Annotated in this window: 42 protein-coding genes and 1 tRNA gene; 19 read left to right on the top strand and 24 right to left on the bottom strand. The window is 64.7% G+C overall.

All coding sequences use genetic code 11. The features are described from left to right. The 3 genes from I6F38_RS34100 to I6F38_RS34090 all read left to right on the top strand — a co-directional run. On the top strand, nucleotides 1–525 hold a 525-nt coding region (locus I6F38_RS34100; protein ID WP_225163501.1), incomplete at its 5' end, for a hypothetical protein. A 133-nt stretch (nucleotides 526–658) separates the two neighbouring features. Beyond that, nucleotides 659–1,942 (top strand): MFS transporter, encoded by a 1,284-nt coding sequence (locus tag I6F38_RS34095; protein WP_346657156.1) that lies wholly within the window; start codon nucleotides 659–661, stop codon nucleotides 1,940–1,942. Continuing rightward, a complete protein-coding gene (locus I6F38_RS34090) occupies nucleotides 1,942–3,201 on the top strand; it encodes an arsenic transporter (protein ID WP_225163500.1) in 1,260 nt (419 codons plus the stop codon). Before I6F38_RS34095 ends, I6F38_RS34090 begins: the two co-directional genes overlap by 1 nt. Nucleotides 3,202–3,353: 152 nt before the next feature. Here the strand turns inward: I6F38_RS34090 and I6F38_RS34085 are convergent. From I6F38_RS34085 to I6F38_RS34070, 4 genes are all read right to left on the bottom strand, one after another. Then, nucleotides 3,354–3,443, bottom strand: a tRNA-Ser gene (locus I6F38_RS34085). Nucleotides 3,444–3,892: 449 nt separating this feature from the next. After that, complete coding sequence (locus I6F38_RS34080) at nucleotides 3,893–5,344, bottom strand: trehalose-6-phosphate synthase (protein WP_225163499.1); 1,452 nt, start codon at nucleotides 5,342–5,344, stop codon at nucleotides 3,893–3,895. A gap of 202 nt (nucleotides 5,345–5,546) precedes the next feature. Continuing rightward, nucleotides 5,547–6,356 carry a trehalose-phosphatase gene (otsB, locus tag I6F38_RS34075; protein WP_092079356.1) on the bottom strand — a complete coding sequence of 270 codons (810 nt, stop codon included), beginning with the start codon at nucleotides 6,354–6,356 and terminating at the stop codon, nucleotides 5,547–5,549. A gap of 27 nt (nucleotides 6,357–6,383) precedes the next feature. Beyond that, nucleotides 6,384–7,874 carry an MFS transporter gene (locus I6F38_RS34070; RefSeq protein ID WP_225163498.1) on the bottom strand — a complete coding sequence of 497 codons (1,491 nt, stop codon included), beginning with the start codon at nucleotides 7,872–7,874 and terminating at the stop codon, nucleotides 6,384–6,386. Between the two features lie 241 nt (nucleotides 7,875–8,115). On the opposite strand from I6F38_RS34070, the gene I6F38_RS34065 reads away from it, so the two are divergent. Then, complete coding sequence (locus tag I6F38_RS34065) at nucleotides 8,116–8,427, top strand: DUF3175 domain-containing protein (RefSeq protein WP_346657155.1); 312 nt, start codon at nucleotides 8,116–8,118, stop codon at nucleotides 8,425–8,427. A gap of 190 nt (nucleotides 8,428–8,617) precedes the next feature. Here I6F38_RS34065 and I6F38_RS34060 read toward each other — a convergent pair whose 3' ends face one another. Next, nucleotides 8,618–10,651: a methyl-accepting chemotaxis protein gene (locus I6F38_RS34060; protein ID WP_057021126.1), complete on the bottom strand. Its 2,034-nt coding sequence runs from the start codon at nucleotides 10,649–10,651 to the stop codon at nucleotides 8,618–8,620. 462 nt (nucleotides 10,652–11,113) lie between these two features. Here I6F38_RS34060 and I6F38_RS34055 point away from each other — a divergent pair, with 462 nt between their 5' ends. Together I6F38_RS34055 and I6F38_RS34050 are read left to right on the top strand one after the other, a co-directional pair. After that, complete coding sequence (locus I6F38_RS34055) at nucleotides 11,114–12,286, top strand: FIST N-terminal domain-containing protein (protein ID WP_225163496.1); 1,173 nt, start codon at nucleotides 11,114–11,116, stop codon at nucleotides 12,284–12,286. Further along, complete coding sequence (locus tag I6F38_RS34050) at nucleotides 12,283–13,656, top strand: ATP-binding protein (protein WP_225163495.1); 1,374 nt, start codon at nucleotides 12,283–12,285, stop codon at nucleotides 13,654–13,656. The genes I6F38_RS34055 and I6F38_RS34050 overlap by 4 nt, the downstream gene beginning before the upstream one ends. 105 nt (nucleotides 13,657–13,761) lie before the next feature. Here the strand turns inward: I6F38_RS34050 and I6F38_RS34045 are convergent, their stop codons facing one another. The 4 genes from I6F38_RS34045 to I6F38_RS34030 form a co-directional block, all read right to left on the bottom strand. After that, nucleotides 13,762–14,502, bottom strand: a complete 741-nt coding sequence (locus I6F38_RS34045; RefSeq protein ID WP_057021123.1) for a response regulator transcription factor — start codon at nucleotides 14,500–14,502, stop codon at nucleotides 13,762–13,764. Nucleotides 14,503–14,782: 280 nt separating this feature from the next. Then, entirely contained in the window at nucleotides 14,783–15,463 is a 681-nt protein-coding gene (locus tag I6F38_RS34040) for a response regulator transcription factor (protein ID WP_016843264.1), read from the bottom strand. Nucleotides 15,464–15,598: 135 nt separating this feature from the next. Then, nucleotides 15,599–16,798: a transporter substrate-binding domain-containing protein gene (locus I6F38_RS34035; protein WP_346657157.1), complete on the bottom strand. Its 1,200-nt coding sequence runs from the start codon at nucleotides 16,796–16,798 to the stop codon at nucleotides 15,599–15,601. A 27-nt stretch (nucleotides 16,799–16,825) separates the two neighbouring features. Further along, nucleotides 16,826–18,541 (bottom strand): PQQ-dependent dehydrogenase, methanol/ethanol family, encoded by a 1,716-nt coding sequence (locus tag I6F38_RS34030; protein WP_225163493.1) that lies wholly within the window; start codon nucleotides 18,539–18,541, stop codon nucleotides 16,826–16,828. A gap of 404 nt (nucleotides 18,542–18,945) precedes the next feature. Here I6F38_RS34030 and I6F38_RS34025 point away from each other — a divergent pair, with 404 nt between their 5' ends. The 4 genes from I6F38_RS34025 (at nucleotide 18,946) to I6F38_RS34010 (ending at nucleotide 24,021) form a co-directional block, all read left to right on the top strand. Further along, nucleotides 18,946–19,431 (top strand): (2Fe-2S)-binding protein, encoded by a 486-nt coding sequence (locus I6F38_RS34025; RefSeq protein ID WP_028335209.1) that lies wholly within the window; start codon nucleotides 18,946–18,948, stop codon nucleotides 19,429–19,431. A gap of 90 nt (nucleotides 19,432–19,521) precedes the next feature. Further along, nucleotides 19,522–21,861 (top strand): xanthine dehydrogenase family protein molybdopterin-binding subunit, encoded by a 2,340-nt coding sequence (locus I6F38_RS34020; RefSeq protein ID WP_225163492.1) that lies wholly within the window; start codon nucleotides 19,522–19,524, stop codon nucleotides 21,859–21,861. A gap of 13 nt (nucleotides 21,862–21,874) precedes the next feature. After that, on the top strand, nucleotides 21,875–22,675 hold the full coding sequence (locus I6F38_RS34015; RefSeq protein WP_225163491.1) for a xanthine dehydrogenase family protein subunit M: 801 nt from the start codon (nucleotides 21,875–21,877) through the stop codon (nucleotides 22,673–22,675). A 233-nt stretch (nucleotides 22,676–22,908) separates the two neighbouring features. Then, on the top strand, nucleotides 22,909–24,021 hold the full coding sequence (locus I6F38_RS34010) for a CaiB/BaiF CoA-transferase family protein (protein ID WP_225163490.1): 1,113 nt from the start codon (nucleotides 22,909–22,911) through the stop codon (nucleotides 24,019–24,021). A 165-nt stretch (nucleotides 24,022–24,186) separates the two neighbouring features. On the opposite strand, the gene hppD is transcribed toward I6F38_RS34010, so the two are convergent. Beyond that, a complete protein-coding gene (gene hppD, locus I6F38_RS34005) occupies nucleotides 24,187–25,305 on the bottom strand; it encodes a 4-hydroxyphenylpyruvate dioxygenase (protein ID WP_225163489.1) in 1,119 nt (372 codons plus the stop codon). A 123-nt stretch (nucleotides 25,306–25,428) separates the two neighbouring features. Here hppD and I6F38_RS34000 point away from each other — a divergent pair, with 123 nt between their 5' ends. Together I6F38_RS34000 and I6F38_RS33995 are read left to right on the top strand one after the other, a co-directional pair. Continuing rightward, a complete protein-coding gene (locus tag I6F38_RS34000; protein WP_225163488.1) occupies nucleotides 25,429–25,905 on the top strand; it encodes an Lrp/AsnC family transcriptional regulator in 477 nt (158 codons plus the stop codon). An 81-nt stretch (nucleotides 25,906–25,986) separates the two neighbouring features. Next, complete coding sequence (locus tag I6F38_RS33995; protein WP_028335203.1) at nucleotides 25,987–26,298, top strand: DUF1272 domain-containing protein; 312 nt, start codon at nucleotides 25,987–25,989, stop codon at nucleotides 26,296–26,298. 284 nt (nucleotides 26,299–26,582) lie between these two features. On the opposite strand, the gene fahA is transcribed toward I6F38_RS33995, so the two are convergent. The 5 genes from fahA to I6F38_RS33970 form a co-directional block, all read right to left on the bottom strand. Next, on the bottom strand, nucleotides 26,583–27,854 hold the full coding sequence (gene fahA, locus I6F38_RS33990) for a fumarylacetoacetase (protein WP_225163487.1): 1,272 nt from the start codon (nucleotides 27,852–27,854) through the stop codon (nucleotides 26,583–26,585). A gap of 107 nt (nucleotides 27,855–27,961) precedes the next feature. Further along, the gene (gene hmgA / locus I6F38_RS33985) at nucleotides 27,962–29,308 is read right to left on the bottom strand and encodes a homogentisate 1,2-dioxygenase (protein ID WP_225163486.1); all 1,347 of its coding nucleotides are present in this window, start codon (nucleotides 29,306–29,308) and stop codon (nucleotides 27,962–27,964) included. Nucleotides 29,309–29,310: 2 nt separating this feature from the next. Further along, on the bottom strand, nucleotides 29,311–30,264 hold the full coding sequence (locus I6F38_RS33980) for an MBL fold metallo-hydrolase (protein ID WP_168859354.1): 954 nt from the start codon (nucleotides 30,262–30,264) through the stop codon (nucleotides 29,311–29,313). A gap of 28 nt (nucleotides 30,265–30,292) precedes the next feature. Beyond that, a complete protein-coding gene (locus I6F38_RS33975) occupies nucleotides 30,293–30,523 on the bottom strand; it encodes a DUF2783 domain-containing protein (protein WP_225163485.1) in 231 nt (76 codons plus the stop codon). Nucleotides 30,524–30,532: 9 nt separating this feature from the next. Beyond that, the gene (locus I6F38_RS33970; protein ID WP_225163484.1) at nucleotides 30,533–32,161 is read right to left on the bottom strand and encodes an FAD-dependent oxidoreductase; all 1,629 of its coding nucleotides are present in this window, start codon (nucleotides 32,159–32,161) and stop codon (nucleotides 30,533–30,535) included. Nucleotides 32,162–32,441: 280 nt separating this feature from the next. Here I6F38_RS33970 and I6F38_RS33965 point away from each other — a divergent pair, with 280 nt between their 5' ends. Beyond that, a complete protein-coding gene (locus I6F38_RS33965) occupies nucleotides 32,442–32,891 on the top strand; it encodes a MarR family transcriptional regulator (protein ID WP_225163502.1) in 450 nt (149 codons plus the stop codon). A 265-nt stretch (nucleotides 32,892–33,156) separates the two neighbouring features. On the opposite strand, the gene I6F38_RS33960 is transcribed toward I6F38_RS33965, so the two are convergent. Both I6F38_RS33960 and I6F38_RS33955 read right to left on the bottom strand, forming a co-directional pair. Next, a complete protein-coding gene (locus tag I6F38_RS33960; protein WP_276573529.1) occupies nucleotides 33,157–34,089 on the bottom strand; it encodes an NAD(P)-dependent oxidoreductase in 933 nt (310 codons plus the stop codon). Between the two features lie 24 nt (nucleotides 34,090–34,113). After that, on the bottom strand, nucleotides 34,114–34,920 hold the full coding sequence (locus I6F38_RS33955) for an N-acyl homoserine lactonase family protein (protein WP_225163482.1): 807 nt from the start codon (nucleotides 34,918–34,920) through the stop codon (nucleotides 34,114–34,116). Nucleotides 34,921–35,302: 382 nt separating this feature from the next. Between I6F38_RS33955 and I6F38_RS33950 the strand changes: the two genes are divergently transcribed. The 4 genes from I6F38_RS33950 to I6F38_RS33935 all read left to right on the top strand — a co-directional run bounded on the left by I6F38_RS33950 (nucleotide 35,303) and on the right by I6F38_RS33935 (nucleotide 41,985). Further along, nucleotides 35,303–36,862: a caspase family protein gene (locus tag I6F38_RS33950; RefSeq protein ID WP_225163481.1), complete on the top strand. Its 1,560-nt coding sequence runs from the start codon at nucleotides 35,303–35,305 to the stop codon at nucleotides 36,860–36,862. Between the two features lie 139 nt (nucleotides 36,863–37,001). Beyond that, nucleotides 37,002–37,652, top strand: a complete 651-nt coding sequence (locus I6F38_RS33945) for an OmpA family protein (protein ID WP_225163480.1) — start codon at nucleotides 37,002–37,004, stop codon at nucleotides 37,650–37,652. 249 nt (nucleotides 37,653–37,901) lie between these two features. Further along, nucleotides 37,902–38,819: an efflux RND transporter periplasmic adaptor subunit gene (locus tag I6F38_RS33940; protein WP_225163479.1), complete on the top strand. Its 918-nt coding sequence runs from the start codon at nucleotides 37,902–37,904 to the stop codon at nucleotides 38,817–38,819. A 13-nt stretch (nucleotides 38,820–38,832) separates the two neighbouring features. Continuing rightward, nucleotides 38,833–41,985 carry an efflux RND transporter permease subunit gene (locus I6F38_RS33935; protein WP_225163478.1) on the top strand — a complete coding sequence of 1,051 codons (3,153 nt, stop codon included), beginning with the start codon at nucleotides 38,833–38,835 and terminating at the stop codon, nucleotides 41,983–41,985. 568 nt (nucleotides 41,986–42,553) lie between these two features. On the opposite strand, the gene I6F38_RS33930 is transcribed toward I6F38_RS33935, so the two are convergent. From I6F38_RS33930 to I6F38_RS33905, 6 genes are all read right to left on the bottom strand, one after another. After that, nucleotides 42,554–43,189 carry a pyridoxamine 5'-phosphate oxidase family protein gene (locus I6F38_RS33930; RefSeq protein ID WP_225163477.1) on the bottom strand — a complete coding sequence of 212 codons (636 nt, stop codon included), beginning with the start codon at nucleotides 43,187–43,189 and terminating at the stop codon, nucleotides 42,554–42,556. A 75-nt stretch (nucleotides 43,190–43,264) separates the two neighbouring features. Further along, nucleotides 43,265–44,566 (bottom strand): ArgE/DapE family deacylase, encoded by a 1,302-nt coding sequence (locus I6F38_RS33925; RefSeq protein WP_225163476.1) that lies wholly within the window; start codon nucleotides 44,564–44,566, stop codon nucleotides 43,265–43,267. Next, nucleotides 44,563–46,251, bottom strand: a complete 1,689-nt coding sequence (locus I6F38_RS33920) for an ABC transporter ATP-binding protein (RefSeq protein WP_225163475.1) — start codon at nucleotides 46,249–46,251, stop codon at nucleotides 44,563–44,565. Before I6F38_RS33920 ends, I6F38_RS33925 begins: the two co-directional genes overlap by 4 nt. Then, nucleotides 46,248–47,081, bottom strand: coding sequence for an ABC transporter permease (locus I6F38_RS33915; protein WP_057021099.1), 834 nt, complete (start codon nucleotides 47,079–47,081; stop codon nucleotides 46,248–46,250). The genes I6F38_RS33920 and I6F38_RS33915 overlap by 4 nt, the downstream gene beginning before the upstream one ends. Continuing rightward, nucleotides 47,081–48,082, bottom strand: a complete 1,002-nt coding sequence (locus I6F38_RS33910; RefSeq protein WP_092089982.1) for an ABC transporter permease — start codon at nucleotides 48,080–48,082, stop codon at nucleotides 47,081–47,083. The genes I6F38_RS33915 and I6F38_RS33910 overlap by 1 nt, the downstream gene beginning before the upstream one ends. Next, complete coding sequence (locus I6F38_RS33905) at nucleotides 48,079–49,656, bottom strand: ABC transporter substrate-binding protein (RefSeq protein ID WP_225163474.1); 1,578 nt, start codon at nucleotides 49,654–49,656, stop codon at nucleotides 48,079–48,081. Before I6F38_RS33905 ends, I6F38_RS33910 begins: the two co-directional genes overlap by 4 nt. Before the next feature lie 185 nt (nucleotides 49,657–49,841). Here I6F38_RS33905 and I6F38_RS33900 point away from each other — a divergent pair, with 185 nt between their 5' ends. Continuing rightward, complete coding sequence (locus I6F38_RS33900) at nucleotides 49,842–50,702, top strand: helix-turn-helix transcriptional regulator (protein ID WP_225163473.1); 861 nt, start codon at nucleotides 49,842–49,844, stop codon at nucleotides 50,700–50,702. 246 nt (nucleotides 50,703–50,948) lie between these two features. On the opposite strand, the gene I6F38_RS33895 is transcribed toward I6F38_RS33900, so the two are convergent. After that, nucleotides 50,949–51,623 (bottom strand): Crp/Fnr family transcriptional regulator, encoded by a 675-nt coding sequence (locus I6F38_RS33895; protein WP_057021095.1) that lies wholly within the window; start codon nucleotides 51,621–51,623, stop codon nucleotides 50,949–50,951. A gap of 211 nt (nucleotides 51,624–51,834) precedes the next feature. Here I6F38_RS33895 and I6F38_RS33890 point away from each other — a divergent pair. Continuing rightward, the coding region (locus tag I6F38_RS33890; RefSeq protein ID WP_225163472.1) for an AsmA family protein at nucleotides 51,835–53,785 on the top strand (1,951 nt) is incomplete at its 3' end.

Here is a 53,785-nt window from a genome sequence, read left to right as displayed (position 1 = left end):
CGGAGCACCGCCACCGCCCCCTGGGCCCAAAGCGCTTTGAGCAAATCACGAATGGAAGAAAATCAGGAGATCAGGATGTCCGAAGACCAGATCAAATTGTCCGGCAGGATCGTGCACGTTTTTGCGCACCGCTTTGTGGTTCAGACCCCGAAGGGCATGGTGCTTGCCGATCTCACGCCGCATGGAGCAGACCTCGTCAAGCTCCGGATCGGAGCCGATGTCGAACTGGAAGGCGAGCAGAAGCCTTCTGAGCTCAAGGTGACGCATTTCGCGTGCGATGGCGCGGGCGTGACGATCCAGCACAAGAAGAAGCCCGAGCATGCCCACCACGAACCCGCGGACCCCGCCACGGCGATCGAGGCCGCTCGCTCGGCCGGGTTCGAACCGATGGGTACGCCCCGTCGCAAGCCCAAGCATTTCGAAATAGACGGCCGGCGCAACGGCGAGACCTACGAACTGCACGTGGAATTGGGTGGACGGATCCGGAAAGCGAAGCTCGTCGGCAACGGACACGAAGCTGCTTGACGCTTAGGGGACGACTGACGCCGCTCTGAGCAACCGTAACAGGAAAACGGACCCGAACCGGACTCAACCGGCTCGGGTGCGTCGAGGATCTCATCGGACGGGCAGATTGTTCAATCAAGCATCGGGATACAACGTGTCGATAGCACCGACGGCCTCATACAGCGCAAGTCCAGAGAAGGCGCTTCGTCCGCTGCTCGCGCTGAACTTCTTCATGGCCGACATGCAGGCCGGCATCGGGCCGTTCCTCGGCGTATTTCTGCTCGCGCAGGGCTGGCAGGCCGGCTGGATCGGGACGGTGATGACGGCGGGCGGCGTTGCCGGGATGTTGATGACGACGCCGGCCGGAGCCCTGATCGACGCCACGCGCAGCAAGAAGCTGTTCGTCATCATCCCCGGCATCTGCACTGTCGTCGCCTCCGGCATCGTGCTGCTGTCACAGGAGTTCTGGCTCGTGGCAGCCTCACAGGTCGCGACGGCGATTGCCGGCGCCGCGATCGGTCCGGCCGTCGCCGGCATCGCGCTGGGTATCGTCCGCCAGGCAGGCTTCAATCGACAGAACGGCCGTAACCAGGCCTTCAACCATGCCGGCAACATGGTCGGCGCCGGGCTGTCCGGATTCGTCGGCTGGACGTACGGCTTCACCGCGGTGTTCTGGCTCGCGGCGGTCTTCGGTGTTCTCTCGATCGCTTCCGTTATGATGATCCCGAGCGCGTCCATCGACGACGACGCAGCCCGCGGGCTCGAACGCGAGAGCACGGACGACAAGCGCGCGAGCGGGTTGCAAGTGCTGATCGAATCGAAGCCATTGCTGATCCTCGCCGCAACTCTCCTATTCTTCCACCTCGGCAATGCGGCGATGCTCCCGCTGTACGGCCTGGCGGTCGTGGCCGACAAGCAGGCCGACCCCGCGAGCTTCGTCGCAATGACCATCGTCATCGCCCAGGGCACCATGATCCTGACCTCGCTGGTTGCGATGCGGATGGCCGAAAGGGAGGGCTACTGGCTGGTCATGCTGGTGTCGTTCATCGCCTTGCCGGTCCGGGGCATCATCGCGGCGTGGCTCCTGAACAGCTGGGGCGTTTGTCCGGTACAGATTTTTGACGGCGTCGGCGCGGGGTTGCAGAGCGTGGCAGTGCCCGGCCTCGTCGCGCGGATACTCGACGGGACCGGGCGGATCAATGCCGGCCATGGCGCGGTCATGACGGTCCAAAACATCGGTGCCTCGCTCAGCCCTGCGATCGGTGGCTGGATCGCACAGGAGTTCGGGTATGGGCCGATGTTTCTCATTCTCGGTGGCAGCGCCACGGTCTCAGTCGCGCTGTGGAGCGTCTTCGCGCCGTTGTTGAAGCCTGCTTGTGCGACAAAGCCCGGGCACGCATCGGATGCAATGGTTTCAAGCGCCGCGAGTGTCGCCTGATGTTCACTCACAACGCCGCGACCTGGGGAATCGCCGGTCTTGCGACCTTGGGCGTCATTGCTCGCCCCTGGAATCTGCCGGAATACATCTGGGCGGTGACCGGCGCCGTCCTGCTGATCGCCTTTGACCTGTTGCCGTGGCGAGACGCCGTCGCGGCGGCAGGCAAGGGAACGGACGTCTACTTCTTTCTGATCGGCATGATGCTGCTGGCCGAGGTCGCTCGGAAAGAGGGCTTGTTCGATTGGCTCGCCGAACAGGCCGTCAAGCATTCGCGCAACTCAGCGTCGCGGTTGTTTTCGATCGTCTATGCAGTCGGTACGCTGGTTACCATTTTCTTGTCGAACGACGCCACCGCCGTCGTGCTGACGCCCGCGGTCTACGCCGCGACCCGTACCGCGAAGGTCGAGCCGCTGCCGTATCTTTTCGTCTGTGCGTTCATCGCTAACGCCGCCAGCTTCGTGCTGCCGATCTCTAATCCGGCTAATCTCGTGTTGTTCGGCGCGCGGATGCCGACGCTGCCGCAGTGGCTGCACTACTTCCTGCTGCCCTCGATCGTGGCGATTGCATCGACCTTCATCATGCTCCGGCTCAGCCTGCGCAACAGCCTGTCGGGTTGTGTCGATGAGCGCGACGGAGAGCCGGCCGTCCTTACCAGGAGTGCCGCGATCGTCGCCGCCGGCATCGGCGCGACGGCGGCGGTCCTGCTCGTCACATCGGCATTGGGCCGGGATCTCGGTATCCCGACATTTGCCTGCGGGGCGATGGTGACCGTGATCGTGCTCCTGCTCGGCCGCACATCGCCGCTATCGATCGCGCGCGATATCTCATGGTCGGTCCTTCCGCTCGTCGCCGGTCTGTTCATCCTGGTCGAGGGTCTCAATCGCACCGGCGTGCTGCCGGCACTCGCGGAAGAGCTCAAGCGAACCGCCGCGTTATCGCCGCAAGCAACCTCATGGGGCGCCGGCGTCATCACGGCGATTGCCTCGAACCTCATCAACAATCTGCCGATGGGTCTGATCGCGGCGACGACCACGCAAGCCGCGCAGGCGTCGCATCACGTCACCGGCGCAATCCTGATCGGCGTCGACCTCGGACCCAACCTTTCAGTCACCGGTTCACTCGCCACGATCCTGTGGCTGATCGCGCTGCGGCGCGAGGGTGAGCATGTTGGCGCGCTTCGCTTTCTGCAACTCGGCATTGTGGTCATGCCGCCGGCATTGGTACTTTCGGTGCTTGCGCTCTCGCTGTCTGCCTCATAAGAGCGGTTGCGGCTTTGATTGCCAGAAACGGGGGGAGCTTCAAGAAGGCTCAACTTCTCTTGGCGGGGCCACACATGTTGTAAGCGCTGCATGCGCGCCGCCGGTCGCACAAGATGGGAGAAGATCGCGGCTGGCGCGCAAAATCGTGGAAATGGCGGAGAGAGTGGGATTCGAACCCACGGTACGGTTTCCCGCACACACGCTTTCCAAGCGTGCGCCTTAAGCCACTCGGCCATCTCTCCGGGAGGCCCTCTCTTGAAGGGCTGAGGCGGATTTTGCAAGGGAGCGCGGGCCGGGAGCGTGAAATTTCCACAACAGATTGAAAACATTGCGTAAATTGATAGCGATGGCAGCCGCGCGCCGCGGCCTTGCGCGCGAACGCGCGCGATTTTGGCCGGCCGCCGGTCACGGACCGGCGCAAATCAATGAGTGCATCCGATCAGCCCGCCTCTTCGTCCGGAGGCTCGCCGCAGGCGCGAGCCCGGAATCTATTGGACCGCATCGCTCCTGGAAGAACGGATGCCGGATTCCCGCTTTCGCGAGCCCCGTCGCGAGAACGCGAAGTTATGACCACTGGCCGCGCAACACATTCAGTGTCGTTCCCTGCCTAGTGCGCAATTACGCATTAGGCAGGGACGACAGAACCGCGGATGGGCGAATCAACGCACCCATCCTGCATCGTCATGCTCGCTCAGTGATAGCGCGCGGCAAAATCCGCCGTGCGGCGCGGCCACAGGGTTGGTGGCTCCGGCAGCGCCGCGTTTCCCGCATTGTGCGTATCCTGCAGCGCCTCGATGAAATCGGCGAACCATTGCTGGATGGTGCCGCTGTTGAGCTTCTCCATCATCGCTTCCCAGCGCATCCGCCGCTCGGTCAGCGGCATCGCGAGGGCCGTCGCCAGGGTGCGCGCCATGCCGTCGATATCGTGCGGATTGACCAGCAGCGCGGCGTCGAGCTCGTTCGCCGCTCCGGCGAATTTCGACAGCACCAGCACGCCGGGGTCCGCCGGGTTTTGCGCGGCGACATATTCCTTGGCGACGAGGTTCATGCCGTCCTGCAGCGGCGTCACGACGCCGACCTGCGCGGTGCGGTAAAGGCCTGCGAGCACGCCCTGGCCAAAGCCCTTGTTGAGGTAGCGGATCGGCGTCCAGTCGACCTCGCCATGCACGCCGTTGACGTCGGTGACGAGCTTCGCCACCTCGCTCTGCAGATTGCCGTAGGCTTCGATCGCGCCGCGCGAGGGCGTTGCGATCTGCAGCAGCGACACCGAACGTTTCAGGTTCGGATGCAGCGTCCACATCTTGTCGAACGCCTTGATGCGGTTGACGAGGCCCTTGGAGTAGTCGAGCCGGTCGACGCCAATCGCGAGCTTCTCGCCATTGAGACTGCGCCGCAGCCGCGTCACGTCGGGATGCGTCATCGCCTTGGTCGCCTGCTGCGCGAACTTGCCGGGGTCGATGCCGATCGGAAACACCGCGGCGCGGGTGCGGCCGAACGACGAATTGATCACGCCGTCGCGCACCTCGAAGTCGAGATCGTGCAGCACATAGCTCAGGAAGTTCTCGCAGTCCTCATCGGTCTGGAAGCCGATCAGGTCATAGGACAGCATCGCCTCGATCAGCTCGCGATGATTGGGCACGCCCGCGATCACCGCGCGCGCCGGCCATGGCGTGTGCAGGAAGAAGCCGATCGGCTGCGTGACGCCGAGATCGCGCAGCTCGGCGCCGAGTGCGAGGAAATGATAGTCCTGGACCCAGAATACGGAATCCGGCTTGCGGAAGCGCAGCAACGCGCGCGCCATGAACGCGTTCACTTCGCGATAGCTCGCGTAGTCCTCGCGGGATGCACGAATCAGATCGGCGCGCGAATGCATCGCGGGCCACAGCGCCGAATTGGCAAAGCCTTCGTAATAGCCGCCATAGTGCGCAGCCGGCAGATCGAGCATCGCCAGCGCGCCCGCCCCGAGCGCTTCGACCTCCGCGAAAGGTTCCTTCAGGTTCCCGTCGCGGACGCGTCCGCTGGAACCAACCCATATTGCCCCTGTCTTTTCCACCACCGGCAACAATGCCGCAGCCAGCCCCCCCGTCATGGGTTCATTGGGTTTTCCGCGCGAGACGCGGTTCGATACGACGACGAGGTTCACCAGGTCCCCTCCTGTTGGTCAACTCGCGTATTAACAACCATTCATCAAGATGGTTCCTGATCAAGGAATCTCCCAATTGAAACCAAATTCTGGCGAACACGCACGGAACTCGCGGGAACTCGCGAAAAGAAAATTACGCGCCAGGTTGACGCCACGACGCAAAAGCACCGTATTCGATTCGGCTGCGATGAATGCGTTTCGGTTAGGACAGGCTGACGTCCCTATCAACGTCGAGCAGATGCGCGAGGAATTCGCGCACATCGCTCGGTCCGTCGAAATGTCCGGCGACGCCGGTTGCGCGACGGCCGACGGAGAACGCGAGACCGTCGAAATCGGGCATGATCGCGAACACGGTCTCGTCGGTGACGTCGTCGCCGATGAAGAACGGACGCCGTCCCTTGAACGGCTCATGCGTCATCAGCTCGAGCACGCCGGTCGCCTTGGTGAAGCCGGAATGCTTGATCTCGCAGACGCTCTTGCCCGGCAGCACCTCAATCGGCGCATTCGGCAACTCGGCGCGGATCAGCGACACCGCTTCATAGATCGCCTTCTCCGCCTGCGGCGCCAGCCGATAGTGCAGCGCCAGCGAATAGCCCTTGTCCTCGAGCAGAATGCCGGGGCTCAGCTTTGCGATCGCGGCAAGACGGCGCTTCAACTCCTTGTCGAGCGGCGGCGCGTGTGCGGCGACCGCCTCGCTGTCCGGCTGCAACCGCATCTCGGCGCCGTGGCCGCCGATCGCGGGAAACACTTCCGGCGCGAAGATCAGGTCGATGTCGTTGAGGGAGCGGCCGCTGACCAGCGCCAGCGCGCCGTGGGTGCGCTCATGCAGCTGCTTCAGCGTGGTCGACAGTTCCGGCGGCACCCAGACCTCGCGCGGCGTCGGCGCGAAATCGAGCAGGGTGCCGTCGATGTCAAGCAGCACCGCGGCCTGGCGGAGCGGCGGGATCAGCGACGCCGGCGTCGGCACGCTGTCCGTCTTGGCGTCAGGGGCGATGTCATCATCCATGGGCATTTCGGCCACGTCATGCTTCGTCATAGTCTACTCCACACATGCCAGTGGTCGCGCGACAGATTCGAGCGATTTCCGCTCGGCCGCGACGGCATAGCGCCATGCGACCACTGCGGCGACCATCATGAGTGCCGACCCCAGTAGGTAGCCGGCGAAGACGCTGTTGCGCGATCCGGTGTCGATCAGCACGCCGAACAACGCCGGCCCGATCACGCCGCCGATCCCGGTGCCGATGGCATAGAAGGCGGCGATCGCGAGCGCGCGGACCTCCAGCGGAAACGTCTCGCTGACGGTGAGATAGGCGGCGCTCGCGGCCGGCGAGGCGAAGAAGAAGATCACCATCCAGGCGATGGTCTGGGTCTGCGCGCTGAGCACGCCGATCGAGAACAGATAGCCGGACAGCGCCAGCAGCACGCCCGAGATGCCATAGGTCAGCGCGATCATGGTGCGGCGGCCGAGCGTATCGAACAGACGGCCGAGCAGCAGCGGCCCGAGGAAGTTGCCGGCGGCGAAGGGGAGGATGTACCAGCCGACATTGCTGGCGGCGACACCGAAGAAGTCGGTCAGGATCAGCGCGAAGGTGAAGAAGATCGCGTTGTAGAAGAACGCCTGCGCGGCCATCAGCGTGAGCCCGACCAGCGAGCGCTGCCGGTAGGTGGAGAACAACGTCACCGCGACCTCGCGCAGCGGCGTGTGATCGCGCATCCGCAGCCTGATCTTCTCGAAGTCTGCGCTCGACTGCTCGTGGCCGAGCACGGAGGTCTCGATATCGGCGACGATCTTGTGGGCCCGGTCGGGGTAGCCGTGGATCATCAGCCAGCGCGGGCTTTCCGGGATCCACATCCGCATCAGCAGCACGACGAGGCCGAGCACCGCGCCGGTGAAATAGGCGATCCGCCAGCCGTGGTCCGGCGCAAGGAACGCGGGATCGAGCAGGATGATGGCGCTCAGCGCACCGATCGCCGCCCCGATCCAGAAGCTGCCATTGATGACGAGATCGGTCCAGCCGCGATAGCGCGCCGGCACCAGTTCCTGGATGGTCGAATTGATCGCCGTATACTCGCCGCCGATACCGGCACCGGTGAGAAAGCGAAACAGCGCGTAGCTCGCGACATTCCACGACAGCGCGGTCGCGGCGGTCGCCGACAGATAAACCGCGAGCGTGATGAAGAACAGCTTCTTGCGCCCGATCCGGTCGGTGAGCCAGCCGAAGCCCAGCGCGCCGAGCACGGCGCCGGCGAGATACGCGCTGCTGGCAAGACCGACATCGGCGTTGGAGAAGCTCATCGTCGGGCTGTCCTTCAGTGCGCCCGACAATGCACCGGCGAGCGTCACTTCCAGCCCGTCGAGGATCCAGGTGATGCCGAGCGCCAGCACGACGCGGGTGTGAAAGCGGCTCCAGCTGAGATTGTCGAGCCGGACCGGAATCGAGGTCTCGATGATGCGGTCATCGTCCGGCGTGACCGGAGCCACGGCCTGTTGCGTCGTCGCGGAACTCAATTGTGTCGGCTGCACTGTCATCAGAATCGACCAATGAGAAAAACCCCGGAACGATCTGTTCCAAGGTTCACTCACCCGGAATTGCGGCAAACGGAGTGCCCGCCACGCGGTGTCAACGCGGCAGGCCGGCAAGGGTTCCCGCAATGCGGCATAGGAACCGCGATCGCGGCGAACTGTTCTCGGCTCAAAAGACACGGAGGCATCGATGGCCGCACACAAGAAAGCAACACGCAAGACGGCAAGGACATCACCGGCACGGTCCATGGGCACGACGCGTCGCAGGCGTGGCGCAAGCAAGAGGACGGCGAAGCGCTGGTCGCAGCGGGTGACAAAGGAGAGCGATGCACTCGACCTCAAGCACGGCGTGTTCAAGCAAACCAGCGCGAAGAAGATCGCATCATCGCTGAAGCGATCCGCCGAGCACAGCGCGCGCCGCAAGAGCGGCGCCTATCGTTCCGCGCTGTCGATGCTGACCTTCTATATCAACCGCGCCGGCAAGACGCTGCCGAAGACCGAGCGATCACGGCTGGAGCGCGCCAAGGTCGAGTTGAAGCACCAGTTCGGACGGGACTAGTCGCATCATCCCGCCAACCAACAGCGTCGTCCCGGCGCAGGCAATTAATTCGTCGGCCTGGCGAAAGCCAGGACCCATACGCCGCGGCCCAACAAAAGGGCACGCGGCGAGTTGCACTTAAAACAATAGTGAGTGGTGGTAATGGGTCCTGGCTTTCGCCAGGACGACGATGGATAGATCCGCGCGCCCCTTATGCCGCGCGGATATTGGCCATAAAGCGGTCGAGCTCCTCGCGCAGCCGCGAGCTCTCGACCGACAGCGAGCGGGCCGAATTCAGCACCTCTTCGGAAGCAGCTCCGGTCTCGGTGGCGCCGCGATTCACCTGGGTGACGCTGGACGCCGCCTCCTGCGTACCCTGCGCAACGTTCTGCACGCTGCGCGCGATCTCCTGCGTTGCCGCGCTCTGCTGCTCGACCGAGCTTGCGATGTTGGTCGCGATCCCGGATATCTGGCCGATGGTGCCGCCGATCTCCTTGATCGCGGCGACCGATTCCTGCGTCGCCGCCTGCATGCCCGAGATATGGGTGGAGATCTCGTCAGTGGCCCTGGCGGTCTGGCTCGCCAGCGACTTCACCTCGGCCGCAACCACCGCGAAGCCGCGGCCGGCATCGCCGGCGCGCGCGGCCTCGATGGTGGCGTTCAGCGCCAGCAGATTGGTCTGCTCGGCGATCGCGGTGATCAGCTTGACGACGTCGCCGATCTCCTGCGCAGCGCGCGAGAGCTTGCCGATCCGCGCGTCAGTCTGCTCGGCCTGACGCACGGCGGAATCCGCGATCTGGCTCGACTCCTTGGCGCGACGGCCGATCTCGTCGACGGACGCCGACAGCTCCTCGGTCGCGGAGGCGACCGACTGCATGTTGCTGGAGGCCTCCTCGGAGGCGCCGGCGACCTGGCTCGACAGGTTCTGTGTGGTCTCGGCAGTCCGCGTCAGCGTACCGGCCGCGGATTCGAGCTGCACGGCGGAGGCCGACACGTTGGAGACGATCGAGCCGACGGCGGATTCGAATTCGTCGGCAAAACGAATCAGCTCGTTGCGCCGCGCGGTCGCACTCGCCTTGTTCTGCGCTTCCTGGGTCGCGGCATCGCGTTCGGCCTTGGCGATCGCCTGGACCTTGAACTCCTCCACGGCGCCGGCCATCTCGCCGAGTTCGTCGCGACGGCCGAGGCCCGGCAGCACAACGTCGAAATTGCCTGCCGCGAGCTCGCGCATCGCCGCACACATCGCCGCGATCGGTCGCGAAATACCCTTGCCCAGCAGGAACGCCCAGACCAGCCCGAGCACGAAGCTGCCGGCGGCGAGCATCAGGATCAGCTGCTCGGTTTCGCCGATCATGGTGTGCGATTCGTTTTCAAGCCGCTTCTGGTCGGCGAGCAGATCGGACTTCATCGCCGCCGCGCCCTGGCTGATGGCGGCCGCGGACTCCGTCATCTCGACGGTCAGTTCGTCGATCGACTTCGCATTCGCGATCAGCTTGGCGAGCGCCTCGCGGTACTCTTCGAGCAGCGCGGTGATGTCCTTCACGCTCTGGGTGATCCGCTCGTTATTCGAGGTGATCGCCTTCACCAGATTGTCGGCGAATTTCAGCCGGGCGAGCGCGCTGGAAGCGACCGTCTTGTCGCCGTTGACGACGAAGGTATTGACGGCCCCGGTGATCGACTGGAGCTGGTCGGCCACCTTCTTGGCGCCGAACTGGATCGACTGCAGCTCGGAATCATCGGCGTTGCTCGGGAGATCGTCGAGCTTGTAGCGCATCGAGGTCGCGCTGCGGGTCAGCTTGTTCTGCGCGGTCTGTGCGCTGTCGTTCTTGATGCGGACGATCTCGGCGAATATCTTGGTGAAGGCGCGGAATTCGCGCTCCAGCTTGGTGATCTGCTCGAGCCGGGCCGGATTGGTGGTGCCCTTCATCGACGCCATGATGGCGTCCTTCAGGCTGCCCTCGGCGGCGAGCGCGGCCTTGGCGTCGTCCTCCTTGCCGGTCGCGACGAAGTAGCGCGCCAGCGAACGGTAGGAGATCAATTCGCGATCGATGTTGCGGGCCAGATCGGCTTCCGCGACGCTCTGGCGATAGGAGCCGACGCCGGCGGAGACCCGCTCGAAGCCCATATAGGCAAAGCCCATGGTGGCTGCCGACAGCGCCAGCGTGACGGCAAAGCCGAGCATGATCTTGGCGCGAAATCTGAGGGTTGGGATCCTGATCGACAACGATCGCTTCAGCCCCGGCATTCCAACTCCCGTCTTCATTCTGAAAACCACGCGAGGTCCGGCAGCAACCCGCCCCAGACCCCGGAGCGCAAAACTAAGGCAGAATCGATAAGGCCCGGTAAATGGGCAGCGGCCGCCGGGCCCGGCGCGATACTACCTTGGTCGGGCTAGGCGGGTGGGTAAGGTGATTGACGCGCGGGTCCGGCCCGATAGTTTAGAACCGATCAAACCTGTCCCTGCCGGGCCAGGAGAATACATCGGGAGGTGTCCCATGTCATCGCGTCGACCGGCGCCACTGGCGCTTGCGGCGAGCGTAGCTGCCGGCGCAATAGCCCGGCCAATGGCATTTCCCCTCACGACCTGAAAGCCGCGGGCAAGCCGGAACGCCAGCCATCGCGGCATGGTCCGGATGCCCTCACGACCCGCGCGGGTTCAATCGGCCGCGCCAAGAAAAGCAAAAAATTCTGGTCAGGGAGAGCGCCTTTGGCGAAGCAGAACGGTAGCACCTCCGACAGTATTGTCGTGGTGCAGGCAAAGACCGACGGGCCGCGGGAAGCAGCCGACGAGATCGCGCGCCAATTGGCGGCGGCTGATCTCGCGATGCTCGTGGTGTTCGTGTCACCGGTCTACGAGCCGCAGACATTCATTGCCGAACTGTCCAGCCGGATGCCCGACGTACCGATCTTCGGCTGCACCACGGCCGGCGAATTGTCGCCCGGCGGTTGGGACGAGGACAGCGTCGTCGCGATGGGCTTCAACGCGGCCGATTTCATCATCGCGGCCCGGCCGCTGTTCGACCTTTCGACATTTCGGGTCGATCACGGCCGCTCGATCTGCACCGAATTGCAGAACGAATTCGCGCAACGCACCGAGCATTGCGATCACACCCATGATTCCTTCGGGCTGCTCTTCATCGACGGCATGTGCCAGCGTGAGGAGACCATCATGTCGGCGATCTATGCGTCGCTCGGCGACATCCCGGTGGTCGGCGGCTCCGCCGGCGACGGCCTGCGCTTCGAGAAGTCCTGGGTCTTCCATGGCGGCGAGGCCTTTACCGATGCCGCGGTCCTGATCCTGATCCGGACCCGGCTGCCGTTCCGCCTGTTCAAGTGCGACCACTTCGAACCGACCTCAACCAAGATGGTGGTGACCGAGGCCGACATCGAGCATCGCATCGTCAAGGAATTGAATGCCGAGCCGGCCGCGCTGGAATATTCCCGCGCTGTCGGCCTCAGCGACAGCAAGCTCGAATTGTTCTCGTTCGCCGCGCACCCCGTGCTGGTTCGCGTCGGCGGCGCCTATTACGCGCGGTCGATCCAGCGCACCAACCCGGACGGATCGCTGCAATTCTTCTGCGCCATCGACGAGGGCATGGTGCTGACGGTGGCGCGCGAGCGCGACCCGATCGACGTGACGAGCCGCCTGCTCAAGGAGCTGACCGAGGATCTCGGCGAGGTCTCGATGTTCATCGGCTTCGAATGCGTGCTGCGCCGGCTCGACGTCGAGCAGCGCCAGCTGTCGCGGGAGATGTCGGAGCTCTATCGCCGCAACAAAGTGATTGGCTTTCAGACCTATGGCGAGCAGTATCGCTCCATGCATGTCAACCAGACGCTGACCGGCATCGCCATCGGCAAGCGGGCACTCGCGCCGCAATGACGGATACCAAGACCACGCGAATTGCGGCGCTCGAACGCGAGGCCGAGAAGCTGCGCAAGATCAACGCGGCGCTGATGTCGCGCGTCGAACGCTCGACCGATCAGCAGCTCAACGCCTTCTCGCTGTTCGAGACCGCGATCGCGCTGGATCAGCAGGTGCGCGACCGCACCCAGCAGCTCAAGCAGGCGCTGCAATCGCTCGAGAAAACCAATGGTCGCCTGCTGCAGGCCAAGCAGCAGGCCGAGGCGGCGAGCTCGCTGAAATCATCCGTGCTGGTCTCGGTCACGCACGATCTGTTGCAGCCGCTGAATGCGGCGCGGCTGACGCTGTCCGCGCTGACCGAGATGGCAACTGAGTCCAAGAGCGTCGCGCTGACCGATCAGATCGACCGTTCGCTGGCGACGCTCGAGGACATGCTGCGGACGCTGCTCGACATCTCCAAGCTCGATGCGGGCGTGCTCAGGCCCGAATTCGGGCCGGTCGCGATCGCCTCGCTGTTCGAGCCGCTGGAGCAGGAATTTGTCGCGACCGCCGCCAAGCGCAATCTCGGTTTCCGGATCATGCCGTCGTCCGCGGTGGTTCGCTCCGATCCGCTGATGCTGCGACGGATTCTGCAAAACCTCGTCGCCAATGCGCTGCGCTACACCCAGCGCGGCAGCGTGCTGATGGGATGCCGTGCCAGGGGCGATGACATCTGCATCGAGGTGCACGACACCGGGCCGGGCATTCCGGAAGCGCAGCGCGAAGCCATCTTCGTCGAGTTTCAGCGCGGCGAGACCAGCGCCGGCGACAAGGCCGGCATCGGGCTTGGTCTCTCGATCGTGCGCCGGTTTGCCGACCTGCTCGGCCATGACATCAGGCTGAGCTCGCGCGCCGGCAAGGGCTCGGTGTTCTCGGTCACCGTGCCTCGCACGCTGGATCCGGTTGCGATCCCGGTGCGCGAACAGGCCAGCGTCGACTATCGCTATGGCGGCATGGAGGGCGCCAAGATCCTGCTGATCGAGAACGACCTCTCGAGCGCCGAGGGGCTCGCCCATTTGCTGGAGAAATGGGGCTGCGACGTTGCGGTGACGATCTCCAAGACCGAGGCGCTCGAGCGCATCCACGCGCTCGACGGCATTCCCGACGCCATCATCGCCGATCTGCATCTCGACAATGGCGAGACCGGAATTCAGGCCGTCGATGTCATCCGCGGCGCGATCAACGCCAAGGTGCCGGCGATCATCGTGACCGCCGACTACTCGGCCAAGGCCGCCTCCGACGTATCGGCCTTCGGCCATGAACTGTTGAAGAAGCCGATCAAGCCCGCCGAGATGCGCTCGCTGCTGTCGTTCCTGCTGGCGGCGGAGCAGTCGAGCGCGCGGTTATGAGCAGAGCGTTTTCGAGCGAAGTGGATACCGGTTCGCGTGAAGAAAACGCGTCAAGACAAAACCTGGAGCCTTTCCCGTTGCGATTCCATCGAAACGGGAAAGGCTCTAGGCGCCATGCGACGACGGCGAGGCCGTCACCGGCGCGTGGTCGTGCTTGCCGAAGTCCAGCTTCGACAGCGCGATGATGGCCTCGGTCCGGCTGCGCACGCCAAGCTTGCGCAGGATCTCCGAGACATGCACCTTCACGGTGGTGACCGAGATATCGAGCTCATAGGCGATGTGCTTGTTCTGCAGGCCGCGGCAGATCATGTCGAGCACGCGAAGCTGCTGCGCGGTGAACTGGCCGAGCTGCTGCACCAGCTCGCGCGCCTCGGCCTGGGCCTTCCGCGCGGCGGCGGTATCGCGAAAGCGCGGCGGCAGGCACACCGCGCCTTCGAGAATGCCGCGCAACAGCCGCGCCAGCTCGAGCTTCGGCGTCGACTTCGGGATGTAGCCGGAAATCCCGAGCGAGATCGCGCCGCCGACGATCCGGGGATCGTCATGCGCCGACACGATCACGAGCGCGCTGCGCGGCGCGGCGGCACGCACCCGGTAGGCGCCGAGCAGGCCCGTGGTGCCGGGCATCGACAGATCGAGCAGGATCAGATCGAGGCCGTCGCGCGCCGCGATCACATCCAGCGCACCGTCGATCGACGTCGCCTGCAGCACCTCGGCATCGGGAAACTCGGCCCCGATCACGCCGATCAGGGCGGCACGGAACAGCGGGTGATCCTCGACGATCAGCAGTCGAGGCGTACCCGCCTTGCCGAGCGGCGGCTCGTCCGCCAGGGGCGCGGTCGTGGTCAATGCTGCGCCGTCCTCCCTCGGATGCTCATGACAGCTATTGTGCGCACGACGTTATCTCAAAGCCGGATGGTAGCCTATAGGCAGGATTTCCAATGCGCCCGCCTCGCAGTGCAGCACGGCTAGTGTCCCGAATCCGAAGTTCGCATCATTTGCCGCACCTTCGGAGCGAACTTCGGATTCGATAAGGACACTAGCAAACTTTTGATTCTAGTGTGCCTTATGAATGCGAAGTTCGTGAAAGTGGCTGCCGCGAAATCACACGAACTTCGCATTCAGCACACTAGGGCGCCTTCTCCGCCTTTGCGCCCGAACAGGCCTCCGGGACCGGAAGCGGAATCTTGCCGAGCTCGATGATCGCCTTGTTGCGGCTGAACAGCTTCAGCTTGCGCAGGATCTCGGTGACATGCGCCTTCACGGTGGATTCCGCGAGCTTGAGCTCGGCGGCGATCTCGCGGTTCTGCAGGCCGCGGATGATCAGATGGAGCACGCGGATCTGCTGCGGCGTCAGCTTCTGAATGCGTTCGCGCAGCGTCCGCGCCGTCTCGGACTGTTCCAGCGCACCGACCGCGACGAAATCCCGCGGCGCCGAGACCGACCCGCTCAGCACGCGCGCGATCGCCTGCGAGAGCTCGCCGAGCGAGGTCGACTTCGGCAGGTAGCCGACCGCGCCCATCTCGAGCGCCTCGCGGATGGTGTGCTTGTCCTCCTCGCTCGAGACGATGGCGATCGGCAGCCGCGGATAGCGATCCCTGATCTTCTGGAAGCCGGAGAAGCCGACCACGTCGGGCAGCAGCAGATCGAGCAGCGCCAGGTCGATGTTCGGCTCGCTGGCGAGGATGCCAAGCGCCCCCTTGATCGAGGTGGCCTCATAGATCCGGGCATCGGGATGCGAGATGCGAATGGCGTTGCCAAGCGCCTCCCCGAACAGGGGGTGATCGTCGATGATCAGGAACCCCATCATGAGGACCCTCGCACTGCTCAAGCCTCCGTTCCGATTGGATCGGAACGGGGCTCTCGATTCATGTTCTGACGCGTTTTCTTCACGCGAACCGGTATCCACTTCGCTCGAAAACGCTCCTCTTGCGAACCGCAGCTTCTAGTTCGATCCGCCGGTATCCTGCACGCTCTGCAGATAGACATATACGTTTCTGAGCTCGTCGTCTTTGAAGACGTCCTTCCAGGCCGGCATGCCCTTGGCCGGCCGCCCGTCATGGACCGTCTTCCAGAATGTCGATTCCATGTCGTCAGCATAGCGCTTCTTGAGCAGCCTGAGATCGATCTTTCGCTCGGCCTGCACCGCGTCCGGGCCGTGGCAATGCGCGCAGGTTCCGTTAAAGACCTCCCGCCCCGCGGTGGCATCCCCCTTGGCGTCGCCGGCGGTCGCGGCGGTCTGAACCGGTTTCTCGGCCGCGGCCTGCCCGACCGTGACGGGCTCGCTGGCGCCGACGGACGACGTCGTCGCGCGGTCGGCCTCGCCGAACTTCACCGGGGCGCCGTTCGGCACGGCATATTTGGCAAACAGGGCGGCAATCTCCCCCTGCAGCCCCGGCAGCACGCCGTCGACTTCATCGCGCAGCGCGCCGGACGCCTTGGCGAAACCGATCGCGGTCGCCCAGAGCAGGCCGTCGCCCTCGGTGGACACGATCTGATATTTATCGTCGTAGCTGGTCTTGTTGAGCCAACCCGCCACCGGGGCCCAGATGAAGGCGATGTCGACCTTGCCCTGTGCGAGCGCCGCCATACCCTCCTCCGGACTGAGCACGGTCACCTTCTGGACGTCGTCGCGCAGCGCGAGCAGGTTCTGCGGCGTCGATTGATACTGCACCGCAACCCGCAATCCCCTGAGGTCGTCGACGCCGGCAAGCTTGCGGTCCTTGCTGCCGACCAGCGCATAGCCCTCATGGGCGATCGGCTTCGAGAAGATCACCGCCGGGCCCATGAAATCGTCGATCAAAGGCAGGCCGACCATGGCGTCGCACTGCTTGCTGAGCAGCGTCTCCCGCACCGTGCGCTTGCCGAAATAGGACTTGTACCAATTGGTGCTCACCGTGCGGCCGAGCTTCTGCGCCACCGCCTGGCCGATCTCGAGATAAAGGCCGGGCTTGCCCGGGTCGTCGCTTGAGAACGGCAGGTTGGTCGGGTCGGCGCAGAGCCGCAGCGGCGGCTTTGTCTCGTCGGCGCCGGCCGCCAGGGCCGGCACCATGAGCAGGGCGGAGAGCAGCACGGTCCGGATTGCATGTTCCAACCGCGTGTTGCGCGAGGGGGTGCGCAGTTCGTTTCGGGCGATGCAGGACACGGACAATGCTGCCTCCTAGACGATCGTTTACTGCAGGGCGAACACGAACAGCGAGCCGCCTTCGGGCGCCGCGGCGACCATCTTCTTGCCGATGTCACCGAGGAAGGCCGGCAGCGCCGCGGTGCGTCCGACCACGATCGCGACATACTGCTTGCCGTCGACCGAATAGGTCACGGGACCTGCACCGATGCCGCTGCCGAGGTTCTTGCTCCACAGCACCTTGCCGTTCTTGGCATCGATGGCGCGGAAGTCGCCATGCAGGTTGCCGGAGAACACCAAATTGCCGCCGGTCGTCAGCGTGCCGCCGTTGAAGGGCAGGTCTTCCTTGATGCTCCACACCTTCTTGTTGGCGATCGGATCCCAGGCCACGAGCTCGCCGAGGAAGCCGCCGGGGCCCGGCTTGGTCGGGAATTCGGCGCCGAGATAGAACACGCCGCGCTTGTAGTTCACGTCAGAGACCGACCAGTCCATGCAGACATTGTTGCTCGGGATGTAGACGAGGCCGGTCTGCGGGTTGAACGACATCGGCTGCCAGTTCTTGCCGCCGATCAGGTTCGGGCAGATGTCCTTGGCGGGATGGCCCGGGCCCGGACGCTTGTCCGGATCCTCTTCCGCCCGCATCGTGTTGACGTCCCACTTCTTGGCCCAGTTGGCGAAGACGTATTTCTCCGCGGAGATCATCTTGCCGGTCTCGCGGTTGGCCACGAAGAAGAAGCCGTTGCGGTCCGCCTTCATCAGCACGGGCGTCTCGGCGCCCTTGATCTTGAGGTCGGCGAGCAGCAGCTCGTTGACGCCGTCATAGTCCCAGGCGTCGGCCGGCGTGCCCTGGATGTGCCACTTGATCTTGCCGGTGTTGGGATCGATCGCCAGCGTCGAGGCCGTGTAGAGGTTGGTCAGCTTGCCGAAATTGCCGTCGCCGGTAGAGCGCACCGCGGTATTCCACGGCCCCGGATTGCTGGTACCCCAGTAGACCGTGTCCGACTTGGCATCGTAGGAGCCGACCAGCCAGGCGGCGCCGCCGCCGTGCAGCCCGGTATCGCCCTTCCAGGTCTCGCTGCCGGGCTCGCCCGGCGCCGGCACCGTGTAGGTCTGCCAGAGCAGCTTGCCGTCCTTGAGCGAGAACGCCTGCAACGCGCCGCGGACGCCGTATTCGCCGCCGCCGAAACCGGTGATGACCTTGTCGCGGACGACGAGCGGCGGCGAGGTGATGACCGAGCCCTGCTTGTAGTCGACGACCGTCGAGGTCCAGAGCTCCTTGCCGGTCTCGGCGTCGAGCGCGGTCAGCTTGCCGTCGAGCCGGCCGACGAAGATCTTGCCGTCGGCATAGGACACGCCGCGATTGTTGACGTCGCAGCAGGCGTATTGAAGCACGTCATCCGGAATATCGGGCTGCCAGGTCCATTTCCGCGCGCCGGTCGCGGCATCGATCGCATAGACGTATTTCGGGCCCCAAGAGGTCGACACATACAGGTTCTTGCCGATCACGACCGGCGACGACTCGTTGGAACGGAGCGAAGCCAGCGACAGCGAGTAGACCAGCTGCAGCTTGCCGGCGTTCTCGGAATTGATCTGCTTCAACGGGCTGAAGCGCGTATTGCCGTAGTCGTGGCCGGCGATTGCCCATCCATTCGGATCGGACGCCGCCTTCACGACGGAATCATTGGCTTTCGACGCACCAATGCCTGCCAGCACGATGGCGACCAGCGACACGCCGGCAAAGAAAATCCCGCTCCTCAGCTTCATTGGCTTCCTCCAATATGATTTTGTTGCCGCGATGGATGCATCGCGGGCGCGGATCGCTACCGAATTTCATGAACCAGCGATCTTCCGTCGCTGCGTCGGCGATGAAAATGACAGCAACGCCTTTGCGTCGTTATAGGCGGAAGGTAGTAGCGATCGCGGCGACGATTTTGGCGTGCGGCGAGCACCGTCAGTTTGCCGAAAACCGCTTGCGCTGCCGGGCAATTTCGTCGCGCCGGAGCACGCCGCCGGCTGCTTGCAAATTGCCCATTGAACGGCCGCCTGCTAGGATCAGAGCCACTGCCCGGCGCCTTCGTGACAGGACCATAACTACGACTTTGATCGCGGTTACGACCCACATGAAGCGTGGTCTACTGGGCCCATAACGAAGCTATTGGGAGAAACGCGTGTCTACAGTCAAACTGACGGTAAACGGCAAGGCGGTCTCGGTCGACGTTGAGGACCGAACCCTCCTCGTGCACCTCTTGCGCGAAAACCTGAACCTCACCGGCACCCATGTCGGCTGCGATACCAGCCAGTGCGGCGCCTGCGTCGTCCATGTCGATGGACGGGCGGTCAAATCCTGCACCATGCTGGCCGGCCAGGCCGCGGGCTGCAACGTCACCACGATCGAAGGCCTCGCCAAAGGCGACGAGCTGCACCCGATGCAGGCGGCGTTCCGCGACAATCACGGCCTGCAGTGCGGCTATTGCACCCCCGGCATGATCATGTCCGCTGTCGACATCGTGCACCGCCATGGCGGCAAGCTCGACGAGGAAACGGTTCGCCACGAGCTCGAAGGCAATATCTGCCGCTGCACCGGCTACCACAACATCGTCAAGGCGGTGCTCGACGCAGCAGGCCGCATGAAGGTTGCGCAGGCCGCCGAATAGCGCGCCACGCACCGCACACGATCAAGCTCACCACCGCCGGTCTCGATGGAAACGGCGGCAAATCGAATCTCCGGTCGGGAGGACTAGACAATGGGTGTTGAAGGAATTGGCGCACGTGTCGTGCGCAAGGAAGATCGCCGGTTCATCACCGGACAAGGACGTTACGTCGACGACGTCAAAATGGTCGGCATGAGCTACGCTCACTTCATCCGCAGCCCGCATGCGCATGCCAAGGTCAAGGGCATCAATTCAGCCGAGGCCATGAAGATGCCCGGCGTGATCGCGGTGCTGACCGGACAGCAGATCGTCGACGACAAGGTCGGCAATTTGATCTGCGGCTGGGCCATCACCTCGAAGGACGGCTCACCGATGAAAATGGGCGCGTGGCCGGCGATGGCGCCGGAGACCGTGCGCTTTGTCGGGCAGGCGGTCGCGGTCGTGATCGCCGAGACCAAGAACCAGGCCAGGGACGCCGCCGAAGCGGTCGTCGTCGATTACGAAGAGCTTCCCGCAGCGGCCGACATCAAGGCCGCGATCAAGCCGGGCGCCGCGCAGCTTCATCCCGAAGCTCCCGGCAACATCGTATATGACTGGCATCTCGGCGACGAAGCCGCGGTCAAGGATGCCTTCAGCAAGGCGGCCAATGTGGTGACGCTCGACCTCACCAATAACCGCCTGGTGCCGAACGCGATGGAGCCGCGCGCGGCGATCGCGCATTACGACCAGGCCGAAGAGCACTATACGCTCTACACGACGTCGCAGAACCCGCACGTCGCCCGCCTCGTGCTGTCGGCGTTCTACAACATCGCGCCCGAGCACAAGCTGCGCGTGATCGCGCCCGACGTCGGCGGCGGGTTCGGCTCCAAGATCTACATCTATCCCGAAGAGATGGTGGCGCTTTGGGCCTCGAAGAAGGTGGGTCGCCCGGTGAAGTGGACCGGCGACCGTTCCGAAGCCTTCCTCACCGACGCGCATGGCCGCGACCATGTCTCGAAGGCGGAGTTGGCGTTCGACAAGGACAACAAGATCCTTGGCCTGCGGGTGAAGACCCACGCCAATTTCGGCGCCTATATGTCGCTGTTCTCCTCGGCGGTGCCGACCTATCTCTACGCCACGCTGCTGTCGGGCCAGTACGTGATCCCGGCGATCTATGCCGAGGTGATCGGCGTCTACACCAACACCACGCCGGTCGACGCCTACCGCGGCGCCGGCCGTCCCGAGGCGAGCTATCTGATCGAGCGCATGATGGAGACGGCGGCGCGGCAGTTGAAGGTCGATCCGACCGAGCTGCGCAAGAAGAACTTCATCACCCAGTTCCCGTATCAGACGCCTGTGATCATGGCGTATGACATCGGCGACTTCCACGCCTCGATCGATGCCGCGATGAAGGCGATCGACTATGCCGGCTTCCCGGCCCGCAAGGCCAAGGCGAAAGCCGACGGCAAGCTGCGCGGCATCGGCATCTCCTGCTACATCGAGGCCTGCGGCATCGCGCCGTCGAAGGCGGTCGGCAGTCTCGGCGCCGGCGTCGGCCTGTGGGAGTCTGCTGAGATCCGCGTCAACCCGGTGGGCACCATCGAGGTGCTCACCGGTTCGCACAGCCACGGCCAGGGCCACGAAACGACGTTCTGCCAGATCATCGCAGAGCGGCTCGGCGTGCCGATCAGCCAGGTCTCGATCGTCCATGGCGACACCGACAAGGTGCAGTTCGGCATGGGCACCTACGGCTCGCGCTCGCTCGCAGTCGGCGGTACGGCGATCGTGAAGGCGATGGAGAAGGTCGAGGCCAAGGCCAAGAAGATCGCGGCGCATGCGCTCGAGGCATCCGAGAGCGACATCGTGATCGAGAACGGCGAGTTCAAGGTCACCGGCACCGACAAGTCGATCGCGCTGCCGATGGTCGCGCTCGCCGCCTACACCGCGCATAACCTGCCTGATGGCATGGAGCCCGGCCTGAAGGAGACGGCGTTCTACGACCCGACTAACTTCACCTTCCCGGCCGGCGCCTATATCTGCGAGCTCGAGGTCGATCCGGGCACCGGCAAGACCTCCTTCGTGAACTTCGTCGCGGCCGACGATTTCGGCCGGCTGATCAACCCGATGATCGTCGAAGGCCAGGTCCATGGCGGCCTTGCGCAAGGTATCGGCCAGGCACTGCTCGAAGGCGTGGTCTATGACGGCACCGGTCAGCTCATGACCGCGTCCTTCATGGACTACACCATGCCGCGCGCGGACGACCTGCCCTCGTTCCAGCTCTCCCACACCACGACGCTGTGTCCGGGCAACCCGCTCGGCGTCAAGGGCTGCGGCGAAGCCGGCGCGATCGGCGCCTCTGCTGCCGTGATCAACGCGATCACGGACGCCATCGGCAACAACAAGCTGGAAATGCCGGCGACGCCCGATCGCGTCTGGCACGCCATTCACGGTTGAGGGAGGAAGAGCCATGTATGAGACAAATTATCACCGCGCTTCCTCGGTCGCTGACGCCGCCGCAACCTTCGCCAAGGGCGCGGAATCAAAATTCCTCGCCGGCGGACAAACCCTGCTTCCGGTGATGAAGCAGCGTCTTGCCGCGCCTTCCGACGTGATCGACCTCTCCAAGGTGCAGGAGATGATCGGCATCGAGGTGTCGGGCGACACCGTCACCATCAAGGCTGCGACGCCGCATTACGATGTGGCGCAAAACGATGCGGTGCAGAAGGCGATCCCGGCGCTCGCCAATCTGGCGTCGATGATCGGCGATCCTGCCGTGCGCTATCGCGGCACGATCGGCGGCTCGCTCGCCAACAACGACCCGGCGGCGGATTATCCGGCGGCGGTGCTGGCGCTCGGCGCGACGGTCAAGACCAACAAGCGGTCGATCGCGGCGGATGATTTCTTCAAGGGCCTGTTCACGACGGCGCTCGAGGATGGCGAGATCATCACCGCCGTGTCGTTCCCGGTCCCGGCCAAGGCGGGCTACGCGAAGTTTCCGAACCCGGCCTCGCGCTTCGCTCTGACCGGCGTGTTCGTCGCCAAGACCAAGTCGGGTGACGTCCGCGTCGCCGCGACCGGTGCGTCGCAAAGCGGCGTCATGCGGGTGGCGCCGATCGAGCAGGCGCTGAAGGCGAACTGGGCGGCCTCGGCGCTCGACAGCGTGACGATCCCGGCGAGCGGCCTGCTCGCCGACATCCACGGCTCGGCGGACTACCGCGCCAATTTGGTGAAGGTGATGGGACAGCGGGCGGTCGTCGCCGCGGGCTGATAGCGTCTAAACACAAGTCTGCAACGGCGCGCAGCGATGCGCGCCGTTCGCGTTTTTACCGGCGGCACAGGACAAAAGGTGCTTGCCACATCCGCCTTTAGGCGAGACAATTTAGCTAATCAGCTAATTAAAAATACCGTCCCACGGACGGCTGGGAGAACGCATGAAGTTCGGCACCAAGCCAGCCGTGACATCTCAGCCGCCTAGCGCCCCGCAACCAACGGAAGAACAACGTGCTCGATAAACCTGCCTCCCAGACCGCCGCCCGCACCTCGGGCCCGCTCGCCGGCTTCCGCATCGTCGAATTCGCCGGCATCGGCCCCGGCCCGTTCGCCTGCATGCTGCTCGCCGACATGGGCGCCGAGGTCATCACGCTTGATCGGATCGGCGCCGGCAAGAATCTGAAGGCGGTTGCAACTCGCGGCCGCAAGGTCATCGAGCTCGACCTCAAGAACAAGGCGGCGGTTGCCGAAGCGCTCGACCTGCTCGGCCACGCCGACGCGCTGATCGAGGGCTTTCGTCCCGGCGTGATGGAGCGCCTCGGCCTCGGCCCCGATGTCGTGCTCGCGCGCAATCCAAAACTGGTCTATGGCCGCATGACCGGCTGGGGCCAGGAAGGCCCGCTGGCCAATGCCGCCGGCCATGACATCAACTACATCTCGATCACGGGTGCGCTGGCCGCGATCGGCACCAAGGAGAAGCCGGTGCCGCCGCTCAACCTGGTCGGCGATTTCGGCGGCGGCGCGCTCTACCTCGTGGTCGGCGTGCTCGCAGCGCTGCTGGAAGCGCAGAAGTCCGGCAAGGGCCAGGTGGTCGATACCGCGATGTGCGACGGCGCGGCCTCGCTGATGTCGATGTTCTACGACATGGCCGCGCAGGGCCGCTGGAGCGGCGGCCGCGACCAGAATTTCCTGGACGGCGGCGCGCATTTCTACGGCGTCTACGAATGCTCCTGCGGCAACTTCATCTCGATCGGCTCGATCGAGCCGCAGTTCTACGCGCTGCTGCGCAAGCATGCCGACCTGACCGACGCCGATTTCGACGCGCAGATGGACCGCAAGGCCTGGCCGGCGCTGAAGGAGAAGCTGACCCGGGTGTTCAAGAGCAAGTCGCGCGCGGACTGGTGCCAGATCATGGAAGGCACCGATATCTGCTTCGCGCCGATCCTGACCATGGAGGAAGCGCCGAAGCATCCGCATATGGCGGCCCGCCAGGTGTTCGTCGAACGCCACGGCGTCACCCAGCCCGCCCCCGCGCCGCGCTTCTCGCGCACGCCATCGGCAATCCGCGAGCCGGAGCTCGCGAATATTGGCGATGTGACCAGCGCGTGGAAGGCGGGGAAGTAATTCACCGTCGTCCCGGCGAAGGCCGGGACCCATTACCCCAAATGCCGGCTATTGTGCGACGTTGGGGCCGCGATCCCTTCTACAACTAGACTCGGTGGTTATGGGTCCCGGCCTTCGCCGGGACGACGACTGAGAGTTTTGAGCGAACGCGCTCCCCTCCAAGGCCTACGCCGCGTGATCGACCTTCAGCACGCCGCGGCGGATCTGGTCTTCCTCGATCGATTCGAACAGCGCCTTGAAGTTGCCTTCGCCAAAACCGTCGTCGCCCTTGCGCTGGATGAACTCGAAGAAGATCGGCCCGATCGCGTTGGCCGAGAAGATCTGCAGCAGCACCTTGGTCTGGCCACCGTCGACCACGCCCTCGCCGTCGATCAGGATACCGTTGGTCCGAAGCCGCGCGACGTCCTCGCCATGCTTGGGCAGCCGGGCGTCGATCCGCTCGAAATAGGTGTCGGGCGGCGACGGCATGAACGGCAGGCCATCGGCGCGCAACCTCTCGACGGTCGCGTGGATGTCGCGCGCGCCGCAGGCGATGTGCTGGATGCCCTCGCCGCGATAGACGTTGAGATATTCCTCGATCTGACCGGAATCGCCGGCGTCCTCGTTGATCGGAATCCGGAGCTTGCCGTCCGGACTGGTCAGCGCACGGGAGAACAGACCGGATGCGCGGCCCTCGATGTCGAAGAAACGGATCTGACGGAAGTTGAACAGTTTTGCATAGAAGCCGGTCCAGACATCCATCCGGCCGCGATGGACGTTATGGGTGAGGTGATCGACGTAATACAGGCCCGAGCCTGCGGGGCGCGGGTTGGCCGCGCCGAGCCACTCGAACTCGGCATCATAGGCCGAACCCTTGGCGCCGTAGCGGTCGACGAAATAAAGCAGGCTGCCGCCGATGCCCTTGATCGCGGGCACATCGAGCGTCTTCGCTGCGGGCGAGACATCCGCCGGCTCCGCGCCGAGCGCGATCGCGCGTTCATAGGCATGCTTAGCATCGACGACGCGGAATGCCATCGACGGTGCGCAGGGGCCGTGCGCGGCGACGAAGTTGAAGCCGTGGCTGCCCGGCTCCTCATTGACGAGATAGTTGATGTCGCCCTGGCGATAGACCGTGATCTGCTTGGTCCGGTGGCGGGCGACCGCGACGAAGCCCATCAGCTTGAACAGGGCGTGCAGCTCCGCCGGATTCGGATGGGCATATTCGACGAACTCGAAGCCGTCGGTGCCCATCGGGTTCTCAGTGCTGATCTCGGCCGGCGGCGCATCGTGCGGAAACGGACCCATGGCGGCAACTCCCTGTTTTGTCTGGAGATCAGTTTCCGTCACTTGCTGCGCAACGTGCGTGCAAAATGACCCTTGATTTGCTAGTATCGCGCACGATCCGTGCATGAAATGGACATTCTGCGCATGCCCGAAGTCGACGCCTTCGACCTGAAAATGCTCGCCGCGCTGCAGGACGACGGCCGGCTGACCAACCAGCAGCTGGCCGACCTCGTCGGGCTGTCGGCATCGCAATGTTCGCGGCGGCGGATGCGGCTGGAGGAGGAGAAGGTCATCGCCGGCTACCCCGCCGACCTCGCCGGCGAGGCGCTCGGCTTCGGCCTGATCGCCTTCATCCACATCACGCTTGCGACCCACTCGCCCGACAACGCCAAGCGGTTTCGCGAACTGGTCAACCGCGTCGATGATATCCAGGAGGCCTATGCGCTGACCGGGGATGCCGACTACGTGCTCAAGGTGATGCTGCGCGACCTCAAGAGCCTGTCCGACATCGTCAACAACGTGCTGATGCCGCACCAGAGCGTGGCCCACGTGCGCTCCTCGATCGTGCTCGACCGCCTGAAGGAGAGCACCAGGCTGCCGCTGAAATCGCTACAGGCGTGATGGCTCGAATCGAGGGAAATCCGCCATTCGCTTTTGCGGCACCACTTGCGATCATTTCGACAACGGCAAGAGAGACGAACCATGGCGCTGCAGCTGCGACCGAACTGCGAATACTGCGACAAGGACCTGCCACCCAGCGCCACCGACGCGCGGATCTGTTCCTATGAATGCACGTTCTGTGCGGATTGCGCCGAGACCAGGCTCGGCAATGTCTGCCCGAACTGCGGCGGCGGTTTTGCGCCGCGGCCGATCCGCCCGGCCAAGCCGTGGCGGCCGGGTGTCTGCACGGTCAACCAGCCGCCGTCGGACAAGCGGGTGCATTTGAAGTACAGCCTCGAGGACGTCGCGGCGAATACGGCGCGCTTGAGGGATGTCAGGCCCGAGGAACGGTGAGACTCACTCGTCATTGCGAGCGCAGCGAAGCAATCCATTCTCTCCATGCCGGGGCCGGATCGATTGCTTCGTCGCTTCAGCGCAAAATTGCTTTGCAATTTTGTCGCGAGCTCCTCGCAATGACGGCCCCACTGTCGGGCTCCTTCCCCCTGAAAGGGGGAAGGTGGGATGGGGGTCAGCCGCGAGCGCTGGCGTCTACGGAGAGACCAGATCCCCACCCGGTTTGCTGCGCAAACCGACCTCCCCTTTTCAAGGGGAGGTGAAGCCGCGGAATGCGCGGGGAGCTACTCCGCCGCGACAATCGTTCCTTCAACCTCGCCGAAGCCGACGCGATAGCCGTCGCCCTGGCACCAGCCGCGCATCACGAGCGAATCGCCGTCCTCAAGGAACGAGCGCGTGACGCCGCCGGCAAGCTCGACCGGCTCGGTGCCGTTCCAGCTGATTTCCAGGAGACTGCCGCGCTGATGCTTTTCGGGGCCGGAGATCGTGCCGCTGCCCAGGAGATCGCCGACATTCATCGCGCAGCCGCTGGACGCGTGGTGCACGAGCTGCTGCACCGACGACCAGTACATGTATTTGAAGTTGGTGCTGCAGATCGTCTTCGCCTCGTTCATCGCACCGGCGCGCAGCGCAACGTCGAGCTGCATGTCGTAATTGTTCGGCTGGGTCTGCTTGAGGTACGCCAGCGGCGCCGGCTGCTGCGCCGGGCCCTGCATTCGGAACGGCTCGAGCGCCTCGCGCGTCACCACCCACGGGCTGATCGAGGTCGCGAACGCCTTGGCCTGGAACGGGCCGAGCGGCACATACTCCCACTGCTGGATGTCGCGCGCGCTCCAGTCGTTGAGGATGACGAAGCCGAAGATCATCTCCTCGGCCTGCTTCTCCGTCAGCATCTCGCCCATCGGCGAGGCCTGGCCGACGACCACGCCCATCTCGAGCTCGAAGTCGAGCCGCTTGCACGCGCCGAAGCTCGGTACCTCAGCAGTCGGCGGCTTCAGCTGGCCGCGGGGGCGGCGCACTTTGCTGCCCGACACGACCACAGTCGAGGCGCGGCCGTTATAGCCGATCGGCATATGCAGCCAGTTCGGCTGCAGCGCATTGTCCTTGCCGCGGAACATGACGCCGACATTGGTGGCGTGCTCCTTCGACGAGTAGAAATCGGTATAGCCCGAAACCGCAAACGGCATGTGCAGCCTGACGTCAGCCATCGGCACCAGCGCCCGCGCCCGCAATTCCCTGTTGTCGCGCAGCTCCGGATGATCCGAGCGGAGCAGCTCGCTGATCCGCACCCGCGTCGCCGACCACACTTTCGGCCCGAGCGCCATGAAGGCGTTGAGCGACGGCTGCGAGAACACGCCGAGCGGCCCGACATCGAGCCGCGAGTCCTGCTCGAGCTCCCAGAGGTCGAGCACATAATCGCCGATCGCAACGCCGACGCGCGGCGCAAGGCCATCCTTCGACGAGAACACGCCGTAAGGCAGGTTCTGGATCGGGAAGTCGGAGGTCGGTGCGACGTCGATGAAGGAGCGGAGCTTTGGGTCGTTGGGATGGGGCATGGTCTCTCCAATCAAGAAGCCGTCATGCCCGGGCTTGACCCGGGCATCCATCTTCAGAAAGCGCGATGGATCGCCGGGTCAAGCCCGGCGATGACGAGGGACACAATTCACGGCTTGTTCGGGTCGAACTTCTTCTCGAGTCCCTTCCAGCAATCCGAGTAATCGTCCTGCAGCGTCGACGACTTCGCCGCATGTTCGGTCACGCGCTGCGGGAAGCGGGTCTCGAACATGAAGGCCATCGTGCCGGTCAGCTTCACCGGCTTCAGCTCGCTGTTGCTGGCGTGCTCGAAGGCTTCACGGTCGGGGCCGTGCGGCAACATGCAATTGTGCAGGCTGATGCCGCCGGGCACAAAGCCCTGCGGCTTGGCGTCGTAGACGCCGTAGATCAGCCCCATGAACTCCGACATGATGTTCATGTGGTACCACGGCGGACGGAAGGTGTTATCGGCCACCATCCAGCGCTCCGGGAAGATCACGAAGTCGATATTCGCGGTGCCCGCGGTCTCCGACGGCGAGGTCAGCACCGTGAAGATCGAGGGATCGGGATGATCGAAGGCGATCGCGCCGACCGGCGAGAAGGTACGCAGATCGTATTTGTAGGGCGCGTAATTGCCGTGCCAGGCGACCACGTCGATCGGCGAATGCGGCAGCGTGGTCTTGAACAGCGAGCCGCCCCATTTCACGTAGAGCTCGGTCGGCGTGTCCTTGTCCTCGTAGCTCGCGACCGGTGTCAGGAAGTCGCGCGAATTGGCGAGGCAGTTGGCGCCGATCGGGCCGCGCTCCGGCAGCGTGAACGCGCCGCCGTAATTCTCGCAGAGATAGCCGCGCGCCGGGCCGCCGGGAATTTCGACGCGGAATTTGACGCCGCGCGGGATCACGACGATCTCGCCCGGCTCGGCGTCGATGCGGCCGAACTCGGTGACGAAACGCAGATTGCCCTGCTGCAGCACGAACATCATCTCGCCGTCGGCATTGTAGAAATGCTGATCGACCATCGATTTGGTGATGAGATAGATGTGTGCGGCCATGCCGGCCTGGGTGTTGGCATCGCCCGCCGTGGTCATGGTCTGCACGCCCTGCAGGAAGGTCATGTCCTCCTTCGGGATCGGCGCGGGGTCCCAGCGCAGCTGTGCGATCGGCATGTCGTATTCGTGGCACGGCGCGGTGCGCCACAGCCCGCTATCTGCCTTGGCGAAGCGGCCGGAGTGCCGCACCGACGGGCGGATGCGATAGAGCCAGGAGCGCTCATTGGTGCCGCGCGGCGCCGTGAACGGCGAGCCGGACAATTGCTCGGCATAGAGCCCGTAGGCGCAGCGCTGCGGCGAATTGCGCCCCATCGGCAGCGCGCCGGGCAAGGCCTCGGTCTCAAAACTGTTGCCGAAGCCGGACATGTAGCCCGGGGTGACCTGCCCTGAGCTGCACACGATCTGATCAGGCGAGGTATTGATGTTCATCGCTATCCTCCTTGCAGGGCCGCCCACATTTCCTGGTCGCGCTTGTCGGTCCAGATCACGGGATCGTCGATCCCCGACGCCTCGTCATAGGCGCGCGAAACGTTGAACGGCAGGCAGTGCTCGTAGATCGCAAAGCTCGAGAACTTCGGATCCATCACCTCGCGCGTTGCCGCCATCGATTCCTTCAGGCTGCGGCCCTTGGCGACGGATGATTCGGCGGCACCGTAGAGCGTAGTGACGAAATCGCGGGTCATCGCGATCGCATCGCGCCCGGTGGCGAGGCCCTTCAGCGCATCGCCACGGCCCGGCGCGATCGCCTTCGGATTGAAGGCGCGAATCTCGTTCAAGGTCGTCGGCCATTCGCGCAAATGCGCATCGCCGCAATAGCACGCCGAGTGGTATTCGATCAGATCGCCGGAGAACATTACCTCCGCATCCGGCACCCAGGCGACGATGTCGCCCGAGGTGTGGCCGGCGCCGAGTTGCATCAGCCGCACCTCGCGCTTGCCGAGATAGATCGACATCTCGCCTTCGAAGGTTAGCGTCGGCCAGGTCAGGCCGGGAATGCTCGCCGCATCCTGGAACAGGCGCGGGAAGCGGCCATATTCGGAATCCCAATCCTGCTGGCCGCGCTCCTCGATCAGGCGATAGGTCTCCTGCGAGGCGACGATGCCTTGCGCGTGATAGGCGGAGGCGCCGAGCACGCGCACCGCATGATAATGCGACAGCACGACATATTTGATCGGCTTGTCGGTGACGGTCTTGACCCGCTCGATCACCTTGTTCGCCATCGCCGGCGTCGCCTGCGCGTCGAACACCAGGCAGCCGTCGTCGCCGACGATCACGGCGGTGTTGGGATCGCCCTCGGCGGTGAAGGCATAGAGGTCGGTGCCGATCTCGGAGAAGGTGACTTTCTTCTCCGAAAGATCCGTGGTCGATGCGAAACCTTTGGCCATCAGTTCAATCCTGTCCGTTTGCTCAGTGCTATTGTTGTTGCTGCTGTTGCTGCTGCTGGCTGGCGTCCAGCATCCGCCGCTTCGCCAGCGCGATCGCCTCGCGCAGCACGTCGAGATCGCCGATATGGTTGGCGAGCACCAGGACCAGCGCGGCATCGAGATCGGCGCTCTGCGCCTCGGTGAGGCCGCGATGCGCCTCGACGATGGCGCGGAAGGCGTCGTCGGGCTTTGCGAAGTTCGAACTGGTCGACAGCGCCATGACGAATCCTCACCTCACACCGGCTGCGCGTGCCAGCGCCGCATCGAGCGCCGGCCGTGACGCGTTGCGGAAGCGTGCGGCAACATAGCCGTCCGGCCGCAGCAGATAGGCAGTGCCGGGCTCGGCATCGTAGCGCTTGCCGGCAAGGTCCTGCGCGTCGACCAGCCCGCCCTCGCCGCCGATCCGGATGCTGCCGACCCCGTCCGGCACATCGGCAGCAGCGCCATTGCCAAACTCCAGCAGCGTGAAGCGCGTTCCCTGCCTGATGAAAACGTCGGTCAGGTAGGTGGAACCCCCGCCCTGCTCCGTCACCGGAGCATCCAGCATCGAGGCGCCCGGCCGCGGGCCGCCGCGCCAATCGTCGCAATCGCCGCTCGACAGCGGCGTGTCGTAGACCGACGGCACAGAGAGCCGCCCGCCATTGACCATGCGCTTGCCGAACTCGGTATCCTTGGCGAGCGACAGCACGGCCTGACGCAGCCGCGCTTCCTGTTTCGTCACCGGCGCCATGAAGTCGGTCGAGCGGGTGGACTCGCGGATATTCTCGTCCGCCGCCGCGCTGCGCTCGATGTGATAGCTCTCCAGCAAGCCCTCCGGCGACAGCCGGCGCAGCACGCGGTCGAGCTTCCACGCCAAATTCTCGGCGTCCTCGAGCCCGGAATTGGCGCCGCGCGCGCCGAACGGCGAGACTTGGTGGGCGGAATCACCGGCAAAGATCACCCGGCCGTGGATGAACTTGGCCATCCGGCGACACTGGAACTTGTAGAGCGATATCCATTCGAACTCGAACTTGTCGTGGCCGAGCATGCGCTCGATCCGCGGCCGGACATTCTCGGGCTGCTTCTCGGCCACCGGATCGGCATCCGGGTTGAGCTGCAGGTCGATCCGCCAGATATCGTCCGGCTGCTTGTGCAGCAGCGCCGAGCGTCCGGCATGGAACGGCGGATCGAACCAGAACCAGCGCTCGGTCGGGAACGCCGCCGTCATCTTGACGTCGGCGATCAGGAACTGGTCCTCGAACACCTGGCCCGCGAACTCCGCGCCGACCATCTGCCGCAGCGACGAACGGGCGCCATCGCAGGCGACCACGAAGGCCGCGTGCACCTGGTAGGAGCCGTCGGGAGTTGCGATGGTCAGCGCGACGCCATCGTTGCGGCTCTCCAGCGCGATCACCTTGTTGCGCCAGCGCAGGTCGATTTCAGGCAGTTGCCCGACACGGTCGACCAGATAGGCCTCGGCGTAGAACTGCTGCAGGTTGATGAAGGCGGGCCGCTTGTGGCCTTCCTCCGGAAGCAGATCGAACTGGTAGAGCTGCGAGGCGCCGTGGAAGATCTTGCCGACGCTCCACACCACGCCCTTCTCGACCATGCGGTCGCCGACGCCGAGCCGATCCCAGAACTCAAGCGAGCGTTTCGAGAAGCAGATCGCCCGCGAGCCTTCGCCGATCCGGTCGGCATCGTCGAGCAGCACCACGCGCTGGCCGCGCTGCGCGAGATCGATCGCGAGCGACAGTCCCACCGGCCCGGCGCCGACCACGACGACGGGATGCTCCGCGACATTGGCGCCCGAGCGCTCCTGGTCGGGGTGACGGCGATAGCCGAACTGGGTTTTGGCCTGTGCCGTGTTGGCGTGTGCCATTACGTGACCCTGGATGTTTCCCTTGCGCCGCGGCCTCTGGCTGCGGTTCTGTGTGACCGGCGTGCGACCGGGACCTTGCGAGCCGGCCGCGACCTTGCTAAATTAGTCTCACTTGCAACTATCTTAAACCCCCAGTCGGGGCTGCCGTCAACTCAAATTGGAGGGATTTTTGGCACGGACCTCTACAAGCCAGCCTCCAGCCCGGCCGCGCAGTGCCGTGGAAGCGGAGCTGCGCGACACTATCGCGCCGACCAAGAAGCGCCTCGATCTCTTCCATTTCATGCCGTTCCGCCTGAACCGGCTGGCGGCCGAGGTGTCCTCGGCGCTGTCGAGCGAATATCAGGCGCGCTACGGCCTCGACATTCCGGCGTGGCGCGTGCTCGCAACCCTCGGCTTCCGCAGCGATCCCTGCAGCGCGCAATACATCGCGCACTGCACGCGCACCCATAAATCCACCATCAGCCGCGCCGTGTCGGCGCTGATGGAGCGCGAGATCGTCGAGCGCGTCGAGAACGCCGACGACCGCCGCGAATTCCGCCTGCGACTGACCAAAACGGGCCAGGCGCTCTACGAGGAACTGATCCCGCGCCTGCTGCGCAAGGAACAGGAGATCTTGTCCTGCCTCTCCGCACAGGAACGCCGCGACCTCGGCCGCTTGCTCGGCAAGGTCGAGAACAGCCTCGAACTGGTGCAGACCAGCGAAGAGGCCGACGCGAAGGATGTGTATTAGGCTCACTCAACCCGTCATCCTGAGGAGCGCGCAGCGCGTCTCGAAGGATGCACGGCCCGGCTGGTGGCCGTCGACCCTTCGAGACGCGCGCAAGAGCGCGCTCCTCCAGCGACAAAGGCGAAGCCTTTGCGCGGGGGTGACGGTGATGGAATTTTGTGCGCGGCCCCCTCGATCGTCATTGCGAGCGAAGCGAAGCAATCCATACATCCCAGCATGTGGGACGATGGATTGCTTCGTCGCTACGCTCCTCGCAATGACACAGCCGTCACGCCCGCTCGATATGCTTGGCGATCACCGGAAAATAATTGTCCTTCGATCCCTTGTCGATCGCTTCCTGCAGCACCGTGCCGATCAGCTCCGCACCGCGGATCTTGATGCCGGCATCGACGGCGAGCTCCAGCGCGTAGGAGAGATCCTTCAGCGCATATTCGGTCGAGAATGCGCGCTCGGGAAACACGCCGGGCACGATCGCCTTCATGCCATGGTTGCGCAGCGCAAAGCTGTCGGCCGAGCCCTTCGACAAGGTTTCCAGCAGCAGTTTCGGATCGACGCCGTTATGCTTCGCCACCGCGACAGCCTCGGCCAGCGCGTTCACGGTCTCGAACAGCACCATGTTGTTGAGGATCTTGGTCACCTGCCCGGCGCCGACGTCACCGCAATTGGTGACATCGGTGGCGAAGCAGCGGATCAAGGGCTCGATCGCGGCATAGAGCGCCGGCACCGCGCCGACCATCACGCTGAGCGTGCCGTCCTGCGCCGCCTGCCGCGTACGCGCGATCGGCGCGTCGACCCACGCCGCGCCCTTGGCTTGCAACTGCGCGGCGAAATCGCGGGTCTGACTGACTGAAGACGTGCCGAGATCGACCACGATCTGGCCGCTTCTCGTGTTCTTCAAGATGCCGTCGCCTTCGAACACCGCGCGCACGTGCCTGGCGCTCGGCAAGCAGAGGAACAGCACATCGCTCTGCTTGATGACGTCGGCGACCGACGCCACAACCTCGGCACCGTCGGCGCGCAACCGCTGCAGCGGCTCGGCCGAGAGGTCGAACACGACAACGCGCTTGCCGCTCTTCTTGACCAGGTTGCGGCAAATCGGCTCACCCATCACGCCGAGGCCGATGAACCCGAGAGTCTTGGTGTCAGTCGTCTTGGTGTCAGTCATATCGCTTCTTTTTTGACGTTTCTTGACGTGTTGCAGACGAGCCTCGCCCAATCGGCGAGGCTATTTCGCGAATGATCGCGACGGCGCCAGATGCAGCGCGAACGCATCGACCTTGTCGCTGGCGCGCGGATAGATCTCGCTGACGATCGGATCGTGACCGGGAATGAAGCGATCCGGATGGCCGGCGAGCCGCTCGACCGTCTCCCAGCCCTGCGCCATGTCGCCGACATTGTAGACGATCGGGAACGGGCTGCGCTTGTGCAGGTTCGCATAATAATGCGCGGCGTCCGACGCCAGCACGACCGGGCCGCGCGCAGTCTCGATGCGCACCACCTGCAGGCCGTCGGAATGGCCGCCGACGCGATGCACGGTGACGCCAGGTGCGATCTCGCCGTCGCCGGAGTGGAAGGTGACGCGCTCGCCATAGACGTGGCGCACCATCTGCGTGATGTGCTCGATGGAGAATGGATGGCGCAGCATGCCGTTGCACATGCAGCGGCCGGTCGCGTAGCTCATCTCACGTTCCTGCAGATGGAATTTGGCGTTCGGGAAGCGATCCAGATTGCCGGCATGGTCGTAGTGCAGATGGGTGACGATGACGTCCTTGATGCTGTCGGCACTGACCCCGAACCCGGCCAGCGCGTCGACCGGGTTGAGCGTCAGCTTGCGGGCGCGCGCCTTGGCCTCCTCGGCGTTGAAGCCGGTGTCAACCAGGATGTCGCGGCCATGGCCACGGATCAGCCAGACGAAATAATCCAGGTCCTGCGCGGTGGTGTCGTGCGGATCGGGCACCAGGAAGTTGAGTTGGGGCGTGCGCGGCGACATCGTCGCGTAGCGCAGGGCGTAGATTTCGTAGGCGTTTCCCATCGGTTTCGCTCTTGTTTGCAAGGCCTGTCTTGACGGCTTGTTTTTGAATGGCCTGCCGTCCCGAACACAAAGCCATCGCCTCGCGCAAAGGTCAAACCGCGCAGAGTGCGACGAGCGCATGACAGGGTGGCGAGAGTGAGTGCGATCACATGATCGGCCCGCAGGAACCAGCACCGTGCCGTGATGGCGATCGCCACCATGACCGCATGCTGCTGCACTGCGGTCTGGCTGGTATCACCGCGATAAACGATGCTGCCGCAAGCCGTTGACGGGGGCTTGGCCGTGGTTTGATAATGGATTTTCGCTAGAGTAAGGTTCCCGAGGCGCAGGCTGGAAGCGGCGCCATTTCACTGGAATGCCGCGATCTGGATTTGCTGCGATTATGAAGATCCGCCTTGCCTTGCTCGCCACGCTGATTTTTTCAATCGCGGCGCCCACTTTGTCCTACGCCGCCGGCGACCGTTTCGCGCTGGTCATCGGCAACGCCAAATATCCCGACGCCGACGCACCGCTGAAGGAGCCGGTCAACGACGCACGTGACGTCGCCGACGAGCTCAAGCGCGACGGCTTCACCGTCGAGGTCGGGGAGAACCTGACCGGCGACGGCATGCGCCGCGCCTTCGACCGGCTCTACGGCAAGATCAAACCGGGCTCGGTCGCCCTGATCTTCTTCTCCGGTTACGGCATCCAGTCGAACCGGCAGAGCTACATGATCCCGATCGATGCGCAGATCTGGGCCGAGGCCGACGTGCGCCGCGACGGCTTCAGCCTCGAGACCGTGCTCGGGGAAATCAACAGCCGTGGCGCCGGGGTGAAGATCGCCTTGATCGACGCCTCGCGGCGCAACCCGTTCGAGCGGCGCTTCCGCAGCTTTTCGGCGGGGCTCGCCCCGGTGATCGCCCCGAACGGTACATTGGTGATGTATTCGGCCGCGCTGTCGTCGGTCGTCTCCGACAATGGCAGCGACCACAGCCTGTTCGTGCGGGAACTCCTGAAGGAGATCCGCACCCCCGACCTGATGGCCGAGGAAACGCTGAACCGGACCCGCGTCGGCGTCACCCGCGCCTCGCGGCAGGAACAGGTGCCGTGGATCTCGTCGTCACTGGCCGAGGATTTCTCGTTCATTCCGGCCGGCACGGCCGGGCCGTCGAACGCCGCGCCGGCACCCGCCGCGTCGCCGTCACCGGAGGTGGCAGCGGCACCGCCGGTCGCGCCTCCGCCGGCTCCGCCCGCCGCAACGCCAACACCGCCTGCGGCAACCCCGACGCCACCAGCGGCAACAGCGCCGACACCATCACCGGCGCCGCAGACGCCTCCGGTTGCGGCAGCGCCGACTGCACCGCCACCCCAGCCCAAGGCGCCCGAGATCGCCCTGCCACCGCCCGCGGCTCCGCCGCCAGTGGTGATCCAGCCCACGCCGGCGCCGAGCAATTCGCCTGTGCTCGCCGATGATCCGACGATCAAGAGCCTGAGCGAAAAGCTGGACAAGAATCCCGATGACGCAGCGGCGCTGTATCGCCGCGGCCAGGTCTATGCCAGCAAGGGAGCCTACGACCTCGCGGTGAAGGACTTCACCAATTCGCTGCGGCTGAACCCGAAGGATGTCGAGGCCTATAACAACCGCTGCTGGGTCCGCACCGTGATCGGCGACCTGCAGGCGGCGCTGAAGGACTGCAACGAGGCGCTGCGGCTGCGTCCGAACTTCGTCGATGCGCTCGACAGCCGCGGGCTGATGAACCTGAAGGGCGGGCAGAACAAGAACGCGATCGCCGATTTCGACGCCGCGCTGAAGATCAACCCGCGGCTGACTTCGTCGCTGTACGGGCGCGGCCTCGCCAAGCAGCGCAACGGCGCGGTCGCGGAGGGCGATCTCGACATCGCCAACGCCAAGGCGATGGACCCGAACATCGTCAAGGAATTCGCCGACTACGGCGTACAGTGACAATGGACGAAGGTCTGCCCGCGGCTCGAACCGCTGACGGAATTGAGCGACTAATCAGAGGGTGCGAGCCGGGCAGCGATGCCGGCAATCAATCTGGATAGTCGTTGGAACCGCGCCAGCTTGCGCAGGAGGGACCGAAATGTTCAAGCCGTCGGCAAAGGCCGCGATCGTTTCAATCATGACCGTTGGCGCCGCGCTGTCGTTCGGCATGGCCGTCGCCCGCGCCGGCGACGTCACCGAGGACCAGATCATCAGAGCGCTGACGCCCGACAAGAAGCCGCTGACCCGCGGCCTTTCGGCCGGACCGCAGACCACCTCGCCGGAGCTGAACGCAGACCAGGCCAAATTCGTGCAGAGCGTCCGCGGCCGCGCCACCCGCTCGCTGTCCTCGGCCGAGCGCGAGGAAATCGCGACCATCGTCCAGGACAAGCCCAAGATCGATCTCGAGATCAACTTCGACTACAACTCCGCCGACATCAGCGCGAAGTCGCTGCCCTCGGTGCAGGCGCTCGGCCGCGCCTTGACCAATCAGGACCTGAAGGGCTCGACCTTCGTGGTCGCCGGCCATACCGACGCCGCCGGCGGCGAGGACTACAATCAGGGCCTCTCGGAACGCCGCGCCGACGCCATCAAGCGCTATCTCGTCGACAAATACGGCATCAACGGCACGGATCTCGTCACCGTCGGCTATGGCAAGAGCAAGCTGAAGGACCCGGGCCACCCGATGGCGGAGGTGAACCGGCGCGTGCAGGTCGTGAACGTGGAAAACAAGGCCACCGCCGCCAAGTGATGGGCGGTGGCGTGGCCCCTTTTTGAGGCTACAATGCGTCCCGCACTCCGGCGGGGCGCATTTGCTTTAGGGCCAATGCTGTTTGGGCCGAGCCCCAACGCGGCCCACAGGTGAACCCGCCTCACATGACGTCAGGGCATGATCCGGAACAATGGCACCGGTCTTCCGAATGCCCAGGCAATACGATAGCGAGCGTGATGAGACTTCGACCAACACCGATGACGCGCCAAGCGCTGGATTGATCAGGCGATGAACTTTTCCCAATACCTCAAGCCTGCGCTCGGCACGGTGTTTTTCCTCGCCCTTGCGATCGCCTATTACGCGTTCGAGCACCGCTCGCATCCGGAAGAGAAGGAGACGCCGGGCCAGGCGCTGGTCGTGGTGACGAAGTCGACCAATGCCTGCTTCTCCGACATGGTCCGCGTCACCGGCTTCATCGTGCCGCGCCGCGAGGCGCAGGTGAATGTCGACCAGGACGGCTCCAAGGTCACCGACGTGCTGGTCCGCGAGGGCGACACCGTCACCGAGAACCAGGAACTGGCGCGGCTGACCCCGCCGCCGCAGCAGGCCACACAGGCCAATGCCAAGCCGCTTGTGCTGCGGGCGCCGGCGGCCGGCCTCGTCACCGAAGTGCGCACCGCGCCCGGCGCTCCGGCCTCGCCGCAGGCTCCGCCGATGTTCAAAATCTCCATCAACAACGAGATCGAGCTCGACGCCGAAGTGCCGGGCTTCCAGCTGCTGAAGCTCAATCCCGGCGCCAATGTGCGGATCAGCCGCGACGATGCGCCCGACATGGTCGGCAAGGTCCGCCAGATCTCGCCACAGATCGACCGCACCACCCAGCTTGGGCATGTCCGCATCACCATCAACAACAATCCGTCGCTGAAGGTCGGCATGTTCGCGCGCGCCAATATCGACGCCAAGCGCTCCTGCGGCGTCGCGGTGCCGCGCACCGCGATCGACCGCCTGACCCTGCAGGTCGTGAAGGGCAACACCGTCGAGACCCGCAGGGTGCGCGTCGGGCTGACCTCCGACACCTCGACCGAAATCCTTGAAGGCCTCGACGTCGGCGAAATCGTCGTGGCCGACGCTGGCACCTCGCTGCATGACGGCGACCAGATCAAGACCATGTTCGCCGACGAACTCGATCGCACGCGATCACGGTAATTCGGGCACGCTAATGGCTTTGAACATCTCGGCATGGTCGATCCGGAACCCGCTTCCCTCGATCGTCTTCTCGATCATCCTGCTCGTGCTGGGATGGGTCTCCTTCACCAAGCTCGCGGTGACGCGGCTGCCGAGCGCCGACATTCCGGTGATCTCGGTCGCGGTCTCGCAATTCGGCGCCGCGCCGTCGGAACTTGAATCGCAGGTCACCAAGACCATCGAAGACGGCGTCTCCGGCGTCGAGGGCGTGCGCCACATCTCCTCCTCGATCACCGACGGCCTGTCGGTGACCACGATCCAGTTCGCGCTGGAGACCAACACCGACCGCGCGCTCAACGACGTCAAGGACGCGGTGACGCGGGTGCGCGCCAATCTGCCGCAGAATGTCACCGAGCCGTTGATCCAGCGCGTCGACGTGATCGGCCTGCCGATCGTGACCTATGCTGCGATCTCGCCCGGCAAGACGCCGGAGCAGCTGTCCTATTTCGTCGACGACGTGGTCAAGCGCGCCCTGCAGGGCGTGCGCGGCGTCGCCCAGGTCGAGCGCATCGGCGGTGTCGAGCGCGAGATCCTGGTCTCGCTCGATCCCGACAAGCTGCAGGCGGTGGGACTGACCGCGGTCAATGTCAGCCAGATCCTGCGCGGCACCAATGTCGACGTCGCCGGCGGCCGCGCCGAGATCGGCAAGAACGACCAGGCGATCCGGACGCTCGCCGGCGCCAAGACGCTGAACGAGCTCGCCGGCACCATGATCCCGCTGTTCGGCGGCGGCGAGATCCGGCTCGACGATCTCGGCACCGTCACCGACACCATCGCCGACCGGCGCACCTTCGCCCGCTTCAACGGCGAGCCGGTGGTCGCGCTCGGCATCAAGCGCTCCAAGGGCGCCAGCGACGTCGTCGTCGCGGCCGCGGTGCAGAAGCGGATCGACGCGCTGAAGGTGGCCTATCCCGACGTCGACCTGAAGCTGATCGACACCTCGGTCGAGTTCACCAAGGGCAATTACGAGGCCGCGATCTCGACCCTGTTCGAGGGCGCGATCCTCGCCGTGATCATCGTGCTGCTGTTCCTGCGTGACATGCGTGCCACGATCATCGCGGCGGTCTCGCTGCCGCTGTCGATCTTCCCGGCATTCTGGGCGATGGACCTGCTCGGCTTCTCGCTCAACCTCGTCTCCTTCCTCGCCATCACGCTCTCGACCGGCATCCTGGTCGACGATGCCATCGTCGAGATCGAGAACATCGTCCGCCACATGCGGATGGGCAAGACGCCCTATCGTGCCGCCCTCGAAGCCGCCGACGAGATCGGCCTTGCGGTGATCGCGATCTCGCTCACGATCATCGCGATCTTCGCGCCGGCGAGCTTCATGTCAGGCATTGCCGGGCAGTTCTTCAAGCAGTTCGGCATCACCGTGTCAGTGCAGGTGTTCTTCTCGCTGCTCGCCGCGCGCTTCGTGACGCCGATGCTGGCCGCCTATTTCCTCAAGCATCATGACCACGACGATCCACCGCCCGGCCCGATCCTGCGCGGCTATCACAGCCTCGTCACCTGGTCGGTGAAGCATTACTTCGTCACCGTGCTGATCGGCTTTGCGATCTTCGCCGCGTCGATCTGGAGCATCACGCTGCTGCCGCAGGGCTTCCTGCCGGCGCAGGACACCGCGCGCTCGCTGCTCGCGATGGAGCTGCCGCCCGGCTCGCAGCTCGCCTACACAGAGAAAGTCACCGAGGAGATCGTGGCGCGGCTGCGCAAGCGGCCCGAGGTACGAAGCGTGTTCGTCGACGGCGGCCGGGTGCCGCCGGGCCTGCAGGAGGTGCGCCGCGCCGCGCTGATCATCAACTACACGCCGAAGGCCGACCGCAAGATCACCCAGCGCGAGCTCGAACTGTCGATCGGCAAGGAGCTCGATAACGTCCCGGATATCAGGTTCTGGTTCCTCGACGAGAACGGCCTGCGCGCGATTTCGCTGGTCGTCACCGGCACCGACAGCAACATCGTCAACAACGTCGCCAGCGAACTCGCGACGCAGATGAAGCGGATTCCGATCATCGCCAACGTGATCTCGGAGACCGCGCTCGACCGGCCCGAGCTGCGCATTCGCCCGCGCGCCGAGCTCGCGGCCCGGCTCGGCGTCTCGACCGAGAGCCTGTCGCAGACCATCCGCGTCGCCACCATCGGCGACGTCGGTCCGGCACTGGCGAAGTTCGACGCCGGCGACCGCCAGGTGCCGATCCGCGTCCAGCTCGAGGACAATGCGCGCAGCGACCTGCAGATGCTGGAGCAGTTGCGGGTGCCGCTCGGCCAGCGCGGCGAACGCGGCGGCGTGCCGCTCTCCGTCGTCGCCGACATCCAGCTCGACCAGGGCCCGACCAGCATCAACCGCTACGACCGCGAGCGGCAGGCCACCGTCGCCGCCGATCTCGTCGGCAATGCCGCGCTGGGCGACGCCACCAAGTTGATCTACGACCTGCCGGTCATGAAGAGCCTGCCGAAGGGCGTGAAGGTCAGCCCGTCCGGCGACGCCGAGAGCCTCGCCGAGCTGTCCGACGGCTTCGCCACCGCGATCACCGCCGGCCTGATGATGGTCTATGCCGTGCTGGTGCTGCTGTTCGGCACCTTCCTGCAGCCGATCACCATCCTGTTCTCGCTGCCGCTCTCGATCGGCGGCGCGATCGGCGCGCTGCTGTTGACCGGCAAGCAGCTCACCACGCCGGTTTGGATCGGCATCCTGATGCTGATGGGTATCGTCACCAAGAACGCCATCATGCTGGTGGAGTTCGCGGTCGAGGCGATCCGCGACGGCAAGGCGCGCGAGGAAGCCATGATCGACGCCGGCATGAAGCGCGCCCGCCCGATCGTGATGACCACGATCGCGATGGCCGCCGGCATGATGCCGTCGGCGCTGGCGTTCGGCGCCGGCGGCGAATTCCGCTCGCCGATGGCGCTCGCGGTGATCGGCGGCCTGATCTTCTCGACCGCGCTGTCGCTGGTGTTCGTGCCGGCGATGTTCATGGTGATGGACGATATCGGCGGCCTGATCTGGCGCTTCGGCAAGCGGCTCGTGGTCTCGCATGCCGACCACGAGCTGACGCCGAACGAGAAGCAGGCTGACGAGACCAAGCGGCCGCCCGGTCCGCCAAACATGATCTCGCCCGCCGCGGAATGAGCTGAGGCCGCGCCTCGCCAGCGGTGCGACCCGTACGAGATGACGTACTCCAAAATATCGAAAACAACCCCATGCAAAGGAGCCGACGGCGGCCGGCATTCGACACGGCGACTTGACACGTCGGGCAAATCAGCGATATTTTTCCATTATTCCGAAATCATGGTGTGAGTCCTCCAACACGTCGTCCCTGCGAAAGCACTAGGGCATTTGCACATCTCTTCGAGGCTAGAAAACCGACTCATCATCAAGGGGTTAGCTACTAGGCGAGAGCCGAAATCGGCGGGCGCAACCCTAGTGCAGATGAGTAAGTTCTCTGCGGTTTTCGGCCAACTCTTTGAGAAGACTCCGGAAAGACTGCGGAGGATATGTATATACGCTAGTGCGAAAGCAGGGACCCATACTCCGCGGCAGACCTCGTTGAAGGGACTCGTTGTTCCAGCATCGTCCAGCAATCGGCGGTCGTGGTTATGGGTCCCTGCTTTCGCAGAGACGACGATGAGGAAGGATATCGATTCAGGGCGTTACACCAGGCGGTGTCATCGCCTGCGCATGCGGGTGATCTCAAGTTCTAATACAGCCGCGTCCGATAGGCCTCTTCCATCGCCTTCTCGGCGACCTCGACCTCGATCGCGGCGGTCTGCTCGGCGATGATCCGGCCGAGCGTCGGAAAGCTGTGGCGCTCGACCTGCGCGGCGGGATTCCAGAGCTTTGAGCGCATCAGCGCCTTGCCGCAGTGGAAGTAGGTCTCGTCGACATGCACCTTGAGGCCGATGATCGGCGTGACGTTCTGCACCGTCAGCGGCGTCAACAGATCGACCTCCTGCGAGATCTCGGCGCGCCCGTTGACGCGCAGCGTTTCGTTGATGCCGGGCACCATGAAGATCAGCCCGATCCCGGGCGACGCGATGATGTTGCCGAACGTATCGACCCGGTTGTTGCCGCGCCGATCCGGGATCAGCAGCGTCTTGTCGTCGAGCACGGAAACGAAGCCCGGCGCATCGCCGCGCGGGCTGGCGTCGGCATGCCCCTTGCCGTCGCTGGAGGCGATGACGAGGAATGGCGACAGCGCGATGAAGTCGCGGCAGAACTTGTCGAGATGATAGAGCACCTTTTTCTCGGCGAGCGGGCTCAATTGCCCGAAATGCGCACGAAGATCCTCCTGCGATTTGACCGGCGGCTTGCCGCCTGCATTCTGGTCACCCATAGCGAACCTCCCGTTTGGTTTGTCTCAATTCGTTGAGTATGATCTTGTCGGAAAACCGCTTCGCACTTTTCCGGATCACGCTCTATCGATACCGCACCAGCTCGCGACGAAGAGGGCGTAGGCCTTGGTCACCTTCTTCAGCGAATCGAGCTGGACCCGTTCATTGAAGCCGTGCGCGTTCTCCATCCTGGCGCCGAAGCAGAATGCGGGAACACCATAATCCAGGCCATAGAAGCGCGCATCCGTCAGCGCGGTCGAGGGAAAATCCGTCAGCTTGCGCCCGAACACATGCTCGTAGACCGAGCCGAGGACCGCCTCGCTCTCCTGCACCTCGGTCGCTTCATAGCCCGGCGACAGGAAGCCGGACCAGACGATCTCGGGCGGATTGTTGGCGAGGAACGGATGGGCCCTGGCAGCCTTGGTCACGCACGCGACGATCTCTGCCTGGCAGTCGGCGATTTTCCATCCGGGCAGGATGCCGATCCGGCAATCGACGTCGCACCACGCCGGTACGCTGGAGGCCCAATCCCCGCCCTTGATGATGCCGGGATTGAAGTTGAGCGGGTGATGCACCGCGCCGAAGTAGCGATGCGACTTGGCACGCTCGTTCCACTCCGCCTCTAGCGCGTCGAGATGGCCGATCAGATGATAGGCGGCGCGTATAGCGTTCGAGCCGGTGCCGGCGCGCGCGACATGGACCGGGATTCCGCGAACCCTGAGGCGAAACCAGATCACGCCGACCTGGGCGCGCATCAACCGTTCCTCGGTCGGCTCCGGCAGCAGGCAGGCATCGGCACGGTAACCGCGCTGCAACGTCGAGAGCGCGCCGAGACCGGTGCTCTCCTCCTCGATCACGGATTGCAGATGGATGCGGCCTTTCGGCGCAAAGCCCGCGGCCTTCACCGCATCGAGCGCGTAGAGCGCAGCAATGGTGCCCGACTTCATGTCGCCGGTGCCGCGGCCATAGAGCCAACCGTCCTCGACCACCGGCTGGAACGGCGGCCGCTCCCACATGTCGAGCGGCCCGACCGGTACCACGTCGCAATGCCCCTGAAGGATCAGCGAACGTCCCTCCTCGCGCGCCGGCCGATAGGTGCCGACGACGGTCCGCGCGCGGGAGAAATCGGTCTCGACCGGCCCGTAGCCGGGCAGCGTCTTCAGCTCATCCTGATTGATGACCCAGTCGTCGACCTCATAGCCGCGCTCGCGCAGCAGCTTCGCGAACATGTCCTGGCACGGACCTTCCTGGCCGCGCGTGCTGGGAATCGACGAGAAGGCAATCGTGGTCGCGATCTGCTGCTCGAAGGCGGCGTCGACAGCCGCCTCGATGCGCTCGCGCGCGCCGGCCGGAAGGGGGACTGAACGGCTGTCGGTCATGAATTGATCCTTGCTGTGGAGCGTGCATCGGCCGCGGCCGCAAAGCCCGGCTGGTCGAAGAAATCGCGCCCGGGAATCGCGTCGAGCAGATCGCGAGTGTAGGCTTGGCGCGGCGCGGTGAACACTTCGGCGGTGGTGCCTTCTTCCACGATACGCCCCTTCTGCAGGACGATGACGCGGTCGGCGATCTCGGCGGCGATCCGCAAATCGTGTGTGATGAAGATCATCGCAAGCCGCATCTCCTGGCGCAGCTCGGCGAGCAGCGCCAGCACCTGGGCCTGCACCGAGACGTCCAGCGCCGACACCGCCTCGTCGGCGATCAGAACCCGCGGCTTCAGCGCCAGCGCCCGCGCGATGCAGATGCGCTGGCGCTGGCCGCCCGAGAATTCGTGCGGGTAGCGATCGGCGGCGGTCGCCGACAGGCCGACCCGTACCAGGAGCTTGTTCGCCTGGGCCATCGCCTCGGCCCGCGACATCCCATAGGCCATCGGTCCGCGCGCGATGGCATCGCCGACCTTCTGGCGCGGATCGAGACTGGCAAACGGATCCTGGAACACGATCTGGAGCCGGCGCCGCGCCTGGCGCAACGCCTCACCGCGCAGCTGCCGGAGATCCGCGCCGCCAAAGCGGATGGCGCCGGCGTCAGGTTCGGTGAGCCGCATGATCATGCGCCCGAGCGTCGACTTGCCGGAGCCGGATTCACCGACCACCGCAAGCGTCTCGCCCTCGTGCAGCGTCAGCGAGACGCCATCAGCGGCGATCACCTCGCGTGGCGGCTGCAGCCAGCCGCGCTTGACCCGAAAGGTCTTTTGCAGGCCGATGACCTCGAGCAGCGGCTCGGGACGCATGATGGCCTCGTGGATGTCGGCGAGGCGCGCCTTCGGCACCGCGTCGATCAGTTCGCGCGTGTAGGCGGCTTGCGGATTGCGAAGCACCTCGCTGGCCGTGCCCTGCTCGACCACCTTGCCGTGGCGCAGCACCACGACGCGATCGGCAACGTCGGCGACGACGCCGAAATCATGGGTGATCAGCAGCACGCCCATGCCGCGCTCGCGCCGGAGATCGTCGATCAGGCGCAGGATCTGGCGCTGGGTCGTGACATCGAGCGCGGTGGTCGGCTCGTCCGCGATCAGGAGCGCGGGACGGTTGGCCATCGCCATCGCGATCATCACACGCTGGCGCTGGCCGCCGGAAAGCTCGAACGGGTAGCTCTTTTCGAGAAGCTGCGGATTCGGCAGCCCGACCTGGGTCAGCAGCGTCAGCACCCGCTCGCGGAGTTCGGTCGCCGAGGGCGCAGGCCGCTGGTGCCCCAGGATCATCTCCTCGATCTGCCTGCCGACGCGCTTCAGCGGATTGAGCGAAGACAACGGCTCCTGAAAGATCATCGCGGCGTTGCCGCCGCGCAGCTTGCGGAGAGCGCGGCCGTCGAGCTTCGACGGATCCTGCCCTGCGACCGCCACGGCGCCGGACGCGATGTCGACGCCCCGCGGCAACAGCGACAGCACCGCATGCGCGATCATCGACTTGCCGGAGCCGGACTCGCCGACCAGGCAAACCACTTCGTTTGGCTTGATCTCAAAGGAGACGTTCTCGACCGCGAAGGGCCGATCACCGCCCTTGGGGAGCGCGATCGAGAGACCATCGACGGCAAGAACAGGCGCGCCGGACTGCATGGCTTCGCTCATGAGCGGCGCCTCGAGACGCGCGGGTTGAGGACATCAGACAGTCCCTCGCCGAACAGGTTGATCGCCAGCACGGTGACGAGGATGGCGAGGCCGGGAAACACGCTCATCCACCACGCGTTCCGGATCACGGTGCGGCCCGCGCCGATCATGAAGCCCCACGACATCAGATTGGGATCGCCGAGCCCCATGAAGGACAGCGCGCTTTCCAGCAGGATCGCAGTGGCAACCGTCAGCGACGTCACCACCAGGATCGGCGAGATCGCGTTCGGCAGGATATGGCCGAGTACGATGCGCCAGGTGCGTTCGCCCTGGCACAGCGCGGCCTCGACGAATTCGCGGTGCCGCAGACGGAGGAATTCGGCGCGCGTGAGCCGCGCCAGCGGCGGCCAGCTCACCGCGCCGATGGTCAGGATGATCGTGAGCAGCGACGGATTGAAGGTCGCGACCAGCAGGATGGCCAGCACGAAGGCTGGAATGGTCTGGAACAATTCCGTCATCCGCATCAGCACCAGATCGACCTTGCCGCCGAAATAGCCCGAGATCGCACCGATCACGACGCCGATCGCCATCGCCGCGAGCGCCGAGGCGATGCCGATCAGGAGCGACACGCGTGCGCCATAGGCGACGCCGGCGGCGACGTCGCGGCCGAGCGTATCGCCGCCGAGCCATAATCCGTCCTCGCCGGGCGGCGTGAACGGCGCGCCGACCATCTCCCAGGGCGAAACCGGAAACGCGATCGGCGCGACGATCGCGACGACAACGACGACCAGCAGCAGGACGAGGCCGATCATTCCGCTCGGATGACGCAGGAAGGCGCGCACCGTGTCCATCACGCCGCTCCCGTGGTCATGCGGGGATCGATCAGCCGGTAGACCAGGTCGGTGAGCAGGTTGAGCGCGATCACGACGATCGAGAGGATCAGGAAGATGCCGAGCAGGACCGGATAGTCGCGCTGCAACAATGCCTCGAAGGTCAGGCGGCCGAGGCCCGGCCAGGCAAATACCGTCTCGATCACCACGGCGCCGCCGACCAGCGCGCCGGCTTGCATGCCAGCGACGGTGACGACCGGCACCAGCGCATTGCGCAGCATGTGGCCGACCACGATGCGCGTTCCGGACAAGCCCTTGGCGCGCGCGGTCTTGATGAAATCCTGCTGCGCGACCTCGATGATCGAGGATCGCATCAGCCGCGCATAGATCGCCAGATAGATCGCCGCCAGCGACGTGACCGGCATGATCATGTGTTTCATGATGTCGAGCGCATGCTCGACCGGCGAGAGCTGGACGTTGATGGTCTCGTAACCGAACGGCGGCAGCCAGCCGAGCGTCACCGAGAACACCAGCACCAGCATCAGGCCGAGCCAGAATACCGGCGTCGCGTAGAGCACGAGCGAGAGCACGGTGAACACCGTGTCGAGCACGCTGCCGGCCGCGAGCCCGGCGAGCGCGCCGAGCGCGGTGCCGATCAGGAGCGCGAGACAGAAGGCCGTGACCGTCAGCAGCAGCGTCGCCGGCAGCCGTTCGAGGATGAGATCGACGACCGGACGGCGCTGGCGATAGGAATAGCCGAGATCGAGCCTCACGACGCGGCCGAGGTGGCTCACGAGCTGCACGAAATACGGCTTGTCGAGGCCATATTCCTTGCGCAGGTCGTCGAGCAGTTTTGGATCGGACGCGCCGGATTGCCCGGCCATGACCTGGGCCGGATCGCCGGGCGCGGCGCGCACCAGCACGAAATTGAACGTCGCGATGACGAGGATCACGGCGACGAGTTGGGCGATGCGGCTGACCGCCTGAAGTCCGATCGCCGCGGCGCTGCCGAGCCGGGTCACGATTTGTAGACCGACCCGAAGGTTTCGTGCGAGCCGATGCCCGTCGTCACGATGTTCTTGAACGCCTTGTCGTAGATGATGGGATATTCGATCTCGAGCGTCCAGGCCACCGGCACATCCTCGACCAGGATCTGCTGGACCTTGCTGTAGAGCTCCTGGCGCTTGGCCTCGTCGAGCGTCACCGCGGCCTCCTCGAACAATTTGTCGACTTCGGGATTCGAGTAGCCCTGCGTGTTGGAGAACAGGATGCCCTTCTTGATGTTCGACGAGACGTAGGTGCGGGCAACGCCGAGCGCGGGATCGCCGAGCTGGTAGAGCAGATTCTGGGTCATCTCATAGTCCCAGTTGCCGACCTTTTCGGCCCAGCCCGCCATGTCGGTGCCGACCAGCACGAGATCGATGCCGACCCGCGCGAAGCTCTGGCGGAAGAACTCACCGGAGCGCTGATAGACTTCGCCATAGGGCGGCACGATGTACTTGATCTCGGCCCGCTTGCCGTTGGCGCCAGGCTTCAATCCCATGTCGTCGAGCAGGGCCTTGGCCTTGTCGACCGAAAACTCGTAGCGCTTCACGTTCGGATCATAGAACCGCGTCTTCGACGAGATCGGTCCGGTCGCCACCTTGGCATTGCCGAAATAGACCCGCTTGCTGAACGCCTCGCGATCGATCAGGTGCATCACCGCCTGCCGGAACCGCTTGTCGTTCATCGGCGCGATGCGGTTGTTCATCTCGAGCCACTGATGCGGCGCGAAATACTCGTAGCCCTTGGTGGTGAATTCGAGATTCTTCTGCGCCTTGAAGCGCTGCACGTCATAGAACTCGACGTCGGACCATTGCACGAGCTGCACCGTGCCGTTCTCGAGCGCCAGCGCGCGCGAGGCCGCATCCGGAATCACGCGGTAGACGATCTCGTCGAGATAGGGCTGGTCCTTCTGATAGTAGCCATCGTGGCGGACGAGATGAACATGCGAGCCGCGCACCCACTCCTTCAGCTTGAAGGGGCCGGTGCCGATCGCCTTGTCATTCTCCGGGTTCTTGCGGTAGTCGGTGCCGTCATAGATGTGCTTGGGCACGATCGGGGCGGACGTGCAATCGAAGCAGCCGATGAAGGGCGCGAACGGCTGCTTCAATTTGAACACGACGGTGAGCGGATCGGGCGCCTCCGCCGACGCCACGCGGGCGAAGTTTTGCCGTGCGCGCGGATGCGTCTCCACCAGCAGCTTCATGCAGCTGAAAACCACGTCCTCCGAGGTCATCGGCTTGCCGTCGTGGAAGGTGATGCCCGGAAACAGCTTGAACGTATAGGTGAGGCCGTCGGGCGAGATCTCCCAGGACTGCGCCATGCCCGGCATCGGCTTGAGATCGGCGCCATATTTCAGCAGGCCTTCGTAAATCTTGCCGCCGAGCGTCAAGGTCGGCTGCTGCTGGTTCAGCGCGGTCACCAGAACCGGCGGCTCGGGCTGGATGATGGTGTTGAGCGTTCCACCGCGGGTCTGGCCCGCCGCCCGCGTGATGCCGAACGGGATGGCTGCACCGCAGGCCAGCATTGCCTTGGTGAATTCGCGTCTGTTCATCGGACCTCTCCGTCTCCGCGCTCTCACATTCGATTTCGGCGAATGCCGCGGGGTGAGGCATTGTTGCCAAACGCCATATCCCGCGCTACCTGAAGGGGGACAACAACCATCGCGATCGGGCCAAGTGGCCCGGAAGATGCATGAGCACCCTGCGAAAACGACGATCGATCAGGAGCTCACGACACTTGAAAGTCGCAGCGCGACGAAATGACACCACCGGCTTGCGCGTTTGCCGCAAGCAATCGGGTCCCGCAGCCGCCGCGCACTATGCCGGACAGCTGCAACAGGTCGAACGGCCGCTCGCGGCGATGGCGGCCTCCTATCCGAACGAAAGCACCAGCGCGCGACACGCGCACCGACGCGATCAATTCATCCTGCAGACCGCGGGCGTGACCTCGATGATGACCGAGCGCGGCCATTTCGTCGTGCCGCCCGGCCACGGCCTGTGGATTCCGGCCGGCGTCGCGCACCAGTCGCGGGCATGGGGCGAGGTCGAGATCCAGACCATCTATGTCACGCCTGACCGCGTCAGGAATGCTCCGGCGACATGCCGCCTGATCAAAGTCTCCGCGCTGGTCGAGGCGTTGATGGAAGAAGCGGTGCACATGCCGACCCGTTACGATCCGGAAGGGCGCGACGGCAGGCTGGTCGATTTCCTGCTCGACGAGATCGGCAGGATGCCGGAAGTGTCGCTGCATGTGCAGGTGCCGCCCGATCCGCGGCTCGCCGCGATCTGCGAAGCCGTGCTGGTCGATCCGAGTTCCGATCTTACGCTCGACGAATGGGCCGGTCGTTGCCAGCTCAGCCGGCGGACGTTGACGCGTCTGTTCCGGCGCGAGACCGGCCAGAGCTTTGCGGCCTGGCGCCAGCGGGTGCGGCTGCTCGAAGCGCTGGCGCGGCTCGGCGCCGGCGAGGCCGTCACCTGCGTTGCGCTCGACGTTGGCTATGAAAGTCCGAGCGCTTTCGCCGCGATGTTCAAGCGCGAGCTCGGCGCCGCACCGCGCCAGTATCTGCGCTGGGCCGATCCCGAAGTGGTGATGCGATAGGCGCGTTCGGGTCACGCATCTATCGAAATGCAAAACCCCTGCGATCAACGGGAGAGACCGCAGGGGTTTGCAGGTGGATGGCGTGAGGCCAGCAAGGCTGGGTGTCACCCCAAGGACCGGCGGCCGGATGAAAGCGGTACCGGCCTCATCATGCAAGCACGTCTTTTAGGCAGGAGTGCGTCAACATCCGCAAGCAAAGCACGCGAGAGAATTGAATCTTCCCGCGCGCGTTGCATGCAGTCCGCTCTAGTCGTTGCGCGCAACCGCCGTCAGCTTGGTCATGTTGTGCAGCATGATCCGGCCGCGCTGCAGGTCGACGATGCCGTCCTTGCGCCAGGTCTGCAGCTGCCGGTTGACGCTTTCGCGCGCGGCGCCGACGAAGATGCCGAGCTGTTCCTGCGAGATGTGAACCTCGGAACCGAAATCCTCGGCCAGCGCGCACAGCCGTCGTGCGAGGCGGACCGGCAAAGGCTGCAGCACGGATTCTTCCATCCGCTCGCTCTGCCAGCGAATCCGCTGGCACAGCAATTCGATCAGTCTGACCGCAACCTTCGGCTCGCGCTCGAGGAAGCCGAGGAAATCCTGCCGCCGCAACACGAATAATTCGCTGGGCTCGCCCGCGGTCGCATCCGCGGTGCGGTCCTGACCGTCGAGCACGGCGACTTCGCCGAACAGGTCGCCGGATCCCATGAAGTTGAGTGTGAGCCGGCTACCGTCGGAAGCACCGGTCTCGATCCGAATCTGGCCGCGGCGGACCCCAAACAGGGCATCGCCGGGATCGCCTTTCTGGAACAGCACCTCACCGGTCGCGAGCTGCTGGGTGTGGCAGAGGCCGGAAAGCCGCTGCAACTCGTCCGCACCGAGATCGGCGAACATCGGATTCATCTTCAGAATGACCGCAAATTCGGCCTGTTTGCTCATTGTACTGCCTTCCAAATCCATCCGAGCAGTCCCCTGACGCCCGGTTAGCAAAAATCACCCTCATAAGAGTGTGGGAGAGGTCACATAAGTTCATGCGGTAACGGATTATTTTTCCGGTCATTGGAGCCAGATCCCGCTTGCGGGATAAACTCGTGTGATCGGCCGCGACTTTCTGCAACGGAACCTCGCTTGCCCGGCCTGGAACAACGACATGAGAGCACTGAAATTCGCCGGGGCCGCCATCGCTGCCGTGATCGTGATCATCGCATTGGTGGCCGTGGTCGGGATCCCGTCCTCGTTCCTCACATCGACCATCACCGATCGGGTCGAGCGCGAGACCGGCTACAAGCTCACCATCAATGGCGGCGCCAAGATTGGCCTCTGGCCGAAGGTCAATCTGACGCTGAGCGACGTCGTGTTGCAGGACCCGCGCGGGCGCGACGTCAGCAACCGGTTCGCGGCAAGCAGCGTCGAGGCCGAGATGACGCTGTCGAGCCTGTGGTCGGGCCGGCCCGACATCACCGACCTCGCGATCGTCAAGCCGGTGATCAACCTGCCGCTGCAGCGCGAGCGCACCCGCGACCACAATCCGCCGGCGAAATCCTCCGCGTCCGATGGCGGCGGCATCACGATCCGGCATGTCAGCGTCAGCGGCGGCACCATCGTCTTCGCCAATGTGCGCGACCGGATCGAGAGCCGGATCGAGACGCTCAATGCGGACGCGACCATCGGCGACGACCGCAAGATCGTCGTCACGGGTGACGCACGCGCCGGCGACAAGCCGCTGAAATTCGAGATCCGCGCCACCGCGCCGCAAGCGCCGCTGGAGCGTCAGAGCGTGCCGGCCGAATTCAGCATCGATGCGCCCGGCCTGTTGCCCGCGGCGATCAAGGCGAATGCGGAAGCGCGGCTGAACGGCACGGTGGTGATGTTCAACGGCGTCTCCGGCACGCTCGGCGACGGCGGCTTCACCGGCTGGGCCTCGGTCGATTTCGCCAGCAACAAGCCGCTGGTGAAGCTCGATCTCGACTTCCAGCGCATTGCGATCGCGATGCCGCTGGGCCAGTCCGGCACCACGCAGCCATTGGGCACCAATACCTGGAGCAACGCGTCGGTCGATCTTGCCGGGCTCAACTATGTCGACGCGCAGGCGCGCATCTCGGCGGCGGAGTTTGTGATCGGCGACGGCCGCTTCACGCAGGCGGCAATCGATGCGTCCATCGACAGCGGCGTGCTGAAGGGCCGGTTCGGCAATCTCGGCGCCTATGAGGGCACCGCCGATGGCGACGTCACCATCGACGCGCGAGCTACGAATCCAACCTACGCACTGCGGCTCGACCTCGCCGGCGCGCGCGCGCTGCCGGTGCTGAAGAGCCTCGCCGAGTTCGACAAGCTCGACGGCAAGATGCAGGCCAAGATCGCGCTGACCTCGCAGGGCAGCAGCGAGCGCGCCATCGTCGGCAATCTCGCCGGCACCGCCTTCGTCGTGTTCCAGGACGGCAAGATCCTCGGCCTCAACGTGGCGCAGATGATCCGGAGCCTCACCACCAGCACCTTGTCGGGCTGGCAGGAGCGCCAGGAATTGTCGACCGATCTCAGCCAGCTCTCGGCGTCGTTCAAGGTCGACAAGGGCCAGGCCGTCACCACCGACCTCAATCTGATCGGTCCGCTGGTGAAGATGACCGGGGTCGGTACCATCGACCTCAACACCCGCCAGATCGGGTTCCGCGTCGAGCCGCAGCTCGTGATGACCACCGAAGGCCAGGGCCGCACCGGCAATCCGGTCGGCCTCGGCATCCCCGTGATGGTCGAGGGACCCTGGGTATCGCCGCGGATCTATCCGGAGATGCAGGGCATCCTCGACAATCCGCAGGCGGCCTATGCCAAGCTCAAGGAGATGGGCAAGGGCCTGTTCGGGGCGAACGGCCAGGGGCTGAGTCAGGGCCTCAACGGGCTGACCAATCTGCTCAATGGCGTGCAGGGTGGCGCGCAGCCCGGCAGCAGCGGCCAGGGCGGCGGCGCCGGCCAGAGCAACCCGCTCGGCGGGCAGCTTGGCGACACCATCGGCAATTTGCTGCAGCAGGGCCTTTCCACCCTCAACCAGAGCAACGCATCGCGCCCGAGCCGCGACCTGAGCCAGCCGGCGCCGCCGGCCCCCGACC

The organism is Bradyrhizobium sp. BRP56 (assembly GCF_020194035.1).
Lineage (GTDB): Bacteria > Pseudomonadota > Alphaproteobacteria > Rhizobiales > Xanthobacteraceae > Bradyrhizobium > Bradyrhizobium australafricanum.
The sequence above is the reverse complement of the archived record's forward strand: the minus strand, read 5'-3'. Positions and strand labels throughout refer to the sequence as shown.

Coding starts and splice junctions, on each gene's coding strand:
- fahA (WP_225163487.1), bottom strand. CDS start 27,854: ATGCCCCATCCCAACGACCCAAAGCTCCGCTCCTTCATCGACGTCGCA.
- I6F38_RS34000 (WP_225163488.1), top strand. CDS start 25,429: ATGCCCGAAGTCGACGCCTTCGACCTGAAAATGCTCGCCGCGCTGCAG.
- I6F38_RS33950 (WP_225163481.1), top strand. CDS start 35,303: ATGAAGATCCGCCTTGCCTTGCTCGCCACGCTGATTTTTTCAATCGCG.
- I6F38_RS34030 (WP_225163493.1), bottom strand. CDS start 18,541: ATGAAGCTGAGGAGCGGGATTTTCTTTGCCGGCGTGTCGCTGGTCGCC.
- I6F38_RS34070 (WP_225163498.1), bottom strand. CDS start 7,874: ATGACAGTGCAGCCGACACAATTGAGTTCCGCGACGACGCAACAGGCC.
- I6F38_RS34040 (WP_016843264.1), bottom strand. CDS start 15,463: ATGATGGGGTTCCTGATCATCGACGATCACCCCCTGTTCGGGGAGGCG.
- hppD (WP_225163489.1), bottom strand. CDS start 25,305: ATGGGTCCGTTTCCGCACGATGCGCCGCCGGCCGAGATCAGCACTGAG.
- I6F38_RS34020 (WP_225163492.1), top strand. CDS start 19,522: ATGGGTGTTGAAGGAATTGGCGCACGTGTCGTGCGCAAGGAAGATCGC.
- I6F38_RS33975 (WP_225163485.1), bottom strand. CDS start 30,523: ATGGCGCTGTCGACCAGTTCGAACTTCGCAAAGCCCGACGACGCCTTC.
- I6F38_RS34065 (WP_346657155.1), top strand. CDS start 8,116: ATGGGCACGACGCGTCGCAGGCGTGGCGCAAGCAAGAGGACGGCGAAG.
- I6F38_RS33945 (WP_225163480.1), top strand. CDS start 37,002: ATGTTCAAGCCGTCGGCAAAGGCCGCGATCGTTTCAATCATGACCGTT.
- I6F38_RS33915 (WP_057021099.1), bottom strand. CDS start 47,081: ATGGACACGGTGCGCGCCTTCCTGCGTCATCCGAGCGGAATGATCGGC.
- I6F38_RS34050 (WP_225163495.1), top strand. CDS start 12,283: ATGACGGATACCAAGACCACGCGAATTGCGGCGCTCGAACGCGAGGCC.
- I6F38_RS33940 (WP_225163479.1), top strand. CDS start 37,902: ATGAACTTTTCCCAATACCTCAAGCCTGCGCTCGGCACGGTGTTTTTC.
- I6F38_RS33955 (WP_225163482.1), bottom strand. CDS start 34,920: ATGGGAAACGCCTACGAAATCTACGCCCTGCGCTACGCGACGATGTCG.
- I6F38_RS34060 (WP_057021126.1), bottom strand. CDS start 10,651: ATGCCGGGGCTGAAGCGATCGTTGTCGATCAGGATCCCAACCCTCAGA.
- I6F38_RS33980 (WP_168859354.1), bottom strand. CDS start 30,264: ATGGCCAAAGGTTTCGCATCGACCACGGATCTTTCGGAGAAGAAAGTC.
- I6F38_RS33925 (WP_225163476.1), bottom strand. CDS start 44,566: ATGACCGACAGCCGTTCAGTCCCCCTTCCGGCCGGCGCGCGCGAGCGC.
- otsB (WP_092079356.1), bottom strand. CDS start 6,356: ATGCCCATGGATGATGACATCGCCCCTGACGCCAAGACGGACAGCGTG.
- I6F38_RS33930 (WP_225163477.1), bottom strand. CDS start 43,189: ATGGGTGACCAGAATGCAGGCGGCAAGCCGCCGGTCAAATCGCAGGAG.
- I6F38_RS33895 (WP_057021095.1), bottom strand. CDS start 51,623: ATGAGCAAACAGGCCGAATTTGCGGTCATTCTGAAGATGAATCCGATG.
- I6F38_RS33905 (WP_225163474.1), bottom strand. CDS start 49,656: ATGAACAGACGCGAATTCACCAAGGCAATGCTGGCCTGCGGTGCAGCC.
- I6F38_RS33970 (WP_225163484.1), bottom strand. CDS start 32,161: ATGGCACACGCCAACACGGCACAGGCCAAAACCCAGTTCGGCTATCGC.
- I6F38_RS34015 (WP_225163491.1), top strand. CDS start 21,875: ATGTATGAGACAAATTATCACCGCGCTTCCTCGGTCGCTGACGCCGCC.
- I6F38_RS34090 (WP_225163500.1), top strand. CDS start 1,942: ATGTTCACTCACAACGCCGCGACCTGGGGAATCGCCGGTCTTGCGACC.
- I6F38_RS33935 (WP_225163478.1), top strand. CDS start 38,833: ATGGCTTTGAACATCTCGGCATGGTCGATCCGGAACCCGCTTCCCTCG.
- I6F38_RS33995 (WP_028335203.1), top strand. CDS start 25,987: ATGGCGCTGCAGCTGCGACCGAACTGCGAATACTGCGACAAGGACCTG.
- hmgA (WP_225163486.1), bottom strand. CDS start 29,308: ATGAACATCAATACCTCGCCTGATCAGATCGTGTGCAGCTCAGGGCAG.
- I6F38_RS33965 (WP_225163502.1), top strand. CDS start 32,442: ATGCCGTTCCGCCTGAACCGGCTGGCGGCCGAGGTGTCCTCGGCGCTG.
- I6F38_RS33920 (WP_225163475.1), bottom strand. CDS start 46,251: ATGAGCGAAGCCATGCAGTCCGGCGCGCCTGTTCTTGCCGTCGATGGT.